Below are 57,671 nucleotides of genomic sequence, written 5' to 3'. Positions count from 1 at the left end.
ATCTCGGACGTGATCGAGATGTTCGGCCCATCATGGAACATAGGTTCGCGTGGTGTTTCGTCTTCGGAGTCAGGAGTTTGAGGAGTGTCGCTCACGATGTCCGCCTGTGGTTGTTTTGAGGTCTATATATCGTTGACCTGTAGTCTACCCCAGACAGTATATAGGGTGCAATGGCTCATTGGGCCCTTAGAGGGCCCTCAGTAACCTTGTGATGCGCTTTAAGCGTCTTTGCGTGCCGCCATGACCCAAACGACGACCAGAAGCGCTGAAAAGATGAAATTATAGCTGGCCATAGACAGGCCCAACAGCTGCCATGACACCTCGTCACACATGACGATCGCTTTGGTGGCCGATCCGGGCAAAAGATCGCTTCCGGTGAGGCCAGACAGCGCGTTGCTGCCGCCTGTGCAAGAGGTTGGGCCTTCCCACCATTTGTATTCAACACCAGCATGATAGGCGCCAATGCCCGAGGTCACTGCTGCGGCAAGCGCGCCCAGCCATATTAAGACACGGGCGCGCAGGCCCATATAGGCTGCCCCGATCAAGATAGCAGCCGCGTGGGGCCAACGTTGCCAAAAACACATTTTACAGGGCGGATACCCCAAAACTTGGAATAAGAAAGCACCAAGCAAAAGCGCAAGCGATCCACCCGCCGCCAAGATCACCAAATGTGTACGTGTCAATTTTTTCATAGGAATTTCACCACGGCAAAGCCGCCCACAAGTAAGATGACAAAAAGCGTGAACATCAGCCCCAAACGCTTTTCAATGAAATCGCGAATAGGTTCGCCGAATTTCCACAACAAGGCGGCAACAATAAAGAACCGCAAAGCGCGCGCGGCAACAGAGGCCGCGATAAAGACGGGCAGGGACAAAGCCGTTGCCCCCGACAAGATGGTGATGACTTTATAAGGAAAGGGTGTGACGCCTGCGATCAACACAGCCCAAGCGCCATATTGGTTGTATGTCTCTTTGAATTCATCGAAATACGCGTCTTTGCCGTAGAATTCGAGCACCGGACGACCAATGGTCTCGAAGGCACCATAACCGATGAAATAGCCAAGCATCCCGCCAGCGACCGAGGCCAGAGTGGCAACAAACGCGATCTTAAACGCATCTTTGGGGCGCGCAACGATCAATGGGATCATTAAAATATCAGGCGGGATCGGAAAGACCGAGCTTTCAACGAACGCGACCAAAGCCAAAGCCCATAACGCGCGCGGGTGTTGCGCCATGGACAGAGTCCAATCATAAAGCCGTTTCAACATATGCCCAAATCCTCAAAACCTGTTTTGCCTCTTTAGGCCGTATTGCTGCCTGTGGGTCAAGGTCAGATCACCGCATTTTACCCTTTGAGACCACGCTCTGACGCTAATCTGTGCATGTATCTATTGGTGCCCGCGGAAACTGCCGTGACACGGTCGGGCTGGGGCGTGCCGTTTGCTTCAATCACTTTGGTCTAAATTGTAGATATCCAGAACTATATGTGTGTGTCAGCCAATTGGGGCAGGGCGGTTTTCTTTGCTCTAAGCCTGTTCGAAAATCGGGCAGATGGCTTTTCTCATTTGGGTGCGCACTGCTGGCCGGGCTTCTCAATCCTGTGGATGTTCCCATATCAGCTCTCAACAAAGCCAATTTTGATGAAAACAGGCTATGATTGCGGTCTCATCGTGGTCTGCGATGTTTTTGGCGCTGCGCGACTTTGGCGAATGGCCTTAAAAATAAGGGCGTTTCCGTTCACCCCAAAAGAAAATGACATTTTTTTATCAAGAACTGTCATATCCCTCTTGTGGACGGCGGCGCGCTTCGCTAAATCCCTCACACGACGAAGCAAACGGTTTTAAGCGACCCAAAACTTCGATCTGCCCGCGTGGTGGAATTGGTAGACACAGGGGATTCAAAATCCCCCGCTGTAACAGGCTTGGCGGTTCGAGTCCGCCCGCGGGTACCATTCCAAAATTGCATTCCTTCGAGAATGTCTGACAGACCCCAAAGCATATGGGCTTTTGGGGTTTTTCTATTTTTGGCTTCTAAAATGCCATATTCTTCAGGATGCACCGCTGAACACAAGATCAATTTGTGGCGCTTTGTCTTCAAATTTTTAACCATAATTGATCGCTTACGGGGCTTTGGGATCGCGAATCATTTGCCTTATATGAGACAGATTCTCGCTCTGATTCGCCATTTGAACGCCCATACTGTTTCCAGAATAGCGTAAATTTAATCACGTGGATCGCATTGTTGAGCAGCACGATGGGATGCCGTCAGAATGGTGGCAAAAAAATGGATCACCCTACGTAATGAGAGACTTTGACGCAGCGTTCAGAAGATTAATGACCTAAGGGCAACTTAGGGCATTCATCGCTGTTCTGTAAGTGTTTGAAAAACATAAGCCTAAAGGCCTTTGCTCTGATTCCAACTTACCTCAAGGTTGTGTTACTCAACCCAATCACACGCGATGACTCGGCCGTTAACCAACTGCATCAACTTGTCTTTTTCGTCTTTTTCGACCTGCGATGAGTGAAAACGTATTTTGCAGTTGGACCATTTGATCGTATGACTCGACATGCCCACTGGGGGGCATAATTTTTCGGCCACGGGGGCGGCCGCGTAGAAGGGTGATCGTTTGATCATCTGGCATACGTGTCCGTGTGGTATTTGGAATGGTTGCTCGTTCCGCTGCTGCTGTAGACATGTGTAACCCGCTTGCGGGATGAGGTAAGTTTTGCCTTGCTGGATGTTTCGAGTTCTCCGTTTACGTGGCTTTTGGTGGCCAGTAACGCCTTCGGGTAATCGCGTTTGGGTGTCCTTACGTGTGTAGGAGAGAGAGTATGGCAAAGTGTCTAGTATGACAAAATGTCGATCATATCGTCCGAGCGCCCACCGCGCATTCTCCACCTTAAATGGCGTCAATCCCGTCTGCTTTGCTTTGGCAAAATCTCATAACCATTACACTTGCGTCGTCGTCGTGAACAGCGATGAGCGCGGCGGCAACCAGGAGCTTTAAACATGTCCGATTACACACTCGACCTCAACTCGACCGGCGCTGACGGTTCAACAACAGTCTCATCGTCCACAGGTGACGGCACAGTTGGTGTCACAGTATCGACACCAAAATCAGATGGTCACTCCTTCAAAATGTCTGGGGGAGAGCTGGAAAGCTCATGCGTCGATAAACCGACAACTGCAGAGTTTACCTTCACCGAAGAAGTCTCAAATGTCACTTTTGAAGTGTTTGACGTCGATTCTGGCCGTGGTTGGGACGATAAAGTCACCATCGTTGCGCTTAACGCTGCGGGCGAAGAGGTCGAAGTTACATTTTCGAACCTGTACAAGCATGAAGTTAATGGGAATTCGATCGAAGGTGACGGCAATGATACCTCAGCCGTCGAAGGCTCTGGTGCGCTTGATACAGTAACCGTTACGATCCCTGGTCCAATCGTGAGCTTTTCTGTCATTCACGACAACGGCAGCGATTCTTCTACATCTGGTACCGTAAAAATTGCTGACATTTCCTTTGACGAAGCCTCGAATTTGGACGGTATCGTTTCAGGCACTGACGGCGATGATACAATCACGGTTGATTACGAAGGTGATCCCGACGGCGATATGATCGACAATGATGACGCATTGTTGGACGGTGAAGTTGGCGACGACGACATCGTTCACGCTGGCGCGGGCGACGATCTTGTGATTTCAGGTGACGGAGATGATGAAGTCTTCGGCGAATCTGGCGATGATACCCTATGTGGCGTTGATGGCGACGACGAGCTGCACGGCGGCACTGGCGACGATTTCTTGGAAGGCATGAACGACAACGATTTGCTCTTTGGTGAAATCGGTGACGACACTGTTGCTGGCGATGCAGGCGACGATGTTGCTTATGGTGGCGCGGGCGCAGATACGATCACAGGTGGATCCGGTGATGATGAACTATACGGTGGCGCGCTTGCAAAAGACGTCACACTTGATTTCAACGACCTGACCACAGGCGAAGTTGTTGGCAATCAGTTCATCAGCGACGGCGTAACCATTTCAAGCGCCAGTGCAAGCAATCCCGTTATGGTCTTTGATACTGCCAACCCAACTGGCGGTGACAGTGACCTTGCAAGCAGCACACTCGGCAATGTTCTGATCCTGTCTGAAGATGGCGACAGCACTGACCCTGATGATGACGCATCCGGCGGCACGTTTGTTTTTGATTTTGCTGATGTTTCAACCGTCAACAGCCTGACATTCCTCGATATGGACAATGGCGTAGGCACCGTGACGTTGTTCGATGTCGACGGCGCTGTTATCGCAACGATCCCGACACCGACAACGGCCAACGGTGGAGTGGCGACGCTCGACATTGATACGGCTGGTGTTGCAAGTATGACGGTTTCATTGCCGGGCTCTGGCGCGATCGACAACCTGTCATATTCCGTTGACGCAGATGCAGGCGACGAAGCCGATTACATCGATGGTGGCTCTGGCGATGATTACATCAACGGCAATGCTGGCGACGATACGCTTCTGGGCGGCGCAGGCAACGATACGATCATCGATACCAGCGGCTCTGAAACTGTTGAAGGCGGGTCTGGCGACGACTTTATCGATGTGTCCGGTGCAAATTCTGGCCCGAACACTTTTGACGAGCTCGCCGCAGATCCATCGCTCTTGCTTGACGCAGCGCTTGATGACACGCCGTACCCAACAGACATCTACGATGACGCAAACCCAACCGATGACATCGACTATGTTGACGGCGGTGCTGGCAATGACACCATTTACACAGGTGACGATGCGGATACCGTTCTCGGCGGCGACGGCGATGACACCATCTATTCGGGCATCGATAACGATACCGTTTACGGTGGCTCAGGCAATGACACGATCATCGACGTTCAAGGGGCTGACTACGTCGATGGCGGCGACGGCGATGATTACATCGACGTGGGCAATGACACCTTCTCTGACTACGTTGGTGACGACCCTGCCTTGCCAAACGCTTTGTACCCATACGGATCAGACCAGAACACAGAAGACGGTAAAGACACCGTTTACGGTGGCGCTGGCAACGATACGATCCTGACGGGTGACGACGCGGATTACATCGATGGCGGTTCTGGCGACGATACCATCAACGCAGGCATCGACGACGACGTTGTCTATGGTGGCACTGGCAACGATACGATTATCGGCGGCCATGGGTCTGATGAAATCTACGGCGGCGACGGCGATGATTACATTGATGCCTCTGATGTCGATGGCGTCATGAACCACACAGATGAAAGCGACGACACTGATCCCGCTCCAGAAAACGACAGGGATTATGTTGATGGCGGCGCGGGCGATGATACGATCATCGGTGGCGACGACACGGATACGCTTTTGGGCGGTGACGGCGACGATACCATCGATGGCGGTATCGACAACGACATGCTTTACGGTAACGCGGGCAACGACACGATTGACGGCGGTGACGGCGATGACTTGATCGTTGGCGATGACAGCGATCTGTCCGAAAACCTGCTGGTCAACGGCGCTTTGGAAAGCGGTCAAGCGGATGGCACCTTCTCGCAAGTGTCTTCGATCACAGGATGGCAGTCCAACTCCGGTCTTATCGAGACTTGGGGCAACGGGTTCGAGGGTGAGTTCTCGAAAGACGGCGGCACGTTTATCGAACTTGACGCCGAACGTGGCCTCGACAGCATCTACCAAGACGTGGATACAACCGATGGTGAAAGCTACACCATCAGCGTTGATGTGATGCAGCGTGTTGAAGGGTCTGAAGATCAAGTCGAAGTTTACTTTGGCGGTGTTTTGATCGATACGATTGAGCCGGGCGATGAGTGGGAAACCTATGAGTTCGAAGTCACAGGCTCTGGCGATGATCGTCTTGAGTTCCGTGAACTCAGCGATGAAAACTCTACCTATGGTCCTTTGCTCGACAACATATCTCTAACCAGCAACGATGGTAGCGATATCCTGAATGGTGGCGCGGGCGATGATACCATCTACGGCAACCGCGGCGATGACATCATCGATGGTGGTGACGGCAATGATACCATCACAGGCGGCACAGGCGCGGATGAAATCTTTGGTGGTGCGGATGCGGATACAATCATCGGCGGTAACGCTGGCGATGTGGTCGACGGCGGCGAAGCTGGCGATGACAACGATACGCTTGATCTGACAGGCGCCGGTCCGCTCAATATCATCTACGATCCGAGCAACTCTGAAAACGGTACTGTCGATTTCCTTGATGGCGAAGGCAATGTAACTGGATCGATGACATTCGAGAACATCGAGAATGTGATCCCATGTTTCACGCCTGGTACGATGATCGCGACACCGAAGGGTGAAGTGGCTGTTGAGACCCTTAAAGTGGGTGATAAGGTCATCACCCGCGACAATGGGCTTCAAACCATCCGCTGGGTTGGCCACAAAACTCTGTCTTCTGTTGACTTGATGCTTCGCACGGAGCTTTGCCCAGTGATGATCCGCAAAGGGGCTTTGGGCAATGATTTGCCAGAGCGCGATATGATGGTGTCTCCAAACCACCGCATGCTCGTCGCATCTGAAAAAGCTGCGCTCTACTTTGACGATCACGAAGTTCTTGTCGCTGCAAAACACCTGACCAAGATGGACGGTGTTGAGCTTATGGGCGCTGAAGGTGTCACTTACGTCCACGTGATGTTCGACCATCACGAAGTGATCCTTGGGAATGGCACTTGGTCTGAAAGCTTCCAGCCTGGTGATTTCACCTTGGCCGGTATCGGTGAAGAACAACGCGAAGAAATCTTCTCGATCTTCCCTGAATTGCGCGAAAAGTCTGGTCGTGGCCACTATGAAACAGCACGTCGCGTGCTGCGCAAACATGAAGCTGAACTGTTGGTGTCTTAAGCACGCCGACATCCAAGCCTTCACCCGAATGTCAGCCTTGGGGGCATGGCATTCGGGGTCCTAACCTACCCATGGTTGAGACTGTCGAACAACCATATGATTCTAAGATCCGTTTAGGGTTTTCGCTCATACATCATATGGTCGTTTCCACATTTGATCGAAAAATCAAGTATCTGTGCAGCCGTTTCCGTTTAAGAAACGTCTGCACATTTTTGTGACGCACAGTTCTTATGGGGTTGAAAATTTCACCAAATCTTCCAAATTCTTATTTATATGTAATTTTTTCAGATGGTTACATGAGGGCAAGCACGGCACCTCCTACGTCTCACCTATCAAAACATACCATCGGGGGGAATATTCATACAATCTCCCTCTGTCTAGTTATCAATTTAGTGGTAAATGAGTGTTAAGACTGCATTTGCGGTTCTGATTAAAGGCGACCTGCCAGTCGTCTATAGACGTTTTGATTTTGGGCGATGTTGACGCCCTACACCGAATGGGGATGTACGATGGCCGATATTAATGGCGACAGCGGCAACAATACGCTAAACGGCACCAGTGCCGATGATACAATTAATGGCCTTGGCGGTGATGACATCATCAACGGTGGTGACGGCAACGACACCCTGTATGGCGATGCGGGCAACAGTTCTGACAGCGCCGGCTTGGATGCAAGTGCGCTGTCACTTTCCAGTTCAAACCTCGTGTCAGACAGCTCCTCAGGTAACAATAATGCCGATCCGGGTGACTCAGCCATCTACGCAAAAGTTGCGCAATTGGATGATGGCACTTGGATTTCAGGCCGTTTGATTCTTGTTGAAACATCTGACAGATCTTTGAACGTCGATTTGAGCGGGGGCAACGGATCTGAAATCCTGTTGAACGGCGGCAAAGGTTCATCGTCTCATGATGGTGGCGAAACGGCGACTTTCCGTTTGGAGTTCTTTAACCCAACCACCGGGGAAGCGGTTTCCATCAATTCGACAGCGACTTTCAACGATCTTGACCGCAATTCGGTAGGCGACGTCGAATCTGTTTCTGTTGATTCTAGCTCCTTTACAGGGTTTGGAACCAGCTCTGACACGTCTTTAGAGGTCACCAACACAGGCTCTGAAGTCATCGCTTCAGGCACAGAAACCAACAATCCGTCAGATCAAGACGCTTGGTTCTCAGCAGAATTCGAAAACCAAACCTCCATCACTTTCACTTTGACCACACGGACCACACAGTCCGGGTTTTCAATGAATGGTGATTTGATCGATGACGTCGTTGTGACACCGCTCATCCCTGGCAATGACACCATCGACGGTGGTGACGGCAATGATGTGATCTACGGCGAAGATGGCAATGACACGCTGACGGCAGGCGATGGTTTTGACAAACTTTACGGCGGCGAAGGCGACGACACGCTGTATGGTGGTGGCGAAAATGATGAGCTTCACGGCGGCAACGGCGCGGACACTATTGTGGTTAACTCTATCGGCACCACGTCGAACCCGAACAACACCACCGTTTACGGTGATGGTGATGGCGATGCGACAGATCAAGATACCCTTGATGTCAGCTGGTTCATCGCTAACGGCTATGAGCTGACCAACAACGTGCAAAATCCAGATGATGACGGCAACGGCTTTACAGGTCAGATGACGTTCTACAATTCTGACACGGGTCAATCCGCCAATATCAATTACTTTGACATCGAAGAATTCGTGATTTGCTTCACCCCTGGCACTGCCATTGCGACACCGCAGGGCGAAGTGGCTGCTGAAATGTTGAAAGAGGGCGATAAAGTTTTCACACGCGACAACGGCGTGCAGGAAATTCGCTGGGTCGGTCAAAAAGATGTCACTGCGGTCGATTTTGCCCGCCAAGCGTCTTTGGCGCCCGTGTTGATCCAAAAAGGCGCTTTGGGCAACGGTTTGCCAGAACGCGACCTAATGGTTTCGCCACAGCACCGTGTGTTGCTCACGTCTGACCGGGCGCAGCTCTACTTTGAGGAACGTGAAGTTCTATCACCTGCGATCCATTTGGTTGGCATGCCGGGCATTTCTCAAGCGCGTCCTGCGCAAACGTCTTACATTCACTTCTTGTGTGACAACCACGAAGTTGTGCTGTCGAACGGGGCTTGGACCGAAACGTTCCAACCTGGTGAAGCATCGCTTGGTGGCCTGCAATCCGCGCAACGTGACGAAGTGCTGTCTCTCTTCCCAGAGCTTACAACACAAGCCGGTTTGACCAATTACGAATCCGCACGCAAATCTTTGAAAAAACACGAAACACGTCTTTTGCTCGCCAGCTAAACTCAGGTGCAAAAGTAAGAGTATAAAGGCGGCCTGAAGGTCGCCTTTTTGCGTTTCAGAGGATGTAAGGCACACCAATGCCCGCCGCATGAAAACAAGAAGGGCGCGCCTAAAACGGCACGCCCAAATTGTTGTCGTCTGTGAAAAACTCTATCGTTCAGGCAGCAATCCGCGCGGATTGAACCGAAGCACAAAGAGCAGCACCAGCCCCATCGTGAGCGGGCGAATATAGACCATGCGATCCATGATGACCTCTTTGAGTCCACTGTCATCAGCCAAGCCTGAGGTCAGAACTTGGGCCACAAAGCGGCCAATCGGTTCGACTTCGACCCAGAGGAACCAAATGAACAGGCCACCCAAAACTGCGCCCCAGTTGTTGCCTGATCCACCAACAATCACCATCACCCAAACCAGAAAGGTAAAGCGCAGCGGCTGATAGGATGCTGGCGTCAATTGACCGTCTAGCGTGGTCATCATTGCACCTGCCAAGCCACAAATGGCAGCCCCAAGCACAAAGATTTGCAAATGGCGTCCGGTGACATCCTTGCCCATGGCCTCAGATGACACTTCGTTGTCACGGATCGCGCGCATCATTCGCCCCCAAGGTGAATTGAGCGCCAGTTGCATGGCCGTGATCAACAAAAGAATGACTGCCAAAAACAAACCCGCATAGCAAAGTTTGACGAAAATGCTCGACGCGGTGACGGGATCTGCGCCGATAGATTGCATCATACCAATGAACCATTCGCTTTGCTGCAAATCGATTTCATAAGGCACAGGGCGGGGCAGGCCGATGACGTTTTTCACGCCGCGGGCCATCCAGTCTTCGTTTTTCATCACAGCAATAATGATTTCAGCAATGCCAAGTGTCGCAATTGCCAAGTAATCAGAGCGCAGCCCCAAAGCGGTTTTGGCCACAAGCCATGCAGCGCCCGCCGCAAACAAGCCACCGATGGGCCAAGCGATCAAAACAGGCAGCCCAAGACCGCCAAGGTTGCCGGAAATCGCGGGATTTATTGCTTCAATCGCGGCCACTGCCGGATCAAACACCGCGCGGAAGAGAAAGAACCCAACGACGATCCATGCGGTTACGAAAAGCGCGCGGACACGCCCCTTGGCAAGCTTTTTCCACAACAAAATCGCGCCAATAATAGTTCCGACGCCCAGCATAAGCGCAAAGATCACCCGTGGTCCACCCGCTTGCCAAGCCTCACCAACAGGAGAGGTCGAAACAAGCACAACAGCCAAACCACCCAGAGCGACAAAGCCCATAACGCCGACGTTAAACAGGCCCGCGAAACCCCATTGCAGGTTCACACCAAGCGCCATGATCGCAGAAATCAGCCCCATGTTCAAAATGAACAAAGCCGAATTCCAAGACTGGATAAACCCAACGCCAATGATCAGGGCTGCCATGGCCCCAAAGTACAAAGGCGCGCGGTAGGCAGACGATGGGCTGTGATTGTGAGATTGGCTCATACCGATTTCCCCTTAAACAGACCTGTAGGTTTGAACAGTAAAACGATGATCAGGATCGCGAAAGATACCGCAAATTTATAGTCGGTGGACAAAAGCTGCACCAATCCGTCTGGGGCCCAAGTCTCTGGCACCAGATAGGTGACGACCTTTTTGAATGCATAAGTCAGCGTCACCTCGGAAAAGGCGATCACAAAGCCACCTGCGATGGCCCCCAGCGGCGACCCAAGCCCCCCAACAATGGCAGAGGCAAATATAGGCAGCAAAAGTTGCATATAAATGAAAGGCTTAAAGGACTTATCTAATCCATAAAGCGTGCCTGCGATGGTGGCCAAAGCTGCCACAATCAACCATGTAATCGTCACGACACGCTCAGGGTTGATGCCTGAGAGAAGCGCCAAATCTTCGTTATCTGCATAGGCGCGCATCGATTTTCCGGTGCGGGTTCTGTTCAAAAACCAGAACAAGGCCGCCACAACGATAACTGCCACCAGCACGGTGATGGCTTGCGTCGTTCGAATGGCAAGGCCCTCGGATAGGCCTGTCATGGATTTGAAATCACGCGCGGTGATGATGAAACGTTCCCCGTCGGCAAAGCGCCGATCATCGGTACCAACAATCATCCGCACCGCGCCGTTCATCACAAACATGACGCCCATAGACACAATCACCAACATCACTGGCGCCGCTTTGACCTTGCGATAAAAGCGATACACTGCGCGATCGGTGGCAAGCACCAAAGCCATTGTGCACAAGATCGCAAACGGTAAAGCGAGCAGGGCGGTGGGCAAGGGGCCAAAGCTGATCCCAGCCGATTGCATCGCAGCGGTGATCAACACAGTAAACATCGTGCCGAACGCCATGGTGTCGCCGTGGGCAAAGTTCGAGAACCGCAAAATTCCGTAAATTAGCGTGACCCCAAGGGCCCCAAGCGCAAGTTGCGCGCCATAAGCTGTGCCCGGGACAAGAACAAAGTTCGCAAATGCCACTAAGGCGTTGAGAATATCCATCAATTCACCCTCTCACATGTGCCCTGAAAATAGGTTTCTTTTTGTGTGCCTCGCACATTTGGAACGCGGTGCATCAGCGTGAAGTTTTCGGTTGAGATTTCAATCTCATATGTTCCGCCCCCTGGCTCATCAAATCGCCCAGACATCTGCCCTGCAACAGCCGTCACATCGCCTGTCAATTTACGCCCGTTGTCGAATTGCATCTCGCCGTCAAAATCGTCACCGCGTTTGAAGCGCAAGGGTGCAGACCCGCTACGGCAATTGGCGGCGCTGCCTTCGCAAATTGTTTCTGAGACACAGAACAGTTCGGCAGGCAGGTTGTTTTTTTGATTTTCCACATAGGACGTGTAGACGTAAATCGGCACTCCAATCACAATCGGCGTAAAAACGAGGGTCGGCACGACCAATCTATGCATGCCCTAACCCCCCAAGAATGTGCGGCGCACTTCAGGGTTTGCGAGCAAGGCGGCACCTGTGTCGGTATAGGCATTTGCACCTTGCACCAAAACATAGCCTTTATCTGCAATATCAAGCGCTTGTCGGGCATTTTGTTCCACCATAAGCACAGCGATACCTGTTTTCGCCACCTCGATAATACGATCAAACAATTCATCCATAACGATGGGAGAAACGCCTGCAGTTGGCTCATCCAGCATCAGTAACTTGGGTTTTGTCATCAAAGCGCGACTGACGGCGACCTGTTGTCGTTGTCCGCCGGACAATTCGCCTGCATTCTGATAGCGTTTTTCATAGACTGCGGGAAAAATTTCATAGACCTGTTCCAAGGTCTGTTGATAATCATCAGTGCGAATGAACGCGCCCATTTCCAAATTTTCCTCAACCGTCATGGTCGGAAAGATGTTTGAAGTCTGCGGCACAAAGCCCATGCCTTTATACACACGTTCTTGCGGCGACAATTTGGTAATGTCCTCGCCGTCCAGCACAACTGATCCTGTATGGATGTTCAGCATCCCAAACACGGCTTTCATCGCAGTCGATTTGCCAGCACCGTTCGGGCCAACAATCACGGCAATTTCGCCCTGTTCGACCGACAGTTCACAATTATGCAAAATATCCGCGCCGCCGTAGCCGCCAGTCATATGAGTGGCACTCAAATAGCTCATGCTGTGCCCTCCGATGCTGCTGGAATGGCGTTCTTGGTTAGCCCTTCGGTGGCTTCTTTGTTCTTGATGCCAGTGCCTAGATAGGCCTCGATCACCTGTTCATTTTGCATAATCTCGTCCGCTGATCCCGTTGCCATCACTTGGCCCGAGGCCATAACAATCACCGGATCACAGAGCATTTTGATGAACTCCATATCATGTTCGATCATGCAAAACGTGTAGCCTCGTTCCGTGTTCAAACGCTTAATCGCATCGGCAATAGTGTACAGCAGGGTACGGTTCACGCCTGCGCCCACTTCGTCCAGAAAGACGATTTTGGCGTCGACCATCATGGTGCGGCCCAGTTCGACAAGCTTTTTTTGCCCGCCAGAGATGTTGCCAGCTTTTTCATCCGCGATATGAGAAATGGTCAAAAATTCTAGAACTTCGTCGGCTTTTTTACGCAAAGCTGCTTCTTCAACAGCAATCTGACCGCGTTTGAACCAAGCGTTCCACAGCGTTTCACCAGATTGATTGGCGGGCACCATCATCAGGTTTTCACGCACCGTCATGGTGGAAAACTCATGCGCGATTTGAAAGGTGCGCAAGATGCCTTTGTGGAACAATTGATGCGGTTTCAAACCTGTGACGTCTTCGCCATCAAACAAGATTTGTCCGCTGGTGGGCGTCAAAACGCCTGCGATGCAATTGAAAAGCGACGTTTTCCCCGCGCCATTTGGGCCAATCAGACCCGTAATGGAACCTTCCTTGATGGAAAGCGATGCCCCGTCCACCGCGCGAAAACCGCCGAAATGCATGTGTAGATCACGCACTTCGATCATATAACTATCCCCTTGGGTTTACCGTCTTTTTGTGGGTCGACTATGCGAACAGCCCGAGACAGAATCTCGGGCTGCGCAAAATGTCTAACCGATTAGCGGTAGCCAACAGTGGTGATTTTACCGTCTTTGACAAGAATCTCACGGTAAGATCCAGCCGCTTCACCGGGTTCGATCAACTCGGCAGCGGTGCCGCCCACATAGTCAATCTCACCGCCAGAGGCGAGGATATCGAGCGCTTTGGCCAATTCACCGGGGAAGATTTTTTCACCCGGAGCATTTGCAACACCCATCACAAAGTCTTTGTAAACCTGTGGATCGGATGACCCAGCTGCCTGCATCGCCAGCAAGATCATAGCACCTGCGTCATAGGATTCAGGGGCGTAGGGCGCTGTGCCATTGTAACCGTTTGCTTCGCCAATCGCGACGAGCAGCTCGCCACCTGGGGAATCTGATCCTGGAACTTGACCAGTAGCCCCTTCGATTTCAGTGCCAAAGCGCTCTTCGATTGTGTCGCCGATCATCGCATCAGGTAGGTGGAAACGATCAAAGGCACCTGTGTCGAGAGCCGCACGAATGATGCCTGGACCACCTTGATCAAGGTATCCGACAACAACAAGAATATCACCGCCAGCAGAGGCCAATGCACCCACTTCAGCAGAGTAATCCGCTTTGCCATCTTCATGGGATGTGTTGATTGTGACTTTACCGCCCAAAGCTGTGTAGGAGGATTCAAACGCATCGGCCAAGCCTTTGCCGTAGTCATTATTTGTGTAGGTGACAGCCGCTGTCATCACACCTTTTTCGAGCAGCGATTCAGCCATAACTTGGCCTTGGCGCGCGTCAGATGGGGACGCGCGGAAGAACAAGCCGTTGTCTTCGATGGTTGTCAAAGAGGGCGATGTTGCGGATGGCGAGAACATGACCATGCCGTTTGGCACCGCAACATTTGTCAAAGCTGCACCTGTCGCACCAGAACACAAAGCGCCAACAAGGCCAACAATGCCGTCAGATGTGATCATGCGTTCTGCAACAGACGACGCAACTGCTGCGTCCGTACATGTGGAATCGCCTTCAACGATGGCAACCGTTGTGCCACCCAAGAATTTGCCGCTGTCAGAGATTTCTTTTGCCGCAGCGCGCACGCCGCCAGCCATGTCTGGTGCCAAAGATTCAGCAGGACCAGAAAAACCGAGCATAAGGCCCAGCTTGATTTCATCAGCGTATGATGCGCCTGCCATAAGTGTTGTGGCCGCTGTGGCCAATAGAAGTTTTTTCATTGTTATCTCCCAGTTGAATCATTGTCCTGCGGGAAGCGTAGATCGACAGTTTCCAAATGAAAAGCAACTAGACGGAGATGGCGGTTGGCATAGTGGAATTAGAAACAGTGTCCCATATATTGTGTATTTTTTATCCAATTGTACAAAAAACACCCTTTTTCTATACCAAACAGCAGAAATATGATCTCAGTTGGTCCATGGAAATTGTGTGAAAAGGTGCTGGAAGCAGCAAGACACCTAAGAATCGCTCAAACATCACGTAACGTCACGGCACCTATTTCGGGCTGCTTTGGCCTGTGACATAGGTTCCTTGTAAGGCAATTCATCCAAAAGATATGACGGTTTCTGGGGGGTGTTGCGACCAATGCGCATGTTGATTGTGCGATTGCCCCTAAATTGCGCAACTTTTTTTACCATTTCGGGTTTTCCAACCCAAGACCTGCGCCTATAACGCTTAGGCTGCTCGCGCTAACACTCTGCGTGGTGCGGCATAAATGAATTAATTTCCCGGAGTAGAGACAATGACGGATTGGGTAAAATCAGCATGGCGTAACAAACCGCGTGTGCAAATGCCCGAGTATACGGACGAGGCAAAACTCAACGCGGTTGAGGCACAACTCTCCAAGTATCCTCCTCTTGTCTTTGCGGGCGAGATCAAAACATTGAAATCACAACTGGCGGCTGCCTCACGCGGTGAAGCGTTCTTGCTGCAAGGTGGCGATTGTGCGGAAAGCTTTGCTGAGTTTGGTGCAGATCAAATTCGCGACACGTTCAAAGTGATGCTGCAAATGGCGATGGTTTTGACCTTTGGTGCGAAAGTGCCTGTGGTGAAAGTTGGCCGTATGGCGGGGCAATTCGCCAAGCCACGCTCAGCGCCCACTGAGACATCAAATGGTGTCGAGTTGCCAAGCTACCGCGGCGACATCATCAACGGGTTCGATTTCACACCTGAAGCGCGTATCCCCGACCCAGACCGCATGTTGCAAGCCTACACCCAAGCGGCGGCAAGCTTGAACTTGTTGCGCGCATACTCAAAGGGTGGTTTTGCCGATGTGCACCGCGTGCATGGATGGACTCTGGGCTTCACGGAGGCCGACGAAGCCGAGAAATACCGCGATATGGCCAATCGCATCCAAGACGCGCTGGATTTCATGCGCGCCGCAGGCATGACGTCTGACAATAATAACGATCTGAAAACCGTTGATTTCTACACCTCGCACGAAGCGTTGTTGTTGGAATACGAAGAGGCGCTGACCCGCGTGGACAGCACTTTGGGCGATACCGTCGCAGGATCGGGTCACATGATTTGGATCGGCGACCGCACACGTCAACCTGACGGGGCACATGTTGAATTCTGTTCTGGCGTGTCCAACCCCATCGGTTTGAAATGTGGTCCGACAACGACTGCAGAAGACCTGAAAATCTTGATGAAAAAGCTGAACCCAGCGAATGAGGCAGGGCGCTTGACGCTGATCGCGCGCTTCGGGGCCGGCAATGTCAAAGAGCATCTGCCACGTTTGATTCAAGCGGTGAAAGAAGAGGGCGCAAACGTTGTGTGGTCTTGCGATCCGATGCACGGCAATACGATCAAATCAGACAGCGGTTACAAAACCCGTCCGTTTGAAAGCGTTTTGGGCGAAGTGCAGGAATTCTTTGAAGTTCACCGCGAACACGGGACCATTCCGGGCGGTGTACATTTCGAGATGACGGGCGCGGATGTGACAGAATGCACCGGCGGCGCGATTGAAGTGACCGACGAAAATCTGGCTGATCGTTACCACACAGCCTGTGATCCGCGCTTGAACGCGTCACAAGCTTTGGAACTGGCGTTTTTGGTGGCTGAAGAACTGTCTAAAAACGCACGCTAAGCGATAAGATATAGAATATGAAAAGGCCGGACGTCATGTCCGGCCTTTTTTATGTCTGGTCGTTAGGTCACATTGCGGTGTGCGCTAGGTGACAGTTCTTACCGCAACGCGCTCAGGTTCATGCGGTCAGTCATCGGTCGACACAAGGCGCAAAGCGGGTTTGCCTGTCGGGCGCGGAGGCTGTGGAGTGTCTTGAGCAGGTGTCATACTGTCTTTTTGCTCAAGGTAGGCTTTGCGCGCTTCTGCGAAGCCTTGTGGGATTGGGGTGCCTTTTTCAGTGATGCCCTCTGGCATTGGTCTGTCTTGAACGCCACCATTCATAAGAGCGCGTGACACAGTTTCAACAGCTTCAAAGCGGCGGGGCTGACGGCCGATGTCGCCTTTGGATTGCAAGCAGCCAAGAATACGATTCACATCCCCAAGATCGGATTTCAGCGGGCAAAGCAAAAGCTGCGCGTCCAATGAACCGCGACCGATGCCGCGCTCACCTTTCAGGGTCAGTGTTGCGATCTGCGGGCTGTCACATACAGATTCGATCACCGCAGAAACTTTCGCGCGGCTTTCAGGCACGAATATTGCGGTAAGTGGCATACCGCGCACCTCCATGCCCATCAAATCGGTCAAGTGCATACCGGCAAGACGAAAGCGGGCCACACCAGGGGCGATGCGCTCAAGTATAAATGCGAATTCCAATGAAGATTGCATACCGCGAGGATCAATGTCGCTGCGGGCTGGCACAGGGCGACCGTTGCGCAGGCCGTCCCAGTAGGCTTCGACTTCGCGCAAAGCAGGAAAGATCATTTCGTTGCGACGAGGCATAAGGGATACGACGTTAGACCCGCTGTCATAATCAATTTTCATTTCATCACCTAATCGTTTGCAGCGGTGTTATGTGCCTTTGCTGCATTGTTCTGACTGCGCACTTTGTCTCTGTGCTTGCTTGACCCTTTTATGCCACGAGTTTGCCTAAATTGGTGGAAATTCCTAATGAATGGTTAATATCGAACGCTGTTTTGGTCGCTGAAATAGCCATTTCAGGGCATGTTTTTGTAAAGTTACGATACTGAATTTCTCAAATACATCATGAAAACAGATACATATAATTATTATTCGATCGCTGGAGTTCGGATCAGAAAAAGCTGCCGTGATGCGCTCATATGTGACTTCCAATCGTCAAATGAGTTGGGTGCAGCCGCAAAATCAACGATTATAGGGGCGACTCAAACGTTAATTCTGGCGTTTTAAAAGGACTGCCTTTCTGACGTTCCCGTAGGGCAGGACATGTTTTTGCCTCATTTGAGTGGCGTCATATCAAATTGCAGGCTCCACTTGCCTTATTGCTGCACTGCCGCGAAAATCACCTGCGAAAGGTCATTCGAAACGGTGGTCAAGCCTATCAGCGCGCATTATAGAAATATGGTCCATTATAAGGAGGGACATATGTCAGCCGAACGCCGCGGACTTCTTATCATTTTATCGTCGCCCTCTGGTGCGGGTAAATCCACGCTTGCCAAACGTTTGATGCAGTGGGACGAGACGTTGAGCTTTTCCGTCTCTGCCACCACTCGCGCACCGCGCCTCGGCGAGCAAAATGGCGTTGATTACCATTTCACAGCCGAGGATGACTTTAAATCGATGGTCACCAGCGGCGATATGCTTGAGCATGCTTTGGTGTTTGGCAACTATTATGGCTCGCCCGCGGGGCCTGTGCGTAAAGCGATTGAAGCGGGCAAGGATGTGTTGTTCGATGTTGATTGGCAAGGGGCGCAGCAAATCGCCAATTCAGCCCTACGCGATCACGTCTTGTCGATCTTTGTTTTACCGCCCTCCATCACCGAGTTGCGTAGACGGCTTGAGACCCGCGGCCAAGACAGTTCGGATGTGATTGAAAAGCGGATGCGCCAAAGTTGGGACGAGATCAGTCACTGGGATGGCTATGATTATGTTCTGGTGAATGACGATCTTGATACATCATTTGAACGTTTAAAAACCATCGTTTCGGCAGAGCGGCTGCACCGTAGGCAGCAACCGGGGTTGTTGGATGTGGTGCGTGGCTTGCAAGCGGAATTTGAGGAGATTGAAACATGACACTCTATAGTCTTGACGATCACGCGCCTATTTTACCAGAGGATGGCGATTACTGGGTCGCGCATGATGCCAATGTCATCGGCAAGGTCCGTTTGGGGAAGGGCGCGAACATCTGGTTTGGTGCGACATTGCGCGGCGACAATGAAATGATTGATGTCGGTGTCGGCAGCAACGTGCAAGAAAACGCGGTCCTGCATACGGATATGGGGTCACCTTTGACCATCGGCGCGGGCTGTACGATTGGGCATAAAGCCATGCTGCACGGCTGCACCTTGGGCGAGAACACATTGATTGGCATGGGGGCAATCGTGTTGAACGGTGCCAAGATCGGCAAAAATTGTCTGATCGGGGCAGGGGCTTTGATCACCGAGAATAAAGAAATCCCTGACGGATCCGTTGTGATGGGGGCCCCTGGGAAAGTTGTGCGTGAATTGACACAAGATCAAATCGAGGCGCTAAAACAGCAAGCTCTGCGCTATCAACAAAACGGACGTCGGTTTCAAGCTGGTCTCAAACCGATTGGGTGAGCTGTTTTTTTACAGGGCGCACAATAGAACGAGGCGGTCGTGATCGAACCGCCGCCTAGTTCATACGTTTCGTAAGCGCTGGTTTGCCGCTGATGACATCGAAATTCAGCAGCGGATGCGTGTGGCGCACTTCACGACAGATGATATCGGGGCGCGGGATATTATCCAATACCACACGATACCGACCAGAAAATGCGGCTTTTTCCAAGAACTCGGCCAATTCCAAACAATCGAATGTCGTGCCGATCGCGGGCGAAATCACCACATCGGGATTGACTGCACGAAAAACGTCAGCGGATAAGTCCTTAAAGTCCAAGTAGAAGACAGCTGAGGACGAGGGCATCAGGGTTTCTGCGCCTTGCACATGAGCAAATTCACCAACAAGCAGTGTCATGTTGGTGTTGTTCTGTCGATCCTTGCGGGACAGCGCAATCACATCAAAGAACTTAGAAGTTGAGATATTGCCCATTGTTCGTCGCACAGCCTATTGTGAATTTTTTCTGCTTATTTGTAAGAGAAGCGGAAACCCGCCTAAATGCAACATTTGTTTTTGGCAATATCGGAAAAATTACCATTTTGCGAATCCAAGCAACTGCAAAATCAATACAAAGCCGTATCCAACAACCTTAAAGCGAAAGCGCATGCAAAAGGGTCACATGCGCGTCATACTCTGTCAGTACTCAAGGCAACACCTTAAGAAAGATCTCGAGATGAATTCGACACAATACACCAATACGTCTGCAAATGACCTTGTAATAGAAATGGCCAAAGCGATGCCGCTACCATTGATCGTCATTGGCCGTGATGAACGGGTGGTTATCGCCAATCAAAAAGCGGAAGACCTTTTTGGCTCTGGCACACAAGGGCGGCACTATATAACGGTATTGCGCCAGCCTATGTTGTTGGATGCCATTGAGAACGTATTGCGCTTGGGCGAGGATGCGACTGCCATCTATCGTGTATCGGAATCATCGCGCGATCTGCACTTTGAAGTTCAAATCCGCGCAGCAGTGACACAAGATGTCGGCTATGTCGTCATCGCGTTCGAAGACAAAACAGAGCTGCAAGAAGCAGGGCAAATGCGTCGGGATTTCGTTGCGAATGTATCGCATGAATTGCGCACGCCTCTGACGGCTGTGCTTGGATTCATCGAAACCCTGCTTGGCCCTGCGGCCAATGATGTGGATGCTCGGACACGGTTTTTGTCGATTATGGACGCAGAGGCCAAGCGCATGAATCGAATCGTTGGCGATCTTTTGTCGCTCAGCCGCGTTGAGGCAGACCGCCGTGTGCGCCCGACGAATGAGGTGAATGTTCCTGCTGTGGTGCGCTCAGTTGTGCAGACCTTGCACCCTTTGGCCGAAGCGCGCGGAGTGTCGTTGCGCCTAGAGGGCGGCGATGCGCAGGATTTGGTGATGGGGGATCAAGACCAACTGACCCAAGTGTTCACCAACCTTGTTGAAAACGCGATCAAATACGGACCTGATGGCGGTGAAGTGTCAATTTGTATAACGTCTCATGCCATTGAGCCCACAATGCGCGGCCCTGCTGTGCGTGTTGATATCGCAGATCAAGGCGAGGGCATTCCTGCACATCACATTCCGCGCCTGACCGAACGTTTTTACCGCGTCGACACCCATAGATCGCGTGAAATGGGCGGCACGGGGCTTGGATTGGCCATCGTGAAACACATATTAAACCGTCACCGCGGCAGATTACGTGTGGAAAGCCATTCCGGCAACGGCAGCTGTTTTTCGGTTATTTTACCTTATGATTAAGGGGTTAGGGGCGCAGCCCCTTCACTGTCCTAAATTTGGCTTCATATTATTTGCCTGAAATTTGGTCTTTGTCATGTATTTGTTACATTACTTTCACAAAAGCATAGCTAAGTGAGTTTAGACCGCCACTGAGAGAGAAACGAAACGCCTCTCATGATATGAATTTCAGGAGCTACATATGTCCTTTGTTAAACTTTCCGCCTCAGCGCTGGCGATCTCCGCTATGTCTGTAACTGCCGCAGCCGCACGTGATAACGTTCAAGTTGCTGGTTCTTCCACAGTTCTCCCATACGCTTCTATCGTCGCTGAAGCGTTTGGCGACAACTTTGACTTCCCGACACCCGTTGTTGAATCCGGTGGCTCATCTGCTGGTCTTAAGCGCTTCTGTGAAGGCGTTGGCGAAAACACAATCGACATCGCAAACTCTTCACGTCCAATCCGTGACAGCGACATCGCGCTTTGCCTCGAAAACGGTGTGACTGACATCATCGAAGTTAAAATCGGTTACGACGGCATCGTATTTGCATCCCAAATCGACGGCCCAGCATTCACAACGTTTGAACCAACTGACATCTTCAACGCTCTTGGCGCAAATGTTCTGGTTGACGGCGAAGTTATTGCCAACCCGCACACACAATGGGCTGACTTCAACGCTGAACTGCCAGCCGTTGACATCAACGCATTCATTCCGGGCACCAAGCACGGCACACGCGAAGTGTTTGAAGAAAAAGTACTGTTGGTTGGCTGTGAAGAAACTGGCGCGTTTGACGCAATGGTTGCTGGTGGCATGTCCGAAGATGACGCAGAAAGCGCCTGTCTTGCAGTACGCGGCAACGGTATCACTGTCGACATCGACGGCGACTACACAGAAACACTCGCACGTATCGAAGCAAACCCGAACGGTGTTGGCGTATTTGGTCTCGCATTCTACGAGAACAACACAGACTCACTTAAAGTTGCAACAATGGGCGGCGTTGTTCCTAAAACAGAAACAATCGCATCTGGTGACTACCCAGTGTCTCGTCCATTGTACTTCTTCGTGAAAAAAGCACACATCGGCGTTATCCCAGGCGTTAAAGAATTCGCACAATTCTTTATCTCTAACGAAGTTGCTGGCCCAGACGGCCCATTGGCTCAATACGGTCTCGTATCTGACCCTGAGCTTGCAGCAACACAAGCGTCTGTCGCTGCTGAAGAGACATTGGCTGTAAAATAATCTAGCCTTTTCGACTTGGGTGGCCTTGTTATAGGGCCACCCGAACCACCCCAACGGCGCCAATATTCAGGCACTAGTCGTTGGATTTGATATCTCTGGTGCTGGGGGGCCCATGCACATGTCTACGCTTTTAATTGTCGCTCTCGTTGGCGCACTTGCCGTGGTTGGCTACGTGTTGGGGGTTCGCAGAGCGATGGCCTCAGCAGATGGCGATCTGCGTCTTTTGCATTCATTAAAGAGCTACTACGGGCAAAATGTTGCCCTATTGGTTTTGGTTCCATCGCTTTTGGTTTTGGTCATTTGGATGACCGTTCAACCGTTGCTTATTGAACAATCTGTTCTGGGAATGATCAGCAACACAGATGTTGCAGAAGGATCGTCCCGTTCCCTTATGATGGCAGATGTCCGCCGCGTTGCGGATGGTCTTGATGTCGCTGTCGCCCAAGGGGCAATGAGCCGCGAGGCTGCGAGTGATGTTCGTGTAGACTTTACCAACGTGCGCGAGCGCCTTGCCAGCGTTGGTGTTGCTGTCGGATCGACTGTAACGCAAACAACATTGGAAGCGGCGCAAAAATTCCGTGCCTTGTCTGGTACAGGCAATATGGTCCGCGGCATCGTTGTGTTGCTGATTGCAGCGGCGGGGTTCGGATATGCCTTGAAACAAACCGACAAAGATTTCCGCGCCCGCAATGTTGTTGAGCGTGGTATTCTTGTCTTGTTAATTGCTGCAGCTTCCATCGCGGTTTTGACCACTTTGGGCATTGTCTTCAGCTTGATCTTTAACACAATCGACTTTTTTGAATCCTTTCCGGGTGCTGACTTTTTCTTTGGCACACGTTGGGAACCAAGCTTTTCTGGTCGCGGTGGCGCATCTGATCTGGGCTTTTTGCCACTGATCTGGGGGACACTCTACATTTCCATCATCGCATTGGTTGTCGCTGTCCCACTTGGTCTTTTTGCTGCGATTTACCTGTCTGAGTACGCTTCTAATTCTGTACGCTCTATCGCAAAACCTGTCCTCGAAGTTCTCGCGGGCATTCCGACCATTGTTTACGGTCTCTTTGCTTTGCTTACCGTAGGCCCACTTTTGGTCAATATCTTTGGCGCTGATGGGCTATTGGGTGTGAATTGGATGTCAGGTGGAACGGCCGCGATGACCGCGGGTTTGGTGATGGGCATCATGCTGATCCCATTCGTGTCGTCTTTGTCTGATGACATCATCAACGCCGTGCCACAGGCGATGCGTGATGGATCTTATGGTCTGGGCGCAACCCAGTCTGAAACCATTCGCCAAGTGATTTTGCCGGCGGCCTTGCCGGGCATCGTTGGAGCGGTTCTTTTGGCTGCGTCACGCGCCATTGGTGAGACCATGATCGTGGTGCTTGGGGCAGGGGCCGCGGCCAGCCTGTCACTTAACCCACTCGAAGCTATGACCACAGTCACCGCTAAAATCGTCAGCCAGCTTACGGGTGACGGTGAATTTAACAGTCCTGAAACGATGGTGGCCTTTGCGCTGGGGATGACACTTTTTGTTATCACACTCGCGCTGAACGTTGTTGCCCTTATCATTGTTCGTAAATACCGGGAGCAATACGACTAATGTCTGATCAATCAGCCTCAAACGGCCGTATTTCACACGGCTCACTTATGGTCGCGGATCCGCGCACCAAAAAAAGAAACGCCTCAGAGGCACGGTTTCGCGCCTACGGTATTATTGCAATCTCAATCGGTGTTCTTTTTCTTGCCTCTCTTGCGTTTTCTATCCTGCGTTCAGGCCTGCCGGCCTTCACACAATATGTGGCCGAGCTCGAAGTGACCTTGTCGCAAGAAGATTATGATGCCGCTGAAAGCAAAATGCTTAAAACAGCTGCATATACTGATATTTTCATCCAAAACTTCAGTGACGCTTTGGATGAACGCGGTGTAGAGGTGGCTTACGACTCTGATGCGATTGAACGCATCTTGGGCAAGGTCGGCGGCGACATTCGCGGGCATTACCGTGAGAACCTTGACGATATTGGACGCCCCGTTACATTCCAATTGCAAACATCGTCGCGCGTTGAAGGGTATTTCAAAGGCCGTGTAGATCGTGAAAGCCTGGTGGACAGCCGTTTCTTGGTCAAAACCGACCTTGATATCATTGATGCATTGACTGAAGCAGATATTTTGACGAGCCGTTTCAACTGGGCCTTTATCAAGGGCACAGATGCGGGTGTTGATAACCCCGGTGGCGCTGGCATTGGTGCTGCGGCTATTGGGTCATTCTTTATGATGCTGGTTGTTTTGCTTCTCAGTTTGCCGATCGGTGTTGCCGCGTCCATCTACCTCGAAGAGTTCGCACCGCAAAACAAGTTCACAGATATTGTGGAAGTGAACATCTCAAACCTCGCTGCTGTGCCGTCCATCGTGTTTGGTATTCTGGGCCTGTCCGTATTCATTCAGTTTATGCACATGCCACAATCAGCCCCCCTTGTTGGTGGTTTGGTTTTGACCCTGATGACACTGCCAACGATTATCATCTCGACACGCGCATCGCTAAAAGCTGTACCGCCATCCATTCGTGATGCGGCTTTGGGGATTGGCGCGTCTAAGATGCAATCCGTGTTCCACCATGTGTTGCCACTCGCTATGCCTGGCATTCTGACGGGGACAATCATTGGCTTGGCGCAGGCCTTGGGTGAATCTGCACCACTATTGCTCATCGGGATGGTCGGCTTTGTGGCTCGCGAATTCCCTGATGGAGTCGTTAGTGGCTTCCTTGACCCGAACTCTGCAATGCCTGCACAGATCTACACTTGGGCCGCACGCGCTGATGCTGGTTTTTATGAAAAAGCATGGGGCGGTATCATCGTCTTGCTGGCTTTCCTTCTGACAATGAACATCATCGCAATTATTCTACGCCGCCGCTTTGAGCGTCGCTGGTAGGAAAGGGTAACAAAATGAACGATATGCGAATTGTGAAAAGAGACGTTGACATGAACGACATTAAAATTTCCGCCAAAGGTGTGCAAGTCTACTACGGCGACACCCATGCGATCAAAGACGTGAATGTCGAGATCAAAGATAAGACTGTGACCGCCTTTATTGGTCCGTCTGGTTGCGGCAAATCTACATTCTTGCGTTGCCTGAACCGGATGAATGACACGATCGATATTTGTCGCGTTGAAGGGTCTATCCAAATCGAAGGTGAAGACATCTACGACAAGCGTGTTGATCCTGTTCAATTGCGTGCCAAAGTTGGCATGGTGTTCCAAAAACCGAACCCGTTCCCGAAATCAATCTACGACAACGTGGCTTATGGCCCACGTATTCACGGATTGGCGCGCACCAAGGCGGATCTTGACGAAATCGTTGAAAAATCCCTACGTCGTGGTGCGATTTGGAACGAGGTGAAAGATCGTCTGCACGCACCGGGCACAGGCCTTTCAGGTGGTCAGCAACAGCGTTTGTGTATTGCCCGCGCTGTGGCTACGGAACCAGAGGTTCTGTTGATGGATGAGCCATGTTCTGCGCTCGACCCAATTGCCACCGCTCAGGTCGAAGAGCTGATCGACGAGTTGCGCGAAAACTTCTCTGTGGTGATCGTCACGCACTCTATGCAACAAGCTGCGCGTGTGAGCCAAAAAACAGCCTTCTTCCACCTCGGAAACCTTGTTGAATACGGCGAAACAGGCCAAATTTTTACCAATCCCCAGGACCCGCGTACAGAGTCCTACATCACTGGCCGGATCGGTTAAGGAGTAACTTCTATGACAAATGAAAAACACATCGCGTCCGTTTTTGATCGCGACCTAGAAGCCATCCAAGCCCTGATCATGAAAATGGGCGGCATGGTCGAAGCAAACATCACCTCTGCGGCGCAAGCCTTGGAAGAACGTGATGTCGAGCTGGCCGCAAAAGTGCGCGCCTCTGACAAAGCCATCGATGCTTTGGAAGAGAAAATCAACGAAGAAGCGGCCCGCGTTATCGCATTGCGATCCCCTGCGGCGGGCGACTTGCGCACTGTTTTGACTGTGATGAAAATCGCAGGCAATTTGGAACGTTGCGGTGATTACGCGAAAAACTTGGCTAAGCGTACAGGTGTTTTGGCCGATATGCAGCCGATCACAGGGGCAGGTGCCTCTATCCGCCGCATGGCGCGCGAAGTTGAAGAAATGCTCAAACTTGCGCTTGATGCCTACATCCAGCGCGACGCAGAAGTTGCCGAGCAAGTGCGCCAACGTGACCTTGACGTTGACCAAATGTACAACGCTTTGTTTCGCGAATTCCTGACCTATATGATGGAAGACCCACGCAATATCTCAGCCTGTATGCACCTGCATTTCATCGCTAAAAACATCGAACGCATGGGCGATCATGCCACCTCGATTGCCGAGCAAGTGATCTATCTTGTGACGGGCGAATTGCCTGAGGAAAGCCGTCCAAAGGGCGATCTGACCTCTCACACTGATATGGATATGGAGACGCTCTGATGTCTGTCGATCGTCCTCATGTTTTGCTTGTCGAAGATGAACCAGCGCAACGTGAAGTCTTGGGCTATAATTTTGAATCCGAAGGGTTTCAGGTCACCAAAGCCGAAAACGGCGATGATGCTTTGATGTTTGTAAATGAGGAGGCGCCGGACATCATCGTTCTCGATTGGATGTTGCCCGGTGTGTCTGGCATCGAAATCTGCCGTCGGTTGAAATCGCGCGCAGAGACCCGCCAAATCCCGATCATCATGTTGTCCGCACGGTCCGAAGACGTCGACCGCGTGCGGGGCTTGGAAACGGGTGCGGATGACTATGTGGTCAAACCCTATTCTGTCATCGAATTGATGGCCCGCGTGCGCACGCAATTGCGTCGCGTGCGTCCATCAGCGGTGGGGCAGGTGTTGTCGTTTGATGACATCCGCTTGGATGCAGAAACTCACAAAGTGACGCGTTCTGACAGTGCCTTGAAACTTGGTCCGACCGAGTTTCGTCTGTTGACCACCTTCATGGAAAAACCAGGCCGTGTCTGGTCGCGTGAACAGTTGCTGGATCGGGTTTGGGGGCGTGATATCTATGTCGATACGCGTACAGTCGATGTCCATATCGGACGTCTGCGCAAAGCTCTGTGTCAACATGGCGGCGAAGACCCAGTACGAACAGTCCGCGGCGCAGGCTACGCACTCGGCTAATCTATTTCTTAGGTTGAGACAGCACCATCATAAAGAAATAGCGCGGGGATTTAGATCTTGGCGCTATTTCCATATCTGAGGCCAATTGTTCGCTATTCGTTGAATAGGCGATCGGTTTCTTACAAGTATTGTAGTTGAGGGTGGCACTTGTCCTCCTATTAGCGTTATTCTTATAATTGGTATTATGTAATTTAATTTGATTTCCAAAATAACAAAAATGGCGCTTTTTATAACGCCTCACACCAAACGCATTCTTGTAGCAAAACCGTTAACGATTATTGCGCTAAACGCATCGCATGCGTAGTTTGGCCAAGTAAACAGTATTAGAGGTTTGTAATGAGTTTAAAGGCACATATGACCATAACACTCAATGGAATCTTGACCGCAACAACGATTGAAGGTGTTTGGGAAGTCTTACTTTTGAAACTTCAATCCTTGGGATTTCAAAACGTCTTATATGGCTTCACTCGATTTCACACCGAAAACGGGTTTGGTGACACCACCGATCATCTTGTGTTAACCAACCTTGGGCCAGATTATGTCAAAGGGTACTTCTACGACGGGCGTTACAAACATGGCCCCTTAGTGACTTGGGCTGCGCAGAACGCTGGTGTCTGTTCATGGGCCTATATCGATGAGGTTTATGACACATTGGATGAAAAAGCGCGTGAAACCGTTGAATTCAATCGCTCGTTTGGCGTGGTCAATGGATATACGATTGGCTTTAGCAACGCGACGACGCGGTCCAAAGGCGCGATCGGGTTATCGATGTCACCATTTGTTGGCACTCAAGAACAAGCTGATGCCATCTGGACGAAATATGGACCGGAAATCAAAATATTATGTGAGGTTTCTCACCTAAAAATAATTTCGCTCCCCTTTGATTTAAGGAGGCTAACAGCACGCCAGCGTGAAGTTTTGGAATGGGTCGGCGATGGGAAAACGTCTGCAGACGTGGCGCAGATTATGGGTCTTACGACAGCCACAGTCGAAAAGCACTTAAAGCTCGCGCGTGATGCTTTGGACGTCGAGACGACAGCTCAGGCCATATTAAAAGCGTCACTGTTAAACCAGTTCTACAGGCTTTAGATTTCTATCGCGACCGTTAGGTTTTCTTTAAGCTCAAGGTATGGTTTTCCCCACTTTCGTTACCTAGCGTCAATGTTGCATTATTAATCACCTTAACAAAGAGGTTTACCCTCTAAGGTATTTTGGACTGGAGATCGCCTATATTTAGCTTATCCAGTCTTGCTGGTTCGCCAGCACATTTGGGTCACTTGTTTATTTGGACAAAGTGATCCTTTAAGATCGTGAAGCTGCATACAACCCTCATCCCGACAGTTTATGCAGCAGGTTGATTTGAGCGCAGTTCCTTTCGGGGGACTGCGTTTTTCATTTTGTGACCATCGATGATGATAGGACTTAGTAACGTAAACATCGCCACTGTTCCCGCTTTTCATAACGAAAAGGGGACGCAAATCTGCGCCCCCTTCCCTATGCAATCATAAACGTTAAAGCGTAATGCCTTAGCTGTTCATTGTTTTCGCAACTTCTGCGGCAAAGTCTTCAGCAACTTTTTCAATGCCTTCGCCAACTTCAAGACGTACAAAGCCAGTGATTTCTGCGCCTGCTTCAGTTGCCGCTTGTGCAACAGTCAGGTCAGGGTTCACAACGAAAGCTTGACCAAGCAATGTGGATTCCGCGATGAATTTCTTCATACGGCCCACGATCATTTTTTCGATTACAGCTTCTGGCTTGCCAGATTCACGTGCAATATCGATCTGAACTTGCTTTTCTTTTTCAACAACAGCCGCGTCAAGATCAGCTTCGGACAAGGACGCAGGGTTCACAGCCGCGATGTGCATCGCAACCTGTTTACCGAAGGCTTCATCGCCACCTTTAAGTGCCACAAGAACACCGATTTTGCCCATGCCGTCAGTCGCCGCGTTGTGCACGTAGGACACAACCACGTCACCTTCGAGCGCAGCCATGCGGCGCAAAGCCATGTTTTCGCCGATTGTCGCAACTTTATCAGTGATCGTTTCAGCAACGGATTTACCACCGATGTCAGCCGCAGAAAGCTCTTCAACTGTATTCACAGCCAAAGCCGCACCTGCGATGGACCCTACCATGGCTTGGAATTCAGCGTTTTTACCAACGAAGTCAGTTTCAGAGTTCACTTCAACCGCAACACCTTTGCCACCGGACACAGCAACAGCCACAAGGCCTTCAGCTGCTGTACGGCCAGATTTTTTAGCGGCTTTTGCCAAGCCTTTGGTGCGAAGCCAGTCAACAGCGGCCTCCATGTCACCATCACACTCAACGAGTGCTTTTTTCGCGTCCATCATGCCTGCAGCTGTTGCTTCGCGCAGTTCTTTAACCATTGCAGCAGTGATTGCCATGCCGGTTCTCCTAGAATTGAAATGGGATCGGGGGCGGGTGTACCCTGCCCCCGTAACATGTGTGTAACGTTTTTGAAGCGATTACGCTTCAGCTACAACTTCTTCAACTGGTGCTTCTTCGAAGGCACCGAAATCAACGCCAGCAGCGCCCATTTGCTCTGTCATACCGTCAAGAGCCGCACGCGCAACGAGGTCACAGTACAATGTGATCGCGCGTGACGCGTCATCGTTGCCTGGGATCACGTAGTCAACGCCTGCTGGTGGGCAGTTAGAGTCGACAACAGCAACAACAGGAATGCCGAGCTTGTTTGCTTCAAGGATTGCGAGGTCTTCTTTGTTGACGTCGATCACGAAGATCAAATCAGGCACGCCGCCCATGTCGCGGATACCGCCCAAAGAGGCTTGCAATTTCGCTTGATCACGTTCCATGCCAAGACGCTCTTTCTTGGTCAAGCCTTCGGCGCCAGACTCAAGTTTTTCGTCGATCATTTTGAGGCGCGAGATGGACTGGGAAACAGTTTTCCAGTTTGTCAGCGTGCCACCCAACCAACGGTGGTTCATGTAGTACTGTGCGCATTTTTCAGCAGCTTCAGCAACAGGACCAGCAGCTTGGCGTTTGGTACCAACGAAAAGAATACGGCCGCCTTTGGCAGCAGTGTCGCGCACAACTTTCAACGCTTGGTCAAGCATTGGAACAGTTTGTGTCAGATCGAAGATGTGGATGCCGTTCCGCTCACCGTAGATGAACTCCTGCATACGCGGGTTCCAACGCTGAGTTTGGTGACCATAGTGAACGCCAGCTTCAAGCAGCTGACGGATTGTGAATTCTGGAAGAGCCATATTCATGTTCCTTTTCCGGTTTATACCTGAGCGGAGGGTCTTCAGAGCTGATGCCCCAACCGGTGGACCGTTCAAGGATTTCTCCCTTGAGGGCCCGCCTCCGCCTGTGAAGTGACGCAGCTAATAGGGTGGCTTTCCCGTTTGCGCAAGAGAATAAGCCGTAATTCGCGTGATTTTAGATGTTTTTTAGCGCTCAACGGCAAATAAAAGACCTGTGATCGGATTTTCCATCGCGCGCCGTGGCGAAACCCTTGCCATTTGGTCAAAAATTGCTGCAATACGCCGTATGACACAGACAACACATATCCTTTGCATCGGGTCGGTCCTTTGGGACGTTATAGGTCGTTCTGACCGCTCTATGCGCGTCGGATCTGACGTGCCGGGGCGGATTATTCGCGTGCCAGGCGGCGTTGCGATGAATATCGCTATGGCTCTATCGCGCTTTGGGTTGACGCCTGATTTGTTGACGGCGGTTGGCCGCGACGCACAGGGCGACGAGCTGATCAAAGCCGCACAGGTGCGTAACATCGGTACAGACTATATATATCGTTCGGACGACTTGCCGACAGACATCTATATGGCCGTTGAGGGCGCGAATGGGCTGATTGCCGCGATTGCGGATGCGCATTCTTTGGAAGCTGCAGGTGATAAGATCCTGCGCCCCTTATCAGATGGGCGATTAGGTTCCCAGAGCACGCCTTATAGCGGGCCTGTAGCGCTGGACGGCAATCTCACAACCGCTTTGCTGCGCGATATCGCCAGCTCGCCCTTGTTTAGCCAAGCCGATCTGCGCGTGGCGCCAGCCAGCCCCGGCAAAGCCGAGCGCCTATTGCCATTGCTCAAACACCCCAAAGCGACGCTTTACGTCAACTTGGAAGAGGCCGGCCTGTTGTGCCATCAAAGTTTCGACAGCTCACGTGACGGCGCCTGCGCTTTGATCGCCAAAGGTGCGCACCGTGTGTTGGTCACCAATGGCAGCAAAGATGCGACCATGGCCACAGGCGATACAATTATCACCCAAACACCGCCCCCCGTTATGGTGGCTCGCGTCACTGGCGCGGGCGATACCTTTATGGCCGCGCATATTGCGGCTGAACTGGCGGGCGCAAGCCACATCAACGCCCTCAATCAAGCCATTGATGCGGCTGCACTCTATGTCTCAGGAGACACCGACATATGACCTCTCTTCCTCTCGTTCTATCGCCAGACGTCCAAGCCGCAAAAGATGCAGGCACAGCCATTGTGGCGCTGGAAAGCACCATCATTACCCACGGTATGCCCTATCCGCAAAACGTTGAAACCGCGCGTATCGTGGAATCTGATGTGCGCGAACAAGGTGCCACACCTGCGACCATTGCAGTGCTGGATGGCGTTATTCATGTGGGCCTGACGGACGCAGAATTGGAAAGCCTTGGCCAAGCCAAAAACGTCGCCAAACTGTCGCGCGCAGACATGGCCGTCTGCATTGCCACCGGCGGCACCGGTGCGACCACAGTGGCAGCGACGATGATTGCAGCGCATCTGGCTGGCATCAAAGTCTTTGCCACCGGCGGCATTGGTGGCGTACATCGCGGTGCTGAGACGACATTTGACATATCCGCCGATCTTTTGGAATTGGCGCAAACGCCTGTAACGGTTGTGGCCGCAGGTCCCAAGGCGATTTTGGACATTCCTAAGACCATGGAAGTGCTTGAAACCCAAGGTGTTCCTGTCATCGCTTACGGTCAAGACACCCTGCCCGCTTTTTGGTCGCGCGCCTCTGATTTCACAGCGCCCTTGCGTTTGGATACGGCTGCTGACATCGCAAAATCTGCCGTGATGCGTGGCCTTTTGGGCCTCCCGGGCGGGCAACTTATTGCCAACCCGATTCCCGCTGCTGACGAGATTTCGGTTGATGAGATTACACCGTATATTGAGCAAGCCCTATCAGAAGCAGAAACCCAAGGCATCGCCGCCAAACAGGTCACACCGTTTTTGTTACAACGCATGTTTGAGCTGACCGAGGGACGTTCGCTGACTGCGAATATCGCCCTTGTACGCAACAATGCGCGCTTGGCATCACAGATTGCGCGCGCTTTATGTGCATAAGCTCAATTTTTCGTCCCTAAATGGATATTTAGGCCGCAGCTGTCATTGTGTCTGTCATGTTGTGTGCCTAGGTTCCAATTAACTGGCGATCACGCCCCTTTAGGTATGCTTTGAGATTATGACCAACCCGTTCGACGACCCGACTCCAACGCCTGCTCCGCGCCGTACAATGTTTGCTGCTTTGCGAGCATCATTTTTTACCGGATTGGTTGTCGTCGCTCCCATTGGCCTAACCGCCTATTTGATTTGGACTGTAACGGGTTGGTTCGATGGCTGGGTGCTCAATTTTGTGCCCCGCGCCTATCATCCCGGTGAGGTTATAAATCGACTTTTAGGCTACCATGACCCGGCCAACCAATTGCCCGTCAACGTACGCGGCATTGGTGTTGTTATTTTTTTAATTTTCACTGTGGTCGTTGGTTGGCTGGCCAAAGGACTTTTGGGCCGCTCTTTCATCAAATGGGCCGAGTCAGTTGTTGATCGCACGCCTGTGGTAAGCTCGATCTATAACGGATTGAAACAAATCGCAGAAACGGTATTCGCGCAATCCGAATCATCCTTTGATCAAGCGTGTATGGTTGAATATCCACGCAAAGGTACATGGGCAATTGGCTTTGTATCGACGACGGCCAAGGGCGAAGTTGCAGCCATCGCGGATGACGATGATCCGCTGATCTCAATCTTCGTGCCAACAACACCTAATCCGACTTCGGGATTCTTATTGTTTTTCCCAAAGTCAGAGGTCAAAATTCTTGATATGACAGTTGAGGATGCCGCAAAATTGGTAATTTCAGCAGGGCTTGTCTATCCAAACGGCAAAGATGGTATTGCGCCGCCCAAAAATTAAGGCGCGGCACAACACCCGTCAGATAAACCCGACGACTATAATGCAGTCCAGCCGCCATCTATGGACAGTGTCGTTCCCGTCATCTGTGCGGCTGCGTCAGAAGCCAAGAACACACATGTCCCACCAAGCTGTTCCACCGTTGCGAAGGCTTTTGACGGCTGACGTTCCAGCAGAACTTCACGAATGACCGTTTCGCGGTCCATACCGTATTTTTCCATCGTATTCGGAATTTGCGCTTCGACCAGTGGCGTCAATACATAGCCAGGGCAAATCGCATTGGCGGTGATGTTTTCCTCGGCTGTCTCAAGCGCTGTCACTTTGGTCAGCCCCACAACGCCATGCTTGGCCGCGACATAAGCCGATTTATACGGTGACGCCGTCAAACCATGCGCCGAGGCGATGTTGATCACCCGTCCCCATCCAGCAGCGCGCATAATGGGCAAAGCGGCCGCCGTGGTGTGAAAAGCGGAGCTCATATTGATGGCGATGACAGCATCCCATTTGTCGCTTGGAAATTCGTCAATCGCGGCGACATGTTGAATGCCCGCGTTGTTTACCAAAATATCGCAAACGCCTGCCTGTTCGATCAAAGAACGGCACTCGGCCCCTTTTGACATATCCGCCGCAATGTAGCGTGCTTTGACACCGTATTGGGCTGCGATATCGGTTGCGATTGCGTGATCTTCTGGGCGATCTGTGAATGAATTGAGCACGATATCTGCGCCAGCCTTTGCCAGTTCAATCGCCACCCCAAGGCCGATCCCAGAATTTGATCCCGTGATCACCGCTGTTTTACCGCTTAAAGTCATCCTTTTACTCCTCCTGTCGTGCATCATTTTCATGCGTCAGGACCAGAATAGATGCTGCACCCGCAAATCAAAGGGGAATCGAAAGCGAAGCAGAAGAATCGGTTTTGTGATCAAATGGATGGCGTCTGTGAGTGGCCAACATGGGCAAAGAAAGCTGTGCTGCAGATGCAAATGCCTCAAGCCAGCTTGGGGATTCGTCAAAAACGGGCAAAAAAAAACGCCCGCACAAGGCGGGCGCAAAGTTATTGAGGCAGGTTTCATACAGGCAAGAAACCTATCGAGCAGTGATCTCTTTATACGCGTAACTTTGCTGCCATCCAAGCTAAAAGTTTGATACCCCCGTCCAAGAGGCCTAAGCTAAGATATAATAAAACCACAGGGATGGAGGCATTGTTTCAATAATGGCGACGCAATTTTTCGGTAAAATTCTAACTTCGACGACCGCTTTGGCGATGTGTTTCGCGGGGTCGATGGTTTTGGCCGAGCCAAAACATGGCATCGCTATGTATGGCGAGCCCGCCCTACCACAAGATTTCGTGTCCCTACCCTACGCCGACCCTGAGGCGCCCAAGGGTGGAAAAATCGTCACCGGCGAAGGCGGCACCTTCGACAGCTTGAACCCTTTCATCCAAAAAGGGACGACGCCGTGGCAGCTTAGATTTATGATGGCAGAAAGCTTGATGGGGCGATCTTATGGCGAACCTTTCGCGCTCTACGGTGTTTTAGCCGAATCGATTGATGTCGGACCTCATCGCGAGTGGGCCGAATTTACCCTGCGCCCCGAAGCTAAGTTTTCGGATGGCAGCCCTGTGACTGTCGAAGATGTCATGTGGTCATATGAAAAATTGGGGACCGAAGGCCATGGTCGTTATGCCTCCTTGTGGGGCCAGATTGAAACGATGGAACAAACCGGTCCACATTCGGTCAAGTTCACCTTCAACACCGACAACCGCGAATTGGCCTTACTTGTGGGTATGCGCCCTATTTTGAAAAAAGCGCAATGGCAGGGCAAGGATTTCACCAAATCCGGCTTTGACACTATCCCGATTGGGTCAGCACCCTATGTGATTTCCGATTTCAAAGCTGGCAATTTTGTCGAATTAACCCGCAACCCTGACTATTGGGGCAAAGACCTGCCTTTCATGCGTGGTCAGGCCAATCTTGACACCATTCGTTGGGAATTTTTCACAGATTCCAGCCTTGTTATCGAAGCTTTTAAAGCCGGTGAATTGAATGCGCACCGCGAATTCAACGTGCAAACATGGGAGGATCAATACAATTTCCCTGCTGTTGAGCGCGGCGATGTGATCAAATCCATCATCCCGCATCAACGTCCCTCTGGCATGACAGGGCTTGCGATGAACATCCGCCTGCCCCAGTTCCAAGATTGGCGTGTGCGACAGGCTTTGATCGAGGCGTTCAATTTCGAATATATCAATGAAGTCCAGACCGGATCCAAACAAGACCGCATTACATCGTATTTCTCGAATTCGGTTCTGGGCATGCAAGACGGTCCGGCAACGGGCAAAGTGGCTGACCTTCTCGCGCCTTTTACGGACGACTTATTGCCGGGCGCTATGGAGGGTTACAGCTTTTCACAAACCAATGGCACGCAAAATGATCGCAAAACACTGCGCCGCACGATGGGTTTGTTTGAAGAAGCTGGATGGACGGTGCAAGACGGTGTGATGAAGAACGCCGCAGGTGAGCCTTTTACGTTTGAGATTTTACTTAAAGTGGGTGATGACGAAAACCAATCCATCACAGATACTTACGTTACAGCCCTCAAGCAAATTGGCATCACACCGACTGTCTCAGTGGTCGATAGCCCTCAATACCTTGAGCGGGTATCCTCCTTTGATTTCGGCATGACCAATATACGGCGTGGTATGAGTCTATCGCCTGGTAATGAGCAAAAATCCTATTGGGGGTCGGAATCGGCAGACATCGTAGGCTCACGCAATATCATCGGCATCCAATCAGAGGCGATTGATTCATTGGTTGATACGATGCTGTCATCAACCGACAATGAGGTCTTTGTCGCCTCAGCACGCGCCTTGGATCGCGTCTTGACCTCTGGGCGCTATGTTATCCCATTTTATCAATGGAAAACCTCTCGTCTTGCCCATGCAAAAGAGTTAAAATTCCCCGAAACCTTGCCGATCTATGGCGATTGGCCCGGTTGGCAACCTGATGTTTGGTACTGGAAAGACTGATGAAAACGATACTTGCTTTGATACTACTGACCACCTTGGCGTCCTGTGGCACCGTCGCAGGGGTTGGCGAAGACATTACCGGTGCATCGCGCACCGTCCAAGGCTGGCTCTGAGTGATCAAAATTTTCTGGTGTTTCACCCTATGCGTCGCGATCTCTGGTTGCGGCGCAGCGCGTCTTGGCGTCAAGACGACAGCAAAGGTAACAAAAACCGCAGTCAAAACCACTGTCGCGGTCGTCAAATAATCACGCCGTAAGTGCGAAAATATCGCGACTTTGGTGATGCGTTTCATCGCAAACGAACGGCTCAAGCGCCAAGCCATTTTCACGCGCTTTGACGCCCAGATTTAAGCCGCTTTTCAAAATCAAAACAAAAGAAAACCCCCGGATGCTGTTTCTCGCATCTTCGGGGGTTCTTGGGACCAAACGCCAGTCGTCTTGGGGAAACACTGCTCGATGGGGGTATCTTGCTTGGCCCTATTCTGTGAAGCGCGACGACTACTCTTTGGGGGCGGTCGTGCCTGTAAGATATTCAATACTGCTCAGCTCGTTAGACAAAGACGATCCGGTCGGCATCCAATCCAACGCCCCTGCTGCGATCACCAGAGACGCAATAGCACCCAAGACCAGCGTCACAACCGGCAAACGAAAGCGTGGCGATAGAATGGGCGAACTAGAACGCCCGTGAGCGCGACCTTGGAAGGAAGAAAATGAGCGGTCAGAATAAAATGCCATGATCGTAACCTTGATGAACTCTTTGATTGCAATGAGTTAACCACAATACGGGCGGTGCGTCACGCGTGGCGCACTGTAACATTTTCAGCGGTATTTGGAGTTTTTTGCACCATCAAAATTAGAACAATAACAGTACATAAGGGGAATATGGGCAAGTTTGCAAAGTTGCAAACTCCTTGAATATCTAGATATAGGTCAATGAGAACATCTGATCCGAGCCAAATCGTGAGGTGGAGGAATATTTTCCTTTTATGGATTCGGCTTTCATTTTTGTTGAAATGCGTTAGCTATGAGCAACGACAATCGAAGCAAAATTAGCCGCACAGGACACCCGCACATGATCAAACTCGACATCTTTTCAGACCCCATTTGTCCGTGGTGCTACATCGGCAAAGCCCGCCTTGAGGCCGCCTTAGAACAACGTCCAGACCATCCCTTTGTTGTGGAATGGCACCCGTTTCAATTGAACCCCGACATGCCCCAAGATGGCATGGATCGCCGTGCATATCTTGAAGGCAAGTTTGGTGGCACAGCTGGCGCGACATCCGCCTATCGCCCCATCGTCGAAACATTGGCAGCCGAATTGCCCGCCGCAGATTTAGGCAAAATCCAGAAGACGCCGAACACATTGAACGCGCACCGCTTGATTCACTGGGCCGGCCTTGAGGCGAAGCAAACGCTGATGGTCGACGCCCTGTTCGAGGCATATTTTGTCGATGGCCGCGACATTGGCGATACGGAAACGCTCGCGGATATTGCGGATTCCATTGGCATGGATGCCTCTGTCGTGACCCGATTGCTGAACACGCAAGAAGACGTCGACATGATCAAATCACGCGATATCCACGGGCGTGAACGTGGCATCACCGGCGTGCCATTGTTTGTCGTGGCGCAACAGCATGCCGTGTCTGGCGCACAAAACAGCGAACTCTGGCTGAATGTTATTGACGAATTGATGGAGCAAGTCGGCGACTCCACAGTTCAGTGAATGTGACTTTTTCTCGCCAAGGCACAAAACATGGGTCACCGATGTTGGGTCTTGGCGGGTTGACCGCTTGATAAAACATCAACACCCGTCAAAATTTTATCCACAAACTTTGGACTGACTATTTGGACGCCTCTTTGGCATATTTTGCCAAATCTTGTGCAATTGAATAAGCGCCCTTGATCTTATCGCTGTCACGTTTCCAGTCACGACGCACAATAATCTTGTTGTCCTTGACCTTAGCCAGACCTTTTTGCGCCTGAATAAAGCTCACCAGACCAACAGGACTTGCGTATTTGTCGTTGTGGAACTGAATGGTCACGCCCTTTGGCCCCCCGTCAAGACGGGCTATGCCAGCGTCGCGGCATTTTTCTTTGATCCGAACAATCACCAGCAAAGTGTTGACCTCTTTGGGTAATTTACCAAATCTATCGATCAATTCTGCGGCGAAACCTTCCAGTTCAACCTTGGTACGCAAACCAGAAAGCCTGCGGTACAATCCGAGACGCACATCCAAATCTGGCACATAAGTATCGGGGATCAAGACTGGCACGCCCAAATTGATCTGCGGTGCCCATTGGCCGTCATCATCAAAATCAACCGCCTCGTCACCCGATTTGATCTTGGCAATCGCCTCTTCCAGCAGGTTTTGATACAGCTCAAACCCGACCTCTTTCACTTGGCCAGACTGCTCTTCGCCGACCAAATTGCCCGCGCCGCGGATATCAAGATCTTGAGAGGCCAGAGTAAATCCAGCGCCCAATGTATCCAAACTGCCCAAAACCCGCAGACGTTTTTCCGCCGTAGCCGTCAAAGGCGCGCGAGGTTTGGTGGTCAAATAGGCATAGGCGCGGGTTTTCGCACGACCAACACGACCACGAATTTGATAGAGCTGCGCCAAGCCAAACATGTCGGCGCGGTGAATAATCATCGTGTTGGCGGTCGGAATATCAATGCCACTTTCCACAATGGTCGTCGCCAACAGCACATCATATTTGCCATCGTAAAAGGCATTCATCCGATCATCGAGCTCGCCCGCCGCCAATTGGCCATGGCCAATAACAAAGCTGACTTCTGGCACTTCGCGACGCAAAAACTCCTCAATTTCGGGGATATCTTTGATGCGCGGCACCACAAAGAACGACTGCCCCCCGCGATAATGTTCACGCAGCAAGGCTTCGCGCAGCGTCACCGTGTCAAATTCAGACACATAAGTGCGGATCGACAAACGATCGACTGGCGGCGTGCCAATGATCGACAAATCGCGTACACCAGTGAGCGACATTTGCAAAGTGCGCGGGATCGGCGTCGCAGACAGAGTCAAAACATGAATGTTTGTTTTCAATGATTTGAGGCGTTCTTTATGCGTGACACCAAAGCGTTGCTCTTCGTCGACAATCGTCAAACCAATATTGTGGAATTTCACATTCTTGGCCAAAATCGCATGGGTGCCAACAACGATATCAACCTCACCCGAGGCAATGCCCGCCCGCGTCTGTGCCATGTCTTTTGCCGATACAAAGCGCGACATGGGGCGTACGTTGATCGGAAAACCACGGAACCGTTCGGCAAAGGACCTATAATGCTGGCGCGCTAGCAATGTCGTCGGCGCAATCATAGCCACCTGAACGCCGCACATCGCCGCAATAAAGGCCGCGCGCATCGCAACTTCGGTTTTGCCAAAGCCCACATCGCCACAAATCAGGCGATCCATGGGGCGCCCCGCTTCGAAATCATCAAGCACATCTTCAATGGCGCGCAGCTGATCTTCTGTCTCAGTATAGGGGAAACGCGCACAAAAGGCTTCCCACATTTCATCAGGCGGTAACATGATCGGCGCTTTGCGCAGATGGCGTTCGGCAGCAATACGAATGAGCTTTTCGGCAACTTCGCGGATGCGCTCTTTCATGCGTGATTTCTTGGCCTGCCAAGCCCCGCCACCAAGACGATCCAACATGCCTTCGTCATGGCCATAACGGCTTAAAAGTTCAATATTTTCAACGGGAAGATACAGACGGTCCCCGCCTGCATATTCTAGCAACAAACATTCATGCGCAGCCCCAAGTGCCGAGACAACTTCAAGCCCTTTATAAATCCCAACGCCATGTTCAACATGAACGATCAAATCGCCAACAGACATGCTTGAATGCTCTGTCAGAAAATTTTCAGCACGCTTTTTACGATTTGGACGGCGGATAAGGCGATCACCAAGCACGTCTTGCTCGGAAATAACCGTGATGCGCCCTGCGTCGACTTTGGCCTCGAACCCTTCGTCCAATGGCCAAATGGCCAAATAGACACCACCGACTCCCTCAGGCACATCGCGCCAATCGCCAATTTCAACGGCACCGTTGAGATCTTGATCCTGCAAAAGCGTCGAGATGCGATCTCGCGCGCCCTCTGACCAAGACGCAATTATCACCTGCCCCTCTTTGCGTTTCACATTAATATGCTGCGCTAAGCTATCGAAAAGGTTCACATTATCAAGCTGCCTTTCGGGCGAAAAACTTCGCCCGATAAAGCCGCCAGCATCTATGACTCCCAATCCGGTTGGTTGCGGCAATGCATGGAAAGAGAGCACGCGGCGGCCTTGTATCTCGGCCTCCCAAGCAGCATCATTGAGATACAAAAGTTCAGGCGGACAGGGTTTGTACACACTGTCCATACGGCCTTTGGCTTTCAGCGCTTCTGCACGGTTTTCATACTGATCCTGAATGCCTTCCCAACGTGAAAGACGTGCGGCAGTCGATTGATCATCAAGAGAAATTGTCGCGTTGGGCACGTAATCCAATAGGGTCTCAAGCTGCGCGTGAAAGTATGGCAACCAATGCTCTAGCCCTGCATGTTTTTTGCCGGCAGAAACCGCTTCATACACAGGATCATCCGATCCAGCGGCGCCAAATTCAATACGGTAATTCTGACGAAAGCGTGTGATCGAGGCTTCATCCAAAATCACTTCAGATACAGGCGTAAAGGTGATTTCTTTCAGACTTGTCGTTGTGCGCTGATTGCTTGGATCAAACCGGCGTAAACCGTCAAGTTCGTCACCAAAGAAATCGAGCCGGACTGGCAAATCTTGCCCCGGCGCAAACACATCGATGATACCGCCACGGATTGCATAATCGCCTGGCTCCACCACCGTCGGCGCTTGCGTAAAGCCCATACGCACCAAAAACGCCCGCAGATTGGCCTCGTTGATCCGTTCGCCAACACGCGCTGTAAACGCCGCTTCTGCCAAGGTGGCGCGCGCCGGTACCCGCTGGGTTGCGGCCGCCAAAGTTGTCAGCAATATAAATCGTTTGGGGGCGGCACCATGCGCAAGAGCGGCCAAGGTTGCCATCCGATGCGCCGAGATGTCAGAATTGGGAGACATGCGATCAAATGGCAAGCAATCCCAAGCAGGAAAATCCAGAACCGGCATATCAGGTGCGAAAAACCGCAAGGCCATGCGCATCGCCGCAAGACGTTTGTCATCGCGCGCGATATGGATGACCGGGCCATCAGATTTGGCAACTTCACGGGCCAGAAGATAGGCGTCAAAACCTTCAGGCGCGCCGCCAACTTGAATATGGGTGCTGTTGCTCATGAGTGCTTTCCGCGTGTTATCCGCCCAAAGGGCCTGTCACGAGATTTTGGTACATACCCCACATCGCCGTGATGAAAATAGAAACCATACCAATCAGTTGTGTAAAAAACCTATGGCGTCGCAGAACTGAAAATAGCGCTTTACCCATGGGCTGCTCAGCTCTGATTTTCCGAGCGGTGTTGATGCTCATCAGTCCGACGAGGCTCATGGGCAAGGCCATCAAAAAAATCGCCTGTGCAAACTCAACGTCGTAGAAAAGCCCTAAGGCAAATAATATGGTTAAAGATGCAGTGGCAAAACCGACGATAAATAAACCCGAGACTTCGGCGATATTCAAAATGCGCCCCACGTTGATACGCACCAAAACTTCTATGTCCTGCATTTTCTCATCACCGTCTTTCGCAGCGCGTTGCGCAAGGTCGAAAGGTACTCCCAACACGTAATGAGAGGCGGTGGACCATAGAACCGCCAAAGCGATCCAGTACCACAGGTTCGAAAAGGACCGCATATCGATCACTTCAAAAATGGTTTGATAGAGGTTCAAAGTGGTAATTCTTTCTGATCGTTAAGCGTATTTATGGCAGCTTGGGCGACTTTATGCTGCGGTTGCGGCGATTCCTACCCTTGATGAGAGGTAAAATCCATGTCACCCCATGGAATTAGATATATCTGTGACCAGCGCCGAAGGACAGCCTATGCCCCGCACTCTTGCTCCCTACCCTTTGACACGTCTGCGCCGCACCCGCAAAATGGAATCCTTGCGTGGCTTGGTGCGTGAAAATGCCCTTGAAGTGCATGATTTGATTTGGCCGGTTTTCGTACAAGAGGGTGACAATGCACGCACACCGATTGTATCGATGCCGGGTGTTGATCGGCTATCAGTGGATTTATTGGTCAAGGCTGCGACTGAGGCCTACGCTTTGGGCATCCCGGCCATTTGTCTTTTTCCCTATATAGAGCAAGATCTTAAGACCGAAGATTGCAGTGGCGCTTGGGCCCCTGACAATTTGGTGAACCGCGCCATTCGTGCAATCAAAGCGGCGGTGCCAGAACTGGCGATCATGACAGATGTGGCGCTTGATCCTTACAACATCAACGGCCACGATGGTTACGTGGTGGATGGCGAGATCGTCAATGACATGACGGTCGAAGCTTTGGTGAAAATGGCCGTGGCACAGGCGGATGCTGGCGCAGATATCATCGGCCCGTCTGATATGATGGACGGACGCATTGGCGCCATTCGCCGCGCGTTAGAAGTGGCAGGTCACAGCAATGTGACCATCATGTCCTATTCGGCCAAATATGCCTCGGCCTTTTACGGACCGTTTCGCGATGCTGTTGGAGCCTCTGGTGCGCTTAAAGGCGACAAAAAGACCTATCAAATGGACCCTGCCAATTCAGATGAGGCCCTGCGTTTGATCGAGCGCGATTTGATGGAAGGCGCTGACATGGTCATGGTCAAACCAGGGTTGCCCTATCTAGACATCTGCCGTTCGGTCAAGGATCGCTTCGGGGTACCAACCTTCGCCTATCAAGTGTCAGGCGAATACGCGATGATCGCTGCCGCCGCGCAAAACGGTTGGATTGATCGCGAAAAAACCATGCTGGAAAGCCTGATGTGCTTTAAACGTGCGGGCTGTAATGGGATTTTGACCTATTTTGCCCCTGACGTAGCGCGCCTTTTGGCGAAATAGACTCTTATCTTAGGGCAAACCGCTCTGAAAACAGGGGAATATCTGCCGAATATCACCCAAATGACGATTGGGCGATGACAAGGCACGTGTAGTCACTGTAATCTACAAGCAAAGAGGCCAAAGAGCCTTATTCATGAGGATATGGTGTCTCCAAGACATTAAAATTATAAAGGGCAGCTCCATGATCAAACCATTGGCGCAGACAGATACATCAACACCATCAAAGGCCAACCGCCGCACATTTATGATCGGCTTAGGCGCAACAAGCCTTCTAACCGCTTGTAACAATGGGCTGAGTGGGAATGGCGGGCCCCGTATTGACGCGCGTGCAGATGCGTCCTTGCAATATCTTTACAGCACCTACCCCAATACCAGTGATTTGCGTGATAAATCTGTTGGCATGCTGGTGATGCCGCTGGTCACTGAAGCGGGCTTTGGCCTTGGTGGGTCTTACGGGCGCGGTGTTTTGCGCGTCAATGACGTGACAGTTGATTATTATTCATCCACACAAGCCTCAATCGGCCTGCAAATCGGCGCTCAGCAATATGCGCATGTGCTGTTTTTCATGACCAATGATGCCTTGCAAACCTTCCGCGGATCACCGGGTTGGGCTGCGGGAGCAGACATCGAATATGCGCTGAACAATCGTGGTGAAAACCTGTCGGCAGAGACAACGACCTCGCTGTCTCCTGTGATTGCTGTGGTCTTCGGTCAAGCCGGACTGATTGCAGGTGCCACAGTGGAAGGCACCAAATACACGCGCATCATTCCATAGGATTATTTCTATATTTTACTTTAAAACGCTCCACTTACGGGGCGTTTTTTATGTGATACATTCAGAGAAAATCAGACTATGGAACTGTTTCTTCCAAAACGCCATCCATGCTCATTTGCGCATAAAGCAATCCTTCGCGCAGCCCACGATCCGCGACAGACAAACGATCTGTCGGCCAAATCCGCAACAGCGCCTGCAAGATAGCAGAGCCTGACATGATCAACTCTTGCCGATCTCGCCCAATACGCGGGTCACGGCGGCGCCCTTCTGGTCCAAGATCAAGATAATCACGGATCACGCGATCGATCTGTTCTGACGTCATACGCAGGCCATCGACCTTATTGCGATCATAACGCCGCAAGCCTAAATGTGAGGCAGCAACGGTGGTGACCGTCCCAGAAGTCCCGATGATCTGAAATCCCTCGCGGCAGGCGTCATTGGCATAGGGCGCAAAATTGGCCAGTTTTTCCTCAAACAGCCATGACATCAACGCGAAACGCGCGGAATCGTCTTCGACATCACGGAACTGATCTTTCAGCGTCGCCACGCCCAATGGCACAGAAATCCAATCGACGACCTTGGCGTGTGGGAAAGGGCTGTCCGCATTCTGAAATCCACGGTGTAAACGCATGATCGCGCGCGGGCGCTCGATACGCGGCACAGAGGAGAGATCAATCCAAACCAATTCGGTCGAGCCGCCACCAATATCCACGACCAAAAGTTGATCCGTCTTGGTCGACACCAAAGGCGCGCATGAAATCACCGCAAGGCGCGCTTCTTCTTCAGGTTTGATAATTTCCAGATCTATCCCAACTTCGCGGCGCACAGCGCGCAAAAAGTCGCGAGAATTTCGAGCACGACGGCAGGCTTCTGTGGCCACAAGGCGCATCCGCTTAACGTCATGTTTTTCAAGCTTTTTCTTGCAGACCTTCAAGGCTTGCAAGGTGCGTGAAATGGAAGACCGTGACAAACGCCCTGTCTGTTCCAATCCAGCGCCAAGCTGGACAGATTTCGAAAAACTGTCCACCACATGAAACTGACTGCCTTTGGGTTGGGCAATCAACATGCGGCACGAATTTGTGCCAAGATCCAGCGCGGCATAGAGCTGCGCCGGGTCGACTATTGCAGGTGCGAGAGGCTCGACCGCTTTGGGGAACACGCCCGCACCATTGGGACGCTTGGGCGTCATATCACACGCCCTCCATTCTGAGTTGATTTGATCTTACGCGCAAAATCGGGCGCGCTGCAAGCCTAGTAAACCGTTCAAGTCTTCACCTTTTTCGTGATCTGCTCTGATTGACCCCGCTTTCACTCATAACCTTCTTGAGAATTTTTCCAGCCAGACAAGCCTTCACAGGTCTGGCGCAACCCCGCCCTTTTCTTTAAGCCTTGGCGCCAACGTAATCCTATGTTTGAGGCCCCCTATGTCTGAGCTTACAATTATCTATTGGCGCGACATCCCCGCACAGGTCCGTGTGGGCCGTGGCCGCAAAGCCGCCCGCGCAGTTTTGCCTGAACGGTTCGAACAAGCCATAGACCGTGTTGCCATGCGTATCGGTGCCACGGATGGCGATGCATATATGGCCGAATGGCGAGATGTATCTGGCGGAACCGTCGAGGGCGATCTGCAAGCCGCTGCGGATGCCAAAGCCGCCGAGCTTGATACAATCTTTGACAAAGAGGCGCTGAAAACCCTCATAGACAATGACGGCGTTGCGCCAACTGCGTAATCGCCTGTAAATAGATTTGGCCCAGACCTGAGGCCAGCAGCCCCCTAAAAGGACGACCCACATGACCCGCACTGTGATTGAGAGCAAAACAAAAACCGTCGTGATCGGCTTTGACGAGCCGTTTTGCGTGATCGGTGAACGTATCAACCCAACGGGGCGCAAAAAACTGGCCGCTGAATTAGAGGTTGGCGATTTTTCCACTGTGGAACGTGACGCGCTGGAACAGGTTTTGTGTGGCGCGAACATTTTGGACATCAACTCAGGCGCTGTGTTTTCCAACAAAATGGCCGAAGATCCCCGTTATGCGGACAACAACTTTGTTGAGCCGCCCTTGATGCGCGAATTGATTGCGCGGGTTCAGGCGGTTGTGGATGTGCCTTTGTGCATCGACAGCTCAGTGCCGGCGGCTTTGGAAGCGGGGCTTGAGGCCTCAGAAGGCCGTCCGCTTTTGAACTCTGTCACCGGTGAAGAAGAACGCCTTGAGCTGGTTTTGCCTTTGGTGAAAAAATACAACGTGCCAGTTGTGGCGATTTCAAACGACGACACTGGCATTTCCGAAGACCCCGATGTGCGTTTTGCTGTGGCCAAAAAGATTGTCGAGCGTGCCGCTGACTTTGGCATTCCGGCCCATGACATTGTGGTTGATCCACTGGTGATGCCCATCGGCGCGATGCGCACGGCTGGTCAGCAAGTTTTCACTTTGGTACGCCGCTTGCGCGAAGAATTAGGCGTCAACACCACTTGTGGCGCGTCCAATGTGTCCTTTGGCTTGCCACAACGTCACGGTATCAACGCAGCGTTTTTGCCAATGGCCATCGGCGCAGGCATGACATCTGCGATCATGAACCCTGTGCGTTTGCAAGAAATGGAAGCCATCCGCGCGGCCAATTTGTTGATGAACCACGACCCTGATGGCAGTCAATGGATCGGCTTTAGCCGCATCATGGATGCTGTGGCAGCCGGTGCGTCCTTTGCTGATGCCGCCAAAGACGCCGCAACGGGTGGCGGCTCTGGCGGTGGACGTCGCGGTGGCGGACGACGTCGCCGTTAATTGACCTAAAAGGATATTGATATGGCGCGCTTGATCGCACTGAACAAACCTTTCGATGTGCTCTCGCAGTTCACCGACAAAGGCACCGAGGGCACCAAGCGCGCCACCCTATCTGATTTCGTCAAAGTGCCCGCGGTTTATCCCGCAGGGCGGCTTGATCGCGACTCTGAAGGGCTTTTGCTGCTCACTGATGACGGACAGCTTCAGGCGAAAATTTCGAACCCGAAAAACAAAATGGCCAAAACCTATTTGGCACAAGTCGAGGGCGAAATCTCGGATGAGGCCATCGATCATCTGCGCCGCGGAGTTGAGTTGAAAGACGGTTTGACCCGTCCCGCCAAAGCGCGGCGGGTGGCGGAACCAAAGATGCTATGGGAGCGCACCCCGCCTGTGCGCTACCGAAAATCTGTGCCAGACAGTTGGCTTGAATTGACGATTTCAGAAGGCAAAAACCGCCAAGTGCGCCGCATGACCGCCCATGTTGGCTTTCCGACCCTGCGTCTGATCCGTGTTGCCATCGGCCCCTGGACCATTGCGGGCCTGAAAAATGGCGAGTGGCGCGACCTCGACCCGACTGATTTTAAATAACCTCCGAAAAGAGACCCAAATGAGCGACGCGTCCCAAGACACAAGCCCTGCCCAAGACCCGTTGGTGATTTTCACCCCATCCGGAAAACGTGGCCGCGTGCCAAGTGGCACATCCGTCTTGGCGGCAGCGCGTCAGCTTGGCGTGGATTTGGATTCTGTGTGTGGCGGACGTGGCGTCTGTTCGAAATGTCAGGTGCAGCCCTCGTTTGGTGACCACTCCAAACATGGTATCACCGCAGGCGAAGATGCGCTGACCGAATTCAACGCCGTCGAAGAACGCTATGATCGTGTGCGAGGCCTCAAAACGGGTCGTCGTTTGGGCTGTCAGGCCTGCGTGACTGGCGATGTCGTTTTGGATGTGCCGCCTGAAAGCCAAGTGCACAAACAAGTGGTGCGCAAAGCGGCCACCACGCGTCATATCGAAATGGACCCTGCGACGCGGCTTTACTATGTCGAAGTGGCACAGGCCGATATGCATGATCCCTCGGGCGATTGGGAACGCACTGAATTGGCTTTGAAAACCCAGTTTGATCTGGACGAAATCTCCCTGCCCTTTGCCCTGCTAGCCCCTTTGCAAAAAGCGCTGATCGACGGTAAAAACGCCGTCACTTTGGCCGTTCATACTGCCCGCGCTGGGGCTGCGAAAGTTGTTGGCATTTGGCCTGAATTTGCAGAACCCAATCTTTATGGCCTCGCGGTTGATCTGGGGTCCACCACGATTGCGGCGCATTTGACCAATCTGGTGACCGGAGAAGTGAAAGCCTCTGGCGGTGTGATGAACCCGCAAATCCGCTTTGGCGAAGACCTGATGTCGCGCGTGTCTTATACAATGATGAACGAGGGTGGGTCTACCGATATGACCATTGCCGTGCGTGATGCGATGAACACGCTGGCGCAAGACCTGACCACCGAAGCCGGCTTGGCCGTCACCGATATCTACGAGACCGTATTTGTGATGAACCCTGTGATGCATCACCTGCTTTTGGGGCTTGATCCGATCCCACTGGGCCAAGCGCCTTTTGCGCTGGCGACCTCGTCTGCTATGGATCTGTCAGCCAGTGACATAGGTCTGAATTTCGCCCCCCAATCACAGATCTATATTTTGCCGCTGATCGCGGGGCATGTCGGGGCTGATGCGGCCGCTGTGGCCTTGTCAGAGGCCCCACAAAACGTTGATCCGATGACATTGATCGTCGATGTCGGCACCAATGCCGAGATCATTTTAGGCAATAAAACCCGCGTCTTGGCTTGTTCATCGCCCACAGGCCCCGCCTTTGAAGGCGCGCAAATTTCCAGCGGTCAACGGGCCGCACCCGGTGCGATTGAACGTGTCGAGATTGATCCCACCACCAAAGAACCGCGCTTCAAAGTTATTGGCTGTGATCTGTGGTCCACTGATCCTGAATTCGCCGTGCAAACCGCCACCACAGGTGTCACGGGTATTTGTGGGTCGGGCATTATCGAGGCCGTCGCAGAAATGCGCATGGCTGGGCTGGTGGATGCGGGTGGTCTGATCGGGTCTGCGGCGCAAACCGGCACTGAGCGCTGTCGTCCAACAGGGCGCACCCACGCCTATTTGCTGATGGATGGCTCTGCCGATGGAGGGCCGGTGATTGAGGTCACGCAAGGCGATATCCGCGCCATTCAACTTGCAAAATCAGCGCTTTACGCTGGTGCGCGCCTGCTTATGGATGAATTTGGCACGGACACAGTTGATCGTGTTGTGCTGGCCGGCGCTTTTGGGGCGCATATTTCCCCCAAGCACGCGATGGTGTTGGGCATGATCCCCGATTGTGCGCTTGATCAAGTCGTCTCTGCTGGCAACGCCGCAGGCACAGGCGCGCAAATCGCTCTGTTGAACGTCGCCGCACGGCGCGAAGTCGAGGCCTTGGTGCATCAAATCACCAAAGTCGAAACCGCAATCGAGCCGCGGTTCCAAGAACACTTTGTCGAGGCCAATGCCATCCCTCATGCGACTGCGCCATTTACGGGTCTGCGCGCTTTGGTATCTTTACCAGAGGTATCGTTCAATGCGGGCGGCGGCGAAGGTGGTCGCGGCACAGGCAGACGTCGGCGGCGATAAATCTACGCCACATCTTTGTGGTGTGATGGGAAACACAGACCTGAATCTATGCGAACAATTGATCACGACTGACCCAAACCTCTCGATTTAAAAGCCCGTTTGGGATGTTGCAGAATGCGTTGATCCCGACCTGCAGTAAGGACCGTCACATCAGTTCGACAGTTCAATTATAAAACGTGATATTTCGACGTCATGTAATGTGAGGCGCTCCGGGTTTAGATTTGTTAGGGGCAACCTCGGCCGCTTTTTTGATCGATAGGCATATGATCGACGTCAGTCTGGATTGGCTCAAGACTGCGACGCGCGTGCAATGACAATTTCAGCTTTCAAGCCGCCAAGTTCAGCACTGTGACCAAGCCGCAGGCTACCGCCATGTTTGCGCGCTATATCTGTTGCGATGGCCAAGCCAAGCCCAACGCCAGACCCACGGTTTTGATTGCGTGCCGCGTCCAAGCGCACAAAAGGTTGCAAGACTTTTCCACGATCCGCCTCTTCGATGCCCGGACCATCGTCTTCGACACAAAACACCACAGATCGCTCATGAATGGTCAAGGACACATGAGCAGAGGTTCCGTATCTCAAAGCATTTGAAATCAGGTTATCCAAAGCGCGGGCCAAAGCATCAGGGCGCGCAGAAATCACATATTTCCCAAGCTCACTTGGATCACAGGTGATCGCGCCCCCCGCCCGTTTGGACCGCTCAAAAGCGCCCATCAAAATCGACACAGGATCGACCTTTTGAGGCTCATCCAAAGCGTCCGCACGAGTAAAGGCTAAGAATTCATCCAAAAGCCGCTCCATTTCGGACAAATCCTCATGCAACGCGTCAATGTCTTCTGCCTGATGGGGATCTGTGTCCAAAAGCGATAGGCTAAGCCGCATACGGGTCAGGGGCGTGCGCAGATCATGTGATACGCCAGACAGGATCAAGGTACGCTGCTCGATATGTCGTTCAATCCTTGCGCGCATATCGACAAAGGCGGCACCTGCCGCACGCACTTCTAATGCACCTGCTAATTTATAGGGCTCATTGCGTCCTCGTCCGAAAGCCTCAGCCGCACGCGCTAACCTGCGGATAGGACGCAACTGATTGCGCAAAAACGTTGCAGCGACAATCGCCATGATGACACTGGTTACAAGAGTCACAAGTATCAATTGATGCGGATTTTTGGCAGAGGCCCGCTCACGTGGCACTTGGATTTCAATGTGTTGATCGTTGAGGCGCACCCCAATGATAACGCGACGCGTGTTTGACTTTAGATCTACACCTTCTATTCCTTGCACACGCTCATACAGGATTCTGGAAATCAAAATACCTGAAAAATCATACCATGCCCGCTGATCAACTACGGATGTCTCGTCATCAATTGCACGCGTCAAAAATCCAAGACGCTCATCCAAGTCATGCATAACTTCTGGCAGCTCTTGGCCGGGAACATTTTGCAACGCATCGACATAGAACGAAACATCCGCACGTACGCCGCGCATCAATTGATCGGTGACATCGCTAAAATAACGTTGCGAAAAGGCGACCAAAACCACAAGCTGCAAAACAATGATTGGCACCAGCAAGATAAGCACAGCACGGCCATAAAGACCACGTGGCATGTATTTTTTTAACCATGCGAATAACATAAGCTATTGGTAGCTGCGCAGATCATGCTTGCATAGAGGAAACGCGAAATGGAACGCCCCGAAACAGTGAGTATGCTCACGACTGGCCTGATACGGGTGATCGCGCCCAATCCATCGCCGATGACCTATTGGGGCACCAACAGTTATATTTTGGGCACTGGCGCGGCGCGCGTGCTTATTGATCCGGGGCCAAAGGATTCTCAGCACCAACAGGCGATGTTAAACGCCCTGCCCCATGGCACAGTGATCTCTCATATCTTGGTGACCCATGCCCATAAAGACCACAGTGGCGGCGCGCAAGATTTGGCACAGGCGACAGGCGCAAAGGTCTTGGCTTTTGGTGATGCCCGATCGGGGCGGTCCGAAGTGATGACCCAGCTTGCCGCCACCACACAAATGGGCGGCGGTGAAGGAGTGGATATGACATTTGAACCGGACGTATTGCTCAAAGATGGTCAACAGATAGAGACTCCTGCGGGTCCAATCACTGCGCTGCACACTCCGGGTCATATGGGCAATCATTTGTGCTTTGCGTGGAATAACTGCCTGTTCAGTGGAGATCTGATTATGGGGTGGTCCAGTTCTCTCATTTCCCCACCCGATGGGGATGCCGCAGCCTTTCGCGACAGTTGCCACAAACTGCTGATGCGTCCAGATACGCCGCTCTTCGCAGGACATGGCGCGCCTGTTGAATCAGGACATGCCCGTATCAACGCTTTGCTCGTTCATCGCGCCAAACGAGAGCAGCAAATCCTGCAAGCACTCGAATATAAATCCATGGACCTGAAAACTTTAACCAAAGCGGTCTATGGAAACCTTGAGTCCTTTACGTTGAAAGCCGCAGCACGCAATACGCTGGCACATCTTATTGATCTCAAAGAACAATCAAAGATTGAAGCCACGCCAAACCTGCATGAATCAGCTGTTTTTTCACTGGCAGAGAACAAAGTTTAAAAAAAGTAGGATTTTGTCATAAATCCCTCTTGCAGCCTCCATTTCTCATAGCTATACACCCCACATATTCCGGCGTAGCTCAGCGGTAGAGCAGTTGACTGTTAATCAATTGGCCGTAGGTTCGATCCCTACCGCCGGAGCCATTTACAACTTAAGTTGTTGAAATACCTAGCGAAGTCACAGCGTGGCTTCGCGGGTGTGGCATCAGGGTGTTACATCACCCTACCCCCACAAGACATGACCTCTTCGTATCCGTCCCAACAGGACCTGACACGAATGTTCAACCAACCTCATCTCTCAAAACGCGGCTATATCTATCAATGGCGGCGTCGTTTTCGCCGGTTTTCCACAGGAATCGTCGATATCAAGCTCTCGCTGGGGACGACAGACCTGCGCTGCGCACATATATTGTCCCGCAGGATCAGTGCGGAAAGCGATATCGTTATGGAACAACTCACCCACCAACAGATCACGCCTGAGATGGCGCGGCGCTGGCTTGCCAGTGTCATCACCAAAGAGCGGGCAAAGATCGAGAAGCTGAAACTGCTGCACCGTTTTGATTCCAGTGATTCCGCCGATGATCTGCGCCACGATCAAGCGACAGCTGACGCTTGGGCACAGGTGAATGCGGACGGCCTGCACGGCGCGACGTCTGATCAGCCATTGGTATCTTTGAATCTGGACATCATCCGCGATGACCTGTCAAGCGAAGCGCGCCAGAACATCATTCAGCGCGATTTTAAGGCGTTAACGGGGCACCCGCGGCTCTCGGCGTTTGATCGTGCGAAGCTGATATCCCTGCTGATCGCTGGGAAATCCGCAGCGTGGAACCGGCACAAAGATGCCTTGGCAGATATCGACACGGCGGCAGATGACCTTTGGGACGAGGCCTCTCACTTGCTCGCATCAGAGACAGAGCCGCCTGCTGCTCCCCTGCAGCTTGCCCCTGCCCCCGAGGTAGACACTGACACTCTCGACCCCGACATGATGGCCGTTGTGTCCCGCATGAACGAGATGAAGCGCAGCGAAGGCATCGAGGAAAAGACCCTGCGCCAATATGAGAGCTTTGTTGGCCTCTTCTCCACGCTGACGGGCATCAGCGATGTGCGCTTGATCCGGCAGACAGATGCAACAGCGTTCCGCGCTGCACTTTACAAGCTGCCAAAAAGCTGGGGCAAAAGCCCTGCTGACCGCAATGCCACCCGTGAAGAGATCATGGCCCGCGCGGAGAAACTGCCACCGGAAAAGGTCGGATTGTCTGTCGGTACGATCAATCGTCACCTTGAGCATCTGGGGCAGATTGTTGAGTGGGCCTCTGATGAGGGCATTTCCGTCAATCCGAACCTCAAGCCAAGCAAACTGCGTCGCAAAGACACGGTGCGCGACTGCGATAAAAAGCAAGCGTTCTCTGAGGCAGAGCTGCGCCGTCTGTTCAAAACGCCGGTTTGGGTTGGCTCGAAGTCAGAACATCATCAAACCGAACACGGTTCAGAAATCTTCCGCAACGGCATCTATTGGTCGCCTTTAATTGGCGCTTTCACAGGCGCACGCCGGGAAGAAATCGCAGGGCTGGCCCCGACCGACATTGTCGAACGCGATGGCATCCCTTGCTTTAACATCGAAGATTCCGAGCTGCGGCGGATTATGAATATCTCCTCAAAGCGTGTCGTGCCGATCCACAGTCGTTTGATCGAGTTGGGTTTTCTGGACTTTGTTGCAAAGGCCCGCGCCAAAGGTCAAATCGACCTATTTCCCGACTTGAGAGAGCCCGCAACAGGTAAGCATGGCCGCAAACTGGGCCGCCGTATGCGTCAGATCATCGACGACGATTTTGGCGTCGAGGGCGCGGGGTTGTCCTTTCACAGCCTGCGCCACTACGTTCAAAGCATACTGGAACATGTGCCCGAGGTGATCGACAAGGTGCTGCGAGATGTTGTCGGCCATGAAGGCAAAGACACACATGAGCGCGTCTATAGCAAATCCACGCCACCCGCTGTCTTGCAAGCGGCGATTGAACGTTTACCGCGCGTGATTTGATCAGGAACTTGGGTCCTCAAAGGTCGGATCGGTTTCTGAATTGGCATTCAGGATGCGGGTCAACTCGGCCCGCTGATCCGCCTCCAAATTCTCGCTCAGATCAAGAACGTAGGCTGCATCCGCTGCAATATCTTCGCGTTCCTTGGTCAAAACGCCTTCAACTGCACGGCTGATTGATTGCGCAATCGGGACCAGTTTCGCAATCACAGGCTTCATGCGGGTCGCAATCCGCTTGCGTTCCTCCTTGGCCCTTGGTGCATTTGGCCCCCAAGTCAGCTTTTCTTCGCTTGGCTTTGAGGCTGATATCCACCGCAATACGGCGCAGCCAAGCATATCAATGCCCTCCACAAGCGCGTCAACCAAGGCCTCTGTCCGTGAAAGCTCCGCCTTGGCGGTCACAATTTTTGATTCAACATCAGCCAGTTCAGTCTCAACGATTGCCCGCTTGTTTTTGCCTTCACTCAGCGCCTTGTCCTCATCTTGCCGCGCCACCTTAAGCGACTGAACCTGTTTTGAAATCAGGCTCAAATCTTCACTTTCCTTTTGTGCCAACGACTTCAGCCGATCAAGCTCTTGGCTCTGCTCTGTCACCTCATCAGCAATTTGATCCTTGTGATTGGAGACCTCCTTGATCTCCTCCAGCGCATCACCCTGCCCCGCCTTTGCCTCTTCCAAATCCGCCTTTGCCGCCTGCAATTTCCCAACCTCAACATCTGTATCTGTCTTCACCTGTTGAAGTGTTTTCTCTGCCTCTTCCGCTGCCTGAACACTCATTGCTGACTTTTCTTCTATGGTGACGAGCGCAGCCTCGGCATCAGCCCTCTCTTTGCGCGCGGCATCCGCTGCACGTTCCTCTTCCTCACGGCGGCGCTCTGCCTTCACCACCTCCCGCGTCGCCGCCTCTTTTCTTTGACGCGCCTCTTTGACCGCGCGTTTGCGCGATTTCCGGATCCCGGCCTTGCCGACGGTCCGCCCATCTTCGACCATCTCTTTGGCTTTGCTCTGTGCAGCCTCCATAATCTCGTTAGATTTCTCATGACCCGCAGCCTGCTGATTAGCCCGCCACTCTGAAGGCGGGATATGGCGGCGCTTTTTCGGCACGTCTTCTCCAGCCTCTTTCGCAACCCGCCGTGCCTCAGCACGCCGTTCACCGCGGGCAATGCCGAGAGGCGCAAAGGCTTCTCCAGCCAAATCCTGCGCGCGTTCGTAATTCTTCAAAAGCGGATTCATCGAGGCCTGCAACAACAACTGCCGTCCACGATTTGCGGTGACCTTTTCTGCCCAAACAGCACCTACGAAATGAATATGATATGCCTCATCGTCATGATGTGCAGAGGCATAACGCAACTGACCATTGGGTAAATGTTCGAGCAGAAAATCCATTGCTGTTTGCTTGAACGCGGCGACCTTCTCCGCATCCCATTCGGCTTGCCCTGTCCCACCGAACCACTCTTTGTTGACCGTTAAAATCCCCTCGCGCAAAGGACCGTCGCCTGAACACCTCCGCCAAGGATCACTTTCACCATCAGCAATCAAAGCTTTACGCTCAGCTTTACGACCCCTCTTGCGCAAACCCTCCATGCGTTCACAAAAGTTGTTGCGCTTTGCTTCGGCAACTTCTGCCTTGATCGTCGCTTGCCAATTTGGCTCGCAATGAAGAACCTCATTCAGCCCCGACGCATCCAGATCAACATGAGAGAGATCACCGCCTTTTCGATGATCATGCATATCAAAGCGGCCAAGGTTATCGGGATGCAGCCCGTTAAATCGAAGGACGATCGGCGGCTTGGGGATGGTGACAAGTTGGGGATTGTCAAATTTGGAATGCACGGACATAGTGAACCTCAGGTTATCTGCTTTCCTCAAGAATGCAGGATAGCCCTGAAAATTCCGGCACAGGTTTCGGAAGTTTTCTTTGTGTTTTGGATCACAAACCCGTGATGATTGCCGCTACGCTACTCACTAGCCATGTTGCGGTCCGGGCAAGCCCTCCCCACAACATGACGTTCGCTCAGGGGATACCCCCAAGACCCCTTCTCGTCAGATCCGTCCGGGCCAAGCCCTTCCTGATCTTCCTGCGACCAGCAGCCTGCTGGACCCGTGGCGTTATGCGAAACTGTTTTTCACTAATGGTAGACGGCGCACCCATGCTATCCGCGTTGAGCCGTCGCATCTCACGTCACGAACGGCCCGCAGCCGTCATTCAAGTCCGGCGCAGCCTATGGCCGCTCCCAGCCCGAAGCGCCCCCGCAGTTCGGCTTGCTTTGCCTACCCGAGCTGTTCAAAATTCCCGTCCATATCTCCACCAAAGTGAGCCAAAAATTCTACAGAAAAGTGGCCCAAGTCAAAGTGGTGTCACTTGCCTTTCCGAGACTTTGAAGCAGGGAGCAAGCGTGGCAGGATGAGGCCTGCGGCGTGACGGGTTTCCGGATTCACGTCGAGCAATGTTGCCTCCCCATTAACGGCAGCCTTCAGCGCGGCATGGATCGGGGCATAACGATTAGCCAGACGAGTCTCTTCGAACCAGTCGACCAAACGCTCGCCAAGTCCAGCCGTGATGGAGAGACGCAGCAAACGTTCCAAGTCATCGGCGAAATTCCAGCCCTCTTGCACCAAGCCTCCTTGCAAGGCCTTGTTCAGATGCTCCGTGGCGTCTCCAAAATTTCCTGCCTGAACGGCGAACGCTGCATCCATCAACGCACGCCCCTCGGTCGGCATGTCTTTGAGATGGGGCAATGTCTCTCTCGCCTTGGAAAGCTCTCTCGATGCAACATACAGCCAAAACAAGTTCCCGTAAGCCAAGGCTTTGTGGCTCTCCGTCACACTTTTCAAGAGCGCTTCAGTGCGCCCCCCCTCGACGCCAGTGTCGATCAAGCGATTGGCTAGAGAGACCTTCGCCCGCACGACCGGTTTCTGCAGCGGGAGGGCGTCGCTGTCGCCGTAGCGGGCGATGAGCGCGTCGTAGACCTCGATCTCTGCAGCAGAATCGCCAGTCTGACCTAACGCGACCGCCTTGTTGAGCATGGCCAGCGCAACCGGTTCCTGCAGCGGGAGGGCGTCGCTGTCGCCGTAGCGGGCGATGAG

Annotated in this window: 49 protein-coding genes and 2 tRNA genes (1 of these 51 running past the window's edge); 30 read left to right on the top strand and 21 right to left on the bottom strand. The window is 52.2% G+C overall.

Annotated elements, in window-relative coordinates:
* The 3 genes from gyrA to KO497_RS04770 form a co-directional block, all read right to left on the bottom strand.
* Positions 1-95: the beginning of a DNA gyrase subunit A gene (gyrA, locus tag KO497_RS04780; protein ID WP_215942830.1), read on the bottom strand. 2,680 nt of this gene lie to the left of the window's left edge; the window shows 95 of its 2,775 coding nt (coding positions 1-95); the start codon lies at positions 93-95; its stop codon lies beyond the left edge, outside the window.
* Positions 96-218: 123 nt separating this feature from the next.
* Positions 219-692: a disulfide bond formation protein B gene (locus KO497_RS04775; RefSeq protein WP_252729522.1), complete on the bottom strand. Its 474-nt coding sequence runs from the start codon at positions 690-692 to the stop codon at positions 219-221.
* Positions 689-1,267 (bottom strand): YqaA family protein, encoded by a 579-nt coding sequence (locus KO497_RS04770; protein WP_215942829.1) that lies wholly within the window; start codon positions 1,265-1,267, stop codon positions 689-691. The genes KO497_RS04775 and KO497_RS04770 overlap by 4 nt, the downstream gene beginning before the upstream one ends.
* Positions 1,268-1,863: 596 nt before the next feature.
* Between KO497_RS04770 and KO497_RS04765 the strand changes: the two genes are divergently transcribed.
* The 3 genes from KO497_RS04765 (at position 1,864) to KO497_RS04755 (ending at position 9,187) form a co-directional block, all read left to right on the top strand.
* Positions 1,864-1,950: transfer RNA gene (locus KO497_RS04765), tRNA-Leu, on the top strand.
* A 1,058-nt stretch (positions 1,951-3,008) separates the two neighbouring features.
* Complete coding sequence (locus KO497_RS04760) at positions 3,009-6,887, top strand: Hint domain-containing protein (RefSeq protein WP_215942828.1); 3,879 nt, start codon at positions 3,009-3,011, stop codon at positions 6,885-6,887.
* 509 nt (positions 6,888-7,396) lie between these two features.
* Complete coding sequence (locus KO497_RS04755; RefSeq protein ID WP_215942827.1) at positions 7,397-9,187, top strand: Hint domain-containing protein; 1,791 nt, start codon at positions 7,397-7,399, stop codon at positions 9,185-9,187.
* A 150-nt stretch (positions 9,188-9,337) separates the two neighbouring features.
* On the opposite strand, the gene KO497_RS04750 is transcribed toward KO497_RS04755, so the two are convergent.
* From KO497_RS04750 to KO497_RS04725, 6 genes are all read right to left on the bottom strand, one after another.
* Positions 9,338-10,666: a branched-chain amino acid ABC transporter permease gene (locus tag KO497_RS04750; protein WP_215942826.1), complete on the bottom strand. Its 1,329-nt coding sequence runs from the start codon at positions 10,664-10,666 to the stop codon at positions 9,338-9,340.
* Entirely contained in the window at positions 10,663-11,673 is a 1,011-nt protein-coding gene (locus tag KO497_RS04745; protein ID WP_215942825.1) for a branched-chain amino acid ABC transporter permease, read from the bottom strand. Before KO497_RS04745 ends, KO497_RS04750 begins: the two co-directional genes overlap by 4 nt.
* Complete coding sequence (locus KO497_RS04740; protein ID WP_215942824.1) at positions 11,673-12,089, bottom strand: hypothetical protein; 417 nt, start codon at positions 12,087-12,089, stop codon at positions 11,673-11,675. Before KO497_RS04740 ends, KO497_RS04745 begins: the two co-directional genes overlap by 1 nt.
* Positions 12,090-12,092: 3 nt before the next feature.
* Positions 12,093-12,797 carry an ABC transporter ATP-binding protein gene (locus tag KO497_RS04735; RefSeq protein ID WP_215942823.1) on the bottom strand — a complete coding sequence of 235 codons (705 nt, stop codon included), beginning with the start codon at positions 12,795-12,797 and terminating at the stop codon, positions 12,093-12,095.
* Entirely contained in the window at positions 12,794-13,618 is an 825-nt protein-coding gene (locus KO497_RS04730) for an ABC transporter ATP-binding protein (RefSeq protein WP_215942822.1), read from the bottom strand. The genes KO497_RS04735 and KO497_RS04730 overlap by 4 nt, the downstream gene beginning before the upstream one ends.
* Before the next feature lie 92 nt (positions 13,619-13,710).
* Positions 13,711-14,895, bottom strand: coding sequence for an ABC transporter substrate-binding protein (locus KO497_RS04725; RefSeq protein WP_215942821.1), 1,185 nt, complete (start codon positions 14,893-14,895; stop codon positions 13,711-13,713).
* A 521-nt stretch (positions 14,896-15,416) separates the two neighbouring features.
* On the opposite strand from KO497_RS04725, the gene KO497_RS04720 reads away from it, so the two are divergent.
* A complete protein-coding gene (locus tag KO497_RS04720; RefSeq protein WP_215942820.1) occupies positions 15,417-16,763 on the top strand; it encodes a class II 3-deoxy-7-phosphoheptulonate synthase in 1,347 nt (448 codons plus the stop codon).
* Between the two features lie 126 nt (positions 16,764-16,889).
* Here KO497_RS04720 and KO497_RS04715 read toward each other — a convergent pair whose 3' ends face one another.
* Entirely contained in the window at positions 16,890-17,624 is a 735-nt protein-coding gene (locus tag KO497_RS04715) for a PAS domain-containing protein (protein ID WP_215942819.1), read from the bottom strand.
* A gap of 579 nt (positions 17,625-18,203) precedes the next feature.
* Here KO497_RS04715 and gmk point away from each other — a divergent pair.
* A complete protein-coding gene (gene gmk, locus KO497_RS04710) occupies positions 18,204-18,851 on the top strand; it encodes a guanylate kinase (RefSeq protein ID WP_215942818.1) in 648 nt (215 codons plus the stop codon).
* Entirely contained in the window at positions 18,848-19,378 is a 531-nt protein-coding gene (locus KO497_RS04705) for a gamma carbonic anhydrase family protein (RefSeq protein WP_215942817.1), read from the top strand. Before gmk ends, KO497_RS04705 begins: the two co-directional genes overlap by 4 nt.
* 55 nt (positions 19,379-19,433) lie before the next feature.
* On the opposite strand, the gene KO497_RS04700 is transcribed toward KO497_RS04705, so the two are convergent.
* Complete coding sequence (locus KO497_RS04700) at positions 19,434-19,847, bottom strand: hypothetical protein (protein WP_215942816.1); 414 nt, start codon at positions 19,845-19,847, stop codon at positions 19,434-19,436.
* A gap of 241 nt (positions 19,848-20,088) precedes the next feature.
* On the opposite strand from KO497_RS04700, the gene KO497_RS04695 reads away from it, so the two are divergent.
* The 8 genes from KO497_RS04695 to KO497_RS04660 all read left to right on the top strand — a co-directional run bounded on the left by KO497_RS04695 (position 20,089) and on the right by KO497_RS04660 (position 28,622).
* Positions 20,089-21,156: an ATP-binding protein gene (locus tag KO497_RS04695; protein WP_215942815.1), complete on the top strand. Its 1,068-nt coding sequence runs from the start codon at positions 20,089-20,091 to the stop codon at positions 21,154-21,156.
* A gap of 178 nt (positions 21,157-21,334) precedes the next feature.
* Positions 21,335-22,372 carry a substrate-binding domain-containing protein gene (locus tag KO497_RS04690; RefSeq protein ID WP_215942814.1) on the top strand — a complete coding sequence of 346 codons (1,038 nt, stop codon included), beginning with the start codon at positions 21,335-21,337 and terminating at the stop codon, positions 22,370-22,372.
* Positions 22,373-22,490: 118 nt separating this feature from the next.
* Positions 22,491-23,972 carry a phosphate ABC transporter permease subunit PstC gene (gene pstC / locus KO497_RS04685; protein WP_215942813.1) on the top strand — a complete coding sequence of 494 codons (1,482 nt, stop codon included), beginning with the start codon at positions 22,491-22,493 and terminating at the stop codon, positions 23,970-23,972.
* A complete protein-coding gene (gene pstA / locus KO497_RS04680) occupies positions 23,972-25,297 on the top strand; it encodes a phosphate ABC transporter permease PstA (RefSeq protein ID WP_215942812.1) in 1,326 nt (441 codons plus the stop codon). Before pstC ends, pstA begins: the two co-directional genes overlap by 1 nt.
* A gap of 14 nt (positions 25,298-25,311) precedes the next feature.
* On the top strand, positions 25,312-26,109 hold the full coding sequence (pstB, locus tag KO497_RS04675; protein ID WP_215942811.1) for a phosphate ABC transporter ATP-binding protein PstB: 798 nt from the start codon (positions 25,312-25,314) through the stop codon (positions 26,107-26,109).
* A 12-nt stretch (positions 26,110-26,121) separates the two neighbouring features.
* Positions 26,122-26,844: a phosphate signaling complex protein PhoU gene (gene phoU / locus KO497_RS04670; protein ID WP_215942810.1), complete on the top strand. Its 723-nt coding sequence runs from the start codon at positions 26,122-26,124 to the stop codon at positions 26,842-26,844.
* On the top strand, positions 26,844-27,533 hold the full coding sequence (gene phoB / locus KO497_RS04665; protein ID WP_215942809.1) for a phosphate regulon transcriptional regulator PhoB: 690 nt from the start codon (positions 26,844-26,846) through the stop codon (positions 27,531-27,533). The genes phoU and phoB overlap by 1 nt, the downstream gene beginning before the upstream one ends.
* 336 nt (positions 27,534-27,869) lie before the next feature.
* Complete coding sequence (locus tag KO497_RS04660; RefSeq protein WP_215942808.1) at positions 27,870-28,622, top strand: helix-turn-helix transcriptional regulator; 753 nt, start codon at positions 27,870-27,872, stop codon at positions 28,620-28,622.
* Between the two features lie 437 nt (positions 28,623-29,059).
* On the opposite strand, the gene tsf is transcribed toward KO497_RS04660, so the two are convergent.
* Positions 29,060-29,935: a translation elongation factor Ts gene (tsf, locus tag KO497_RS04655; protein ID WP_215942807.1), complete on the bottom strand. Its 876-nt coding sequence runs from the start codon at positions 29,933-29,935 to the stop codon at positions 29,060-29,062.
* An 81-nt stretch (positions 29,936-30,016) separates the two neighbouring features.
* Positions 30,017-30,775 (bottom strand): 30S ribosomal protein S2, encoded by a 759-nt coding sequence (gene rpsB / locus KO497_RS04650; RefSeq protein ID WP_215942806.1) that lies wholly within the window; start codon positions 30,773-30,775, stop codon positions 30,017-30,019.
* Between the two features lie 286 nt (positions 30,776-31,061).
* Between rpsB and KO497_RS04645 the strand changes: the two genes are divergently transcribed.
* The 3 genes from KO497_RS04645 (at position 31,062) to KO497_RS04635 (ending at position 33,710) form a co-directional block, all read left to right on the top strand.
* Positions 31,062-31,955, top strand: coding sequence for a PfkB family carbohydrate kinase (locus tag KO497_RS04645; protein ID WP_215942805.1), 894 nt, complete (start codon positions 31,062-31,064; stop codon positions 31,953-31,955).
* The gene (locus KO497_RS04640) at positions 31,952-32,863 is read left to right on the top strand and encodes a pseudouridine-5'-phosphate glycosidase (RefSeq protein ID WP_215942804.1); all 912 of its coding nucleotides are present in this window, start codon (positions 31,952-31,954) and stop codon (positions 32,861-32,863) included. Before KO497_RS04645 ends, KO497_RS04640 begins: the two co-directional genes overlap by 4 nt.
* 118 nt (positions 32,864-32,981) lie before the next feature.
* The gene (locus KO497_RS04635; RefSeq protein ID WP_215942803.1) at positions 32,982-33,710 is read left to right on the top strand and encodes a DUF502 domain-containing protein; all 729 of its coding nucleotides are present in this window, start codon (positions 32,982-32,984) and stop codon (positions 33,708-33,710) included.
* Positions 33,711-33,745: 35 nt separating this feature from the next.
* Here KO497_RS04635 and KO497_RS04630 read toward each other — a convergent pair whose 3' ends face one another.
* A complete protein-coding gene (locus tag KO497_RS04630) occupies positions 33,746-34,519 on the bottom strand; it encodes a 3-hydroxybutyrate dehydrogenase (RefSeq protein ID WP_215942802.1) in 774 nt (257 codons plus the stop codon).
* Positions 34,520-34,570: 51 nt separating this feature from the next.
* Here KO497_RS04630 and KO497_RS04625 point away from each other — a divergent pair, with 51 nt between their 5' ends.
* The 3 genes from KO497_RS04625 to KO497_RS04615 all read left to right on the top strand — a co-directional run bounded on the left by KO497_RS04625 (position 34,571) and on the right by KO497_RS04615 (position 36,848).
* The gene (locus KO497_RS04625) at positions 34,571-34,768 is read left to right on the top strand and encodes a hypothetical protein (RefSeq protein ID WP_215942801.1); all 198 of its coding nucleotides are present in this window, start codon (positions 34,571-34,573) and stop codon (positions 34,766-34,768) included.
* A gap of 152 nt (positions 34,769-34,920) precedes the next feature.
* Positions 34,921-36,735, top strand: coding sequence for an extracellular solute-binding protein (locus tag KO497_RS04620; RefSeq protein WP_215942800.1), 1,815 nt, complete (start codon positions 34,921-34,923; stop codon positions 36,733-36,735).
* A complete protein-coding gene (locus KO497_RS04615) occupies positions 36,735-36,848 on the top strand; it encodes an entericidin EcnA/B family protein (protein ID WP_215942799.1) in 114 nt (37 codons plus the stop codon). The genes KO497_RS04620 and KO497_RS04615 overlap by 1 nt, the downstream gene beginning before the upstream one ends.
* A 384-nt stretch (positions 36,849-37,232) precedes the next feature.
* Here KO497_RS04615 and KO497_RS04610 read toward each other — a convergent pair whose 3' ends face one another.
* A complete protein-coding gene (locus KO497_RS04610) occupies positions 37,233-37,469 on the bottom strand; it encodes a hypothetical protein (RefSeq protein WP_215942798.1) in 237 nt (78 codons plus the stop codon).
* A 337-nt stretch (positions 37,470-37,806) separates the two neighbouring features.
* Here KO497_RS04610 and KO497_RS04605 point away from each other — a divergent pair, with 337 nt between their 5' ends.
* Positions 37,807-38,457 carry a DsbA family oxidoreductase gene (locus KO497_RS04605; protein WP_215942797.1) on the top strand — a complete coding sequence of 217 codons (651 nt, stop codon included), beginning with the start codon at positions 37,807-37,809 and terminating at the stop codon, positions 38,455-38,457.
* A 118-nt stretch (positions 38,458-38,575) separates the two neighbouring features.
* Here KO497_RS04605 and mfd read toward each other — a convergent pair whose 3' ends face one another.
* Both mfd and KO497_RS04595 read right to left on the bottom strand, forming a co-directional pair.
* A complete protein-coding gene (gene mfd, locus KO497_RS04600; protein WP_215942796.1) occupies positions 38,576-42,040 on the bottom strand; it encodes a transcription-repair coupling factor in 3,465 nt (1,154 codons plus the stop codon).
* Positions 42,041-42,056: 16 nt separating this feature from the next.
* Entirely contained in the window at positions 42,057-42,584 is a 528-nt protein-coding gene (locus KO497_RS04595; protein WP_215942795.1) for a component of SufBCD complex, read from the bottom strand.
* Positions 42,585-42,735: 151 nt separating this feature from the next.
* On the opposite strand from KO497_RS04595, the gene hemB reads away from it, so the two are divergent.
* Both hemB and KO497_RS04585 read left to right on the top strand, forming a co-directional pair.
* On the top strand, positions 42,736-43,734 hold the full coding sequence (gene hemB, locus KO497_RS04590) for a porphobilinogen synthase (protein ID WP_215942794.1): 999 nt from the start codon (positions 42,736-42,738) through the stop codon (positions 43,732-43,734).
* A 181-nt stretch (positions 43,735-43,915) separates the two neighbouring features.
* Positions 43,916-44,509, top strand: coding sequence for a YSC84-related protein (locus KO497_RS04585; RefSeq protein ID WP_215942793.1), 594 nt, complete (start codon positions 43,916-43,918; stop codon positions 44,507-44,509).
* A gap of 76 nt (positions 44,510-44,585) precedes the next feature.
* On the opposite strand, the gene KO497_RS04580 is transcribed toward KO497_RS04585, so the two are convergent.
* Complete coding sequence (locus tag KO497_RS04580) at positions 44,586-45,698, bottom strand: Ppx/GppA phosphatase family protein (RefSeq protein WP_215942792.1); 1,113 nt, start codon at positions 45,696-45,698, stop codon at positions 44,586-44,588.
* A 235-nt stretch (positions 45,699-45,933) separates the two neighbouring features.
* Between KO497_RS04580 and KO497_RS04575 the strand changes: the two genes are divergently transcribed.
* The 4 genes from KO497_RS04575 to KO497_RS04560 all read left to right on the top strand — a co-directional run bounded on the left by KO497_RS04575 (position 45,934) and on the right by KO497_RS04560 (position 49,961).
* Positions 45,934-46,239, top strand: a complete 306-nt coding sequence (locus tag KO497_RS04575; RefSeq protein ID WP_215942791.1) for a virulence factor — start codon at positions 45,934-45,936, stop codon at positions 46,237-46,239.
* Positions 46,240-46,300: 61 nt separating this feature from the next.
* Positions 46,301-47,290: a methyltetrahydrofolate cobalamin methyltransferase gene (locus KO497_RS04570; RefSeq protein WP_215942790.1), complete on the top strand. Its 990-nt coding sequence runs from the start codon at positions 46,301-46,303 to the stop codon at positions 47,288-47,290.
* 21 nt (positions 47,291-47,311) lie between these two features.
* On the top strand, positions 47,312-47,878 hold the full coding sequence (locus KO497_RS04565) for a pseudouridine synthase (protein ID WP_215942789.1): 567 nt from the start codon (positions 47,312-47,314) through the stop codon (positions 47,876-47,878).
* Between the two features lie 19 nt (positions 47,879-47,897).
* Positions 47,898-49,961: an ASKHA domain-containing protein gene (locus tag KO497_RS04560; RefSeq protein WP_215942788.1), complete on the top strand. Its 2,064-nt coding sequence runs from the start codon at positions 47,898-47,900 to the stop codon at positions 49,959-49,961.
* Positions 49,962-50,249: 288 nt separating this feature from the next.
* Here the strand turns inward: KO497_RS04560 and KO497_RS04555 are convergent, their stop codons facing one another.
* Positions 50,250-51,569, bottom strand: a complete 1,320-nt coding sequence (locus tag KO497_RS04555) for an ATP-binding protein (RefSeq protein ID WP_252729521.1) — start codon at positions 51,567-51,569, stop codon at positions 50,250-50,252.
* A gap of 75 nt (positions 51,570-51,644) precedes the next feature.
* On the opposite strand from KO497_RS04555, the gene KO497_RS04550 reads away from it, so the two are divergent.
* The 3 genes from KO497_RS04550 to KO497_RS04540 all read left to right on the top strand — a co-directional run bounded on the left by KO497_RS04550 (position 51,645) and on the right by KO497_RS04540 (position 54,587).
* The gene (locus KO497_RS04550) at positions 51,645-52,550 is read left to right on the top strand and encodes an MBL fold metallo-hydrolase (RefSeq protein ID WP_215942786.1); all 906 of its coding nucleotides are present in this window, start codon (positions 51,645-51,647) and stop codon (positions 52,548-52,550) included.
* Positions 52,551-52,618: 68 nt separating this feature from the next.
* Positions 52,619-52,693 (top strand) — tRNA-Asn (locus KO497_RS04545).
* A gap of 133 nt (positions 52,694-52,826) precedes the next feature.
* Entirely contained in the window at positions 52,827-54,587 is a 1,761-nt protein-coding gene (locus KO497_RS04540; RefSeq protein WP_215942785.1) for a site-specific integrase, read from the top strand.
* On the opposite strand, the gene KO497_RS04535 is transcribed toward KO497_RS04540, so the two are convergent.
* Positions 54,588-56,423 (bottom strand): hypothetical protein, encoded by a 1,836-nt coding sequence (locus KO497_RS04535; protein ID WP_215942784.1) that lies wholly within the window; start codon positions 56,421-56,423, stop codon positions 54,588-54,590.
* 519 nt (positions 56,424-56,942) lie between these two features.
* Positions 56,943-57,671: hypothetical protein (locus KO497_RS04530; protein WP_215942783.1), on the bottom strand; the 729-nt coding region annotated here is incomplete at its 5' end.

The organism is Pacificibacter marinus, from assembly GCF_018860665.1.
GTDB lineage: Bacteria > Pseudomonadota > Alphaproteobacteria > Rhodobacterales > Rhodobacteraceae > Celeribacter > Celeribacter marinus_A.
Note: the sequence above shows the minus strand (reverse complement) of the source record. Positions and strands in the feature narration are given on the sequence as shown.

What these genes read in the sequence shown, in the direction of transcription:
- KO497_RS04775 (WP_252729522.1), bottom strand. Translation starts at nt 692, where the DNA reads ATGAAAAAATTGACACGTACACATTTGGTGATCTTGGCGGCGGGTGGA.
- KO497_RS04770 (WP_215942829.1), bottom strand. Translation starts at nt 1,267, where the DNA reads ATGTTGAAACGGCTTTATGATTGGACTCTGTCCATGGCGCAACACCCG.
- KO497_RS04760 (WP_215942828.1), top strand. Translation starts at nt 3,009, where the DNA reads ATGTCCGATTACACACTCGACCTCAACTCGACCGGCGCTGACGGTTCA.
- KO497_RS04755 (WP_215942827.1), top strand. Translation starts at nt 7,397, where the DNA reads ATGGCCGATATTAATGGCGACAGCGGCAACAATACGCTAAACGGCACC.
- KO497_RS04750 (WP_215942826.1), bottom strand. Translation starts at nt 10,666, where the DNA reads ATGAGCCAATCTCACAATCACAGCCCATCGTCTGCCTACCGCGCGCCT.
- KO497_RS04745 (WP_215942825.1), bottom strand. Translation starts at nt 11,673, where the DNA reads ATGGATATTCTCAACGCCTTAGTGGCATTTGCGAACTTTGTTCTTGTC.
- KO497_RS04740 (WP_215942824.1), bottom strand. Translation starts at nt 12,089, where the DNA reads ATGCATAGATTGGTCGTGCCGACCCTCGTTTTTACGCCGATTGTGATT.
- KO497_RS04735 (WP_215942823.1), bottom strand. Translation starts at nt 12,797, where the DNA reads ATGAGCTATTTGAGTGCCACTCATATGACTGGCGGCTACGGCGGCGCG.
- KO497_RS04730 (WP_215942822.1), bottom strand. Translation starts at nt 13,618, where the DNA reads ATGATCGAAGTGCGTGATCTACACATGCATTTCGGCGGTTTTCGCGCG.
- KO497_RS04725 (WP_215942821.1), bottom strand. Translation starts at nt 14,895, where the DNA reads ATGAAAAAACTTCTATTGGCCACAGCGGCCACAACACTTATGGCAGGC.
- KO497_RS04720 (WP_215942820.1), top strand. Translation starts at nt 15,417, where the DNA reads ATGACGGATTGGGTAAAATCAGCATGGCGTAACAAACCGCGTGTGCAA.
- KO497_RS04715 (WP_215942819.1), bottom strand. Translation starts at nt 17,624, where the DNA reads ATGAAAATTGATTATGACAGCGGGTCTAACGTCGTATCCCTTATGCCT.
- gmk (WP_215942818.1), top strand. Translation starts at nt 18,204, where the DNA reads ATGTCAGCCGAACGCCGCGGACTTCTTATCATTTTATCGTCGCCCTCT.
- KO497_RS04705 (WP_215942817.1), top strand. Translation starts at nt 18,848, where the DNA reads ATGACACTCTATAGTCTTGACGATCACGCGCCTATTTTACCAGAGGAT.
- KO497_RS04700 (WP_215942816.1), bottom strand. Translation starts at nt 19,847, where the DNA reads ATGGGCAATATCTCAACTTCTAAGTTCTTTGATGTGATTGCGCTGTCC.
- KO497_RS04695 (WP_215942815.1), top strand. Translation starts at nt 20,089, where the DNA reads ATGAATTCGACACAATACACCAATACGTCTGCAAATGACCTTGTAATA.
- KO497_RS04690 (WP_215942814.1), top strand. Translation starts at nt 21,335, where the DNA reads ATGTCCTTTGTTAAACTTTCCGCCTCAGCGCTGGCGATCTCCGCTATG.
- pstC (WP_215942813.1), top strand. Translation starts at nt 22,491, where the DNA reads ATGTCTACGCTTTTAATTGTCGCTCTCGTTGGCGCACTTGCCGTGGTT.
- pstA (WP_215942812.1), top strand. Translation starts at nt 23,972, where the DNA reads ATGTCTGATCAATCAGCCTCAAACGGCCGTATTTCACACGGCTCACTT.
- pstB (WP_215942811.1), top strand. Translation starts at nt 25,312, where the DNA reads ATGAACGATATGCGAATTGTGAAAAGAGACGTTGACATGAACGACATT.
- phoU (WP_215942810.1), top strand. Translation starts at nt 26,122, where the DNA reads ATGACAAATGAAAAACACATCGCGTCCGTTTTTGATCGCGACCTAGAA.
- phoB (WP_215942809.1), top strand. Translation starts at nt 26,844, where the DNA reads ATGTCTGTCGATCGTCCTCATGTTTTGCTTGTCGAAGATGAACCAGCG.
- KO497_RS04660 (WP_215942808.1), top strand. Translation starts at nt 27,870, where the DNA reads ATGAGTTTAAAGGCACATATGACCATAACACTCAATGGAATCTTGACC.
- tsf (WP_215942807.1), bottom strand. Translation starts at nt 29,935, where the DNA reads ATGGCAATCACTGCTGCAATGGTTAAAGAACTGCGCGAAGCAACAGCT.
- rpsB (WP_215942806.1), bottom strand. Translation starts at nt 30,775, where the DNA reads ATGGCTCTTCCAGAATTCACAATCCGTCAGCTGCTTGAAGCTGGCGTT.
- KO497_RS04645 (WP_215942805.1), top strand. Translation starts at nt 31,062, where the DNA reads ATGACACAGACAACACATATCCTTTGCATCGGGTCGGTCCTTTGGGAC.
- KO497_RS04640 (WP_215942804.1), top strand. Translation starts at nt 31,952, where the DNA reads ATGACCTCTCTTCCTCTCGTTCTATCGCCAGACGTCCAAGCCGCAAAA.
- KO497_RS04635 (WP_215942803.1), top strand. Translation starts at nt 32,982, where the DNA reads ATGACCAACCCGTTCGACGACCCGACTCCAACGCCTGCTCCGCGCCGT.
- KO497_RS04630 (WP_215942802.1), bottom strand. Translation starts at nt 34,519, where the DNA reads ATGACTTTAAGCGGTAAAACAGCGGTGATCACGGGATCAAATTCTGGG.
- KO497_RS04625 (WP_215942801.1), top strand. Translation starts at nt 34,571, where the DNA reads ATGCTGCACCCGCAAATCAAAGGGGAATCGAAAGCGAAGCAGAAGAAT.
- KO497_RS04620 (WP_215942800.1), top strand. Translation starts at nt 34,921, where the DNA reads ATGGCGACGCAATTTTTCGGTAAAATTCTAACTTCGACGACCGCTTTG.
- KO497_RS04615 (WP_215942799.1), top strand. Translation starts at nt 36,735, where the DNA reads ATGAAAACGATACTTGCTTTGATACTACTGACCACCTTGGCGTCCTGT.
- KO497_RS04610 (WP_215942798.1), bottom strand. Translation starts at nt 37,469, where the DNA reads ATGGCATTTTATTCTGACCGCTCATTTTCTTCCTTCCAAGGTCGCGCT.
- KO497_RS04605 (WP_215942797.1), top strand. Translation starts at nt 37,807, where the DNA reads ATGATCAAACTCGACATCTTTTCAGACCCCATTTGTCCGTGGTGCTAC.
- mfd (WP_215942796.1), bottom strand. Translation starts at nt 42,040, where the DNA reads ATGAGCAACAGCACCCATATTCAAGTTGGCGGCGCGCCTGAAGGTTTT.
- hemB (WP_215942794.1), top strand. Translation starts at nt 42,736, where the DNA reads ATGCCCCGCACTCTTGCTCCCTACCCTTTGACACGTCTGCGCCGCACC.
- KO497_RS04585 (WP_215942793.1), top strand. Translation starts at nt 43,916, where the DNA reads ATGATCAAACCATTGGCGCAGACAGATACATCAACACCATCAAAGGCC.
- KO497_RS04580 (WP_215942792.1), bottom strand. Translation starts at nt 45,698, where the DNA reads ATGACGCCCAAGCGTCCCAATGGTGCGGGCGTGTTCCCCAAAGCGGTC.
- KO497_RS04575 (WP_215942791.1), top strand. Translation starts at nt 45,934, where the DNA reads ATGTCTGAGCTTACAATTATCTATTGGCGCGACATCCCCGCACAGGTC.
- KO497_RS04570 (WP_215942790.1), top strand. Translation starts at nt 46,301, where the DNA reads ATGACCCGCACTGTGATTGAGAGCAAAACAAAAACCGTCGTGATCGGC.
- KO497_RS04565 (WP_215942789.1), top strand. Translation starts at nt 47,312, where the DNA reads ATGGCGCGCTTGATCGCACTGAACAAACCTTTCGATGTGCTCTCGCAG.
- KO497_RS04560 (WP_215942788.1), top strand. Translation starts at nt 47,898, where the DNA reads ATGAGCGACGCGTCCCAAGACACAAGCCCTGCCCAAGACCCGTTGGTG.
- KO497_RS04555 (WP_252729521.1), bottom strand. Translation starts at nt 51,569, where the DNA reads ATGCCACGTGGTCTTTATGGCCGTGCTGTGCTTATCTTGCTGGTGCCA.
- KO497_RS04550 (WP_215942786.1), top strand. Translation starts at nt 51,645, where the DNA reads ATGGAACGCCCCGAAACAGTGAGTATGCTCACGACTGGCCTGATACGG.
- KO497_RS04540 (WP_215942785.1), top strand. Translation starts at nt 52,827, where the DNA reads ATGTTCAACCAACCTCATCTCTCAAAACGCGGCTATATCTATCAATGG.
- KO497_RS04535 (WP_215942784.1), bottom strand. Translation starts at nt 56,423, where the DNA reads ATGTCCGTGCATTCCAAATTTGACAATCCCCAACTTGTCACCATCCCC.